The sequence below is a fragment of the Citroniella saccharovorans genome (genome assembly GCF_035481615.1).
GTDB lineage: Bacteria > Bacillota > Clostridia > Tissierellales > Peptoniphilaceae > Citroniella > Citroniella saccharovorans.
On the sequence record NZ_JAYKOT010000003.1, the window covers coordinates 173014 to 230684 of the forward strand.

General features: G+C 29.1%; 52 protein-coding genes and 5 pseudogenes (2 of these 57 only partly in view). 49 read left to right on the forward strand and 8 right to left on the reverse strand.

Features of this window, described 5'->3' with window-relative positions; all coding sequences use genetic code 11:
* From VLK81_RS03345 to VLK81_RS03440, 23 genes and pseudogenes are all read left to right on the forward strand, one after another.
* On the forward strand, nt 1-656 hold the 3' end of the coding sequence (locus tag VLK81_RS03345) for an ABC transporter permease (RefSeq protein ID WP_324619205.1). 1780 nt of this gene lie to the left of the window's left edge; 656 of the gene's 2436 nt are visible here — the last part of the coding sequence; its start codon lies beyond the left edge, outside the window; its stop codon occupies nt 654-656.
* A 182-nt stretch (nt 657-838) separates the two neighbouring features.
* Nucleotides 839-1129: pseudogene (locus VLK81_RS03350) on the forward strand (DUF3847 domain-containing protein).
* Nucleotides 1130-1417, forward strand: a pseudogene (locus tag VLK81_RS09755) (hypothetical protein); the annotation flags it as partial.
* Between the two features lie 81 nt (nt 1418-1498).
* A complete protein-coding gene (locus VLK81_RS03355) occupies nt 1499-2551 on the forward strand; it encodes a DMT family transporter (protein WP_324619207.1) in 1053 nt (350 codons plus the stop codon).
* A 102-nt stretch (nt 2552-2653) separates the two neighbouring features.
* Nucleotides 2654-2767, forward strand: a complete 114-nt coding sequence (locus VLK81_RS03360; RefSeq protein ID WP_081466042.1) for a transposon-encoded TnpW family protein — start codon at nt 2654-2656, stop codon at nt 2765-2767.
* 41 nt (nt 2768-2808) lie between these two features.
* Nucleotides 2809-3353, forward strand: a pseudogene (locus tag VLK81_RS03365) (type IV secretory system conjugative DNA transfer family protein); the annotation flags it as partial.
* A gap of 62 nt (nt 3354-3415) precedes the next feature.
* A complete protein-coding gene (locus VLK81_RS03370; RefSeq protein ID WP_324619210.1) occupies nt 3416-3946 on the forward strand; it encodes a ClbS/DfsB family four-helix bundle protein in 531 nt (176 codons plus the stop codon).
* A gap of 214 nt (nt 3947-4160) precedes the next feature.
* Nucleotides 4161-4919: a type II toxin-antitoxin system HicA family toxin gene (locus tag VLK81_RS03375; protein WP_324619212.1), complete on the forward strand. Its 759-nt coding sequence runs from the start codon at nt 4161-4163 to the stop codon at nt 4917-4919.
* A gap of 18 nt (nt 4920-4937) precedes the next feature.
* A complete protein-coding gene (locus VLK81_RS03380; RefSeq protein ID WP_324619214.1) occupies nt 4938-5219 on the forward strand; it encodes a type II toxin-antitoxin system HicB family antitoxin in 282 nt (93 codons plus the stop codon).
* Nucleotides 5220-5284: 65 nt separating this feature from the next.
* Nucleotides 5285-5764: pseudogene (locus tag VLK81_RS03385) on the forward strand (lysine--tRNA ligase); the annotation flags it as partial.
* 165 nt (nt 5765-5929) lie between these two features.
* A complete protein-coding gene (locus VLK81_RS03390) occupies nt 5930-6193 on the forward strand; it encodes a hypothetical protein (RefSeq protein WP_324619216.1) in 264 nt (87 codons plus the stop codon).
* Between the two features lie 672 nt (nt 6194-6865).
* A complete protein-coding gene (locus tag VLK81_RS03395; protein WP_324620442.1) occupies nt 6866-7282 on the forward strand; it encodes a thioredoxin family protein in 417 nt (138 codons plus the stop codon).
* 19 nt (nt 7283-7301) lie between these two features.
* On the forward strand, nt 7302-7784 hold the full coding sequence (locus VLK81_RS03400) for a Csac_0668 family 2Fe-2S cluster-binding (seleno)protein (protein ID WP_157884933.1): 483 nt from the start codon (nt 7302-7304) through the stop codon (nt 7782-7784).
* Nucleotides 7785-7950: 166 nt separating this feature from the next.
* On the forward strand, nt 7951-8094 hold the full coding sequence (locus VLK81_RS03405; RefSeq protein WP_324619217.1) for a hypothetical protein: 144 nt from the start codon (nt 7951-7953) through the stop codon (nt 8092-8094).
* 2 nt (nt 8095-8096) lie between these two features.
* Nucleotides 8097-8468, forward strand: a complete 372-nt coding sequence (locus VLK81_RS09760) for a hypothetical protein (protein ID WP_378143071.1) — start codon at nt 8097-8099, stop codon at nt 8466-8468.
* Nucleotides 8469-8479: 11 nt separating this feature from the next.
* A pseudogene (locus VLK81_RS03410) lies at nt 8480-8665 on the forward strand (conjugal transfer protein); the annotation flags it as partial.
* 71 nt (nt 8666-8736) lie between these two features.
* Complete coding sequence (locus tag VLK81_RS03415; protein ID WP_324619218.1) at nt 8737-9207, forward strand: GNAT family N-acetyltransferase; 471 nt, start codon at nt 8737-8739, stop codon at nt 9205-9207.
* A 427-nt stretch (nt 9208-9634) separates the two neighbouring features.
* Entirely contained in the window at nt 9635-11194 is a 1560-nt protein-coding gene (locus VLK81_RS03420) for an ABC transporter ATP-binding protein (RefSeq protein ID WP_324619219.1), read from the forward strand.
* A gap of 366 nt (nt 11195-11560) precedes the next feature.
* The gene (locus VLK81_RS03425) at nt 11561-12025 is read left to right on the forward strand and encodes a linear amide C-N hydrolase (RefSeq protein ID WP_324619220.1); all 465 of its coding nucleotides are present in this window, start codon (nt 11561-11563) and stop codon (nt 12023-12025) included.
* Nucleotides 11994-12152 carry a linear amide C-N hydrolase gene (locus VLK81_RS09765; protein WP_407651963.1) on the forward strand — a complete coding sequence of 53 codons (159 nt, stop codon included), beginning with the start codon at nt 11994-11996 and terminating at the stop codon, nt 12150-12152. The genes VLK81_RS03425 and VLK81_RS09765 overlap by 32 nt, the downstream gene beginning before the upstream one ends.
* Entirely contained in the window at nt 12079-12513 is a 435-nt protein-coding gene (locus VLK81_RS03430; protein WP_324619221.1) for a linear amide C-N hydrolase, read from the forward strand. Before VLK81_RS09765 ends, VLK81_RS03430 begins: the two co-directional genes overlap by 74 nt.
* Nucleotides 12514-12789: 276 nt before the next feature.
* Nucleotides 12790-14574 (forward strand): ABC transporter ATP-binding protein, encoded by a 1785-nt coding sequence (locus VLK81_RS03435; RefSeq protein WP_324619223.1) that lies wholly within the window; start codon nt 12790-12792, stop codon nt 14572-14574.
* Between the two features lie 7 nt (nt 14575-14581).
* On the forward strand, nt 14582-16435 hold the full coding sequence (locus VLK81_RS03440) for an ABC transporter ATP-binding protein (protein WP_324619225.1): 1854 nt from the start codon (nt 14582-14584) through the stop codon (nt 16433-16435).
* 366 nt (nt 16436-16801) lie between these two features.
* Here VLK81_RS03440 and VLK81_RS03445 read toward each other — a convergent pair whose 3' ends face one another.
* Together VLK81_RS03445 and VLK81_RS03450 are read right to left on the reverse strand one after the other, a co-directional pair.
* A complete protein-coding gene (locus VLK81_RS03445) occupies nt 16802-17893 on the reverse strand; it encodes a putative NPN-dependent ornithine cyclodeaminase (protein ID WP_324619227.1) in 1092 nt (363 codons plus the stop codon).
* On the reverse strand, nt 17893-18975 hold the full coding sequence (locus VLK81_RS03450; protein ID WP_324619229.1) for an ornithine cyclodeaminase family domain: 1083 nt from the start codon (nt 18973-18975) through the stop codon (nt 17893-17895). Before VLK81_RS03450 ends, VLK81_RS03445 begins: the two co-directional genes overlap by 1 nt.
* Before the next feature lie 182 nt (nt 18976-19157).
* Between VLK81_RS03450 and VLK81_RS03455 the strand changes: the two genes are divergently transcribed.
* Complete coding sequence (locus VLK81_RS03455; protein ID WP_324619230.1) at nt 19158-20405, forward strand: MFS transporter; 1248 nt, start codon at nt 19158-19160, stop codon at nt 20403-20405.
* Between the two features lie 36 nt (nt 20406-20441).
* On the opposite strand, the gene VLK81_RS03460 is transcribed toward VLK81_RS03455, so the two are convergent.
* A complete protein-coding gene (locus VLK81_RS03460) occupies nt 20442-21827 on the reverse strand; it encodes an MATE family efflux transporter (protein ID WP_324619231.1) in 1386 nt (461 codons plus the stop codon).
* A 146-nt stretch (nt 21828-21973) separates the two neighbouring features.
* Between VLK81_RS03460 and galE the strand changes: the two genes are divergently transcribed.
* Nucleotides 21974-22978: a UDP-glucose 4-epimerase GalE gene (galE, locus tag VLK81_RS03465; protein ID WP_324619232.1), complete on the forward strand. Its 1005-nt coding sequence runs from the start codon at nt 21974-21976 to the stop codon at nt 22976-22978.
* Between the two features lie 3 nt (nt 22979-22981).
* Nucleotides 22982-24490 (forward strand): murein biosynthesis integral membrane protein MurJ, encoded by a 1509-nt coding sequence (gene murJ / locus VLK81_RS03470; RefSeq protein ID WP_324619233.1) that lies wholly within the window; start codon nt 22982-22984, stop codon nt 24488-24490.
* Between the two features lie 90 nt (nt 24491-24580).
* Here murJ (VLK81_RS03470) and VLK81_RS03475 read toward each other — a convergent pair whose 3' ends face one another.
* A complete protein-coding gene (locus tag VLK81_RS03475) occupies nt 24581-25993 on the reverse strand; it encodes an aminoacyl-histidine dipeptidase (RefSeq protein WP_324620443.1) in 1413 nt (470 codons plus the stop codon).
* 125 nt (nt 25994-26118) lie between these two features.
* Between VLK81_RS03475 and mgtE the strand changes: the two genes are divergently transcribed.
* The 18 genes from mgtE to VLK81_RS03565 all read left to right on the forward strand — a co-directional run bounded on the left by mgtE (nt 26119) and on the right by VLK81_RS03565 (nt 46188).
* Nucleotides 26119-27468, forward strand: a complete 1350-nt coding sequence (gene mgtE / locus VLK81_RS03480; protein ID WP_324619235.1) for a magnesium transporter — start codon at nt 26119-26121, stop codon at nt 27466-27468.
* A 117-nt stretch (nt 27469-27585) separates the two neighbouring features.
* Nucleotides 27586-27825: a Veg family protein gene (locus VLK81_RS03485; protein WP_324619237.1), complete on the forward strand. Its 240-nt coding sequence runs from the start codon at nt 27586-27588 to the stop codon at nt 27823-27825.
* A 262-nt stretch (nt 27826-28087) separates the two neighbouring features.
* Nucleotides 28088-29413, forward strand: coding sequence for an acyltransferase family protein (locus VLK81_RS03490; RefSeq protein WP_324619239.1), 1326 nt, complete (start codon nt 28088-28090; stop codon nt 29411-29413).
* The gene (locus tag VLK81_RS03495) at nt 29373-29945 is read left to right on the forward strand and encodes an SGNH/GDSL hydrolase family protein (RefSeq protein WP_324619241.1); all 573 of its coding nucleotides are present in this window, start codon (nt 29373-29375) and stop codon (nt 29943-29945) included. The genes VLK81_RS03490 and VLK81_RS03495 overlap by 41 nt, the downstream gene beginning before the upstream one ends.
* A 141-nt stretch (nt 29946-30086) precedes the next feature.
* Nucleotides 30087-30974 carry a 4-(cytidine 5'-diphospho)-2-C-methyl-D-erythritol kinase gene (gene ispE, locus VLK81_RS03500; RefSeq protein WP_324619242.1) on the forward strand — a complete coding sequence of 296 codons (888 nt, stop codon included), beginning with the start codon at nt 30087-30089 and terminating at the stop codon, nt 30972-30974.
* Nucleotides 30975-30980: 6 nt separating this feature from the next.
* Nucleotides 30981-31778, forward strand: coding sequence for a glutamate racemase (gene murI / locus VLK81_RS03505; protein ID WP_324619243.1), 798 nt, complete (start codon nt 30981-30983; stop codon nt 31776-31778).
* Nucleotides 31779-31786: 8 nt separating this feature from the next.
* Nucleotides 31787-33319, forward strand: a complete 1533-nt coding sequence (murJ, locus tag VLK81_RS03510; protein WP_324619244.1) for a murein biosynthesis integral membrane protein MurJ — start codon at nt 31787-31789, stop codon at nt 33317-33319.
* A gap of 8 nt (nt 33320-33327) precedes the next feature.
* Complete coding sequence (locus tag VLK81_RS03515) at nt 33328-34518, forward strand: DegT/DnrJ/EryC1/StrS family aminotransferase (protein ID WP_324619246.1); 1191 nt, start codon at nt 33328-33330, stop codon at nt 34516-34518.
* Between the two features lie 43 nt (nt 34519-34561).
* The gene (locus VLK81_RS03520; protein WP_324620445.1) at nt 34562-35152 is read left to right on the forward strand and encodes a sugar transferase; all 591 of its coding nucleotides are present in this window, start codon (nt 34562-34564) and stop codon (nt 35150-35152) included.
* 9 nt (nt 35153-35161) lie between these two features.
* Nucleotides 35162-36343, forward strand: coding sequence for a DegT/DnrJ/EryC1/StrS family aminotransferase (locus VLK81_RS03525; RefSeq protein ID WP_324619248.1), 1182 nt, complete (start codon nt 35162-35164; stop codon nt 36341-36343).
* Nucleotides 36344-36916, forward strand: coding sequence for an acyltransferase (locus VLK81_RS03530; protein WP_324619249.1), 573 nt, complete (start codon nt 36344-36346; stop codon nt 36914-36916).
* Nucleotides 36917-38239 carry a nucleotide sugar dehydrogenase gene (locus VLK81_RS03535; protein WP_324619250.1) on the forward strand — a complete coding sequence of 441 codons (1323 nt, stop codon included), beginning with the start codon at nt 36917-36919 and terminating at the stop codon, nt 38237-38239.
* 243 nt (nt 38240-38482) lie between these two features.
* Entirely contained in the window at nt 38483-39514 is a 1032-nt protein-coding gene (locus VLK81_RS03540) for a Gfo/Idh/MocA family protein (RefSeq protein WP_324619251.1), read from the forward strand.
* Entirely contained in the window at nt 39504-40388 is an 885-nt protein-coding gene (gene galU / locus VLK81_RS03545; RefSeq protein WP_324619253.1) for a UTP--glucose-1-phosphate uridylyltransferase GalU, read from the forward strand. Before VLK81_RS03540 ends, galU begins: the two co-directional genes overlap by 11 nt.
* Nucleotides 40389-40612: 224 nt before the next feature.
* The gene (locus tag VLK81_RS03550; protein ID WP_324619255.1) at nt 40613-41083 is read left to right on the forward strand and encodes a nucleoside-diphosphate sugar epimerase/dehydratase; all 471 of its coding nucleotides are present in this window, start codon (nt 40613-40615) and stop codon (nt 41081-41083) included.
* Nucleotides 41013-42236, forward strand: coding sequence for a UDP-N-acetylglucosamine 4,6-dehydratase family protein (locus VLK81_RS03555; RefSeq protein WP_324619257.1), 1224 nt, complete (start codon nt 41013-41015; stop codon nt 42234-42236). Before VLK81_RS03550 ends, VLK81_RS03555 begins: the two co-directional genes overlap by 71 nt.
* Nucleotides 42237-42734: 498 nt before the next feature.
* A complete protein-coding gene (locus VLK81_RS03560; RefSeq protein WP_324619258.1) occupies nt 42735-43796 on the forward strand; it encodes a D-alanyl-D-alanine carboxypeptidase family protein in 1062 nt (353 codons plus the stop codon).
* A 46-nt stretch (nt 43797-43842) separates the two neighbouring features.
* Nucleotides 43843-46188 carry an ATP-dependent DNA helicase gene (locus VLK81_RS03565; protein ID WP_324619260.1) on the forward strand — a complete coding sequence of 782 codons (2346 nt, stop codon included), beginning with the start codon at nt 43843-43845 and terminating at the stop codon, nt 46186-46188.
* 139 nt (nt 46189-46327) lie between these two features.
* Here the strand turns inward: VLK81_RS03565 and VLK81_RS03570 are convergent, their stop codons facing one another.
* The 4 genes from VLK81_RS03570 to VLK81_RS03585 all read right to left on the reverse strand — a co-directional run bounded on the left by VLK81_RS03570 (nt 46328) and on the right by VLK81_RS03585 (nt 51385).
* Nucleotides 46328-48898, reverse strand: a complete 2571-nt coding sequence (locus VLK81_RS03570) for an ABC transporter permease subunit (protein ID WP_324619262.1) — start codon at nt 48896-48898, stop codon at nt 46328-46330.
* A 49-nt stretch (nt 48899-48947) separates the two neighbouring features.
* Entirely contained in the window at nt 48948-49247 is a 300-nt protein-coding gene (locus VLK81_RS03575) for a hypothetical protein (protein ID WP_324619264.1), read from the reverse strand.
* Between the two features lie 383 nt (nt 49248-49630).
* Entirely contained in the window at nt 49631-50815 is a 1185-nt protein-coding gene (locus VLK81_RS03580) for a coenzyme F420-0:L-glutamate ligase (RefSeq protein ID WP_324619266.1), read from the reverse strand.
* Between the two features lie 21 nt (nt 50816-50836).
* Nucleotides 50837-51385: a 5-formyltetrahydrofolate cyclo-ligase gene (locus VLK81_RS03585; RefSeq protein ID WP_324619268.1), complete on the reverse strand. Its 549-nt coding sequence runs from the start codon at nt 51383-51385 to the stop codon at nt 50837-50839.
* A gap of 288 nt (nt 51386-51673) precedes the next feature.
* Here VLK81_RS03585 and ftsE point away from each other — a divergent pair, with 288 nt between their 5' ends.
* The 5 genes from ftsE to murA all read left to right on the forward strand — a co-directional run.
* Nucleotides 51674-52351 carry a cell division ATP-binding protein FtsE gene (gene ftsE, locus VLK81_RS03590; RefSeq protein WP_324620446.1) on the forward strand — a complete coding sequence of 226 codons (678 nt, stop codon included), beginning with the start codon at nt 51674-51676 and terminating at the stop codon, nt 52349-52351.
* Nucleotides 52348-53250, forward strand: a complete 903-nt coding sequence (gene ftsX / locus VLK81_RS03595) for a permease-like cell division protein FtsX (RefSeq protein ID WP_324619270.1) — start codon at nt 52348-52350, stop codon at nt 53248-53250. The genes ftsE and ftsX overlap by 4 nt, the downstream gene beginning before the upstream one ends.
* 16 nt (nt 53251-53266) lie before the next feature.
* Nucleotides 53267-54814 carry a C39 family peptidase gene (locus VLK81_RS03600; protein WP_324619272.1) on the forward strand — a complete coding sequence of 516 codons (1548 nt, stop codon included), beginning with the start codon at nt 53267-53269 and terminating at the stop codon, nt 54812-54814.
* Nucleotides 54815-54879: 65 nt separating this feature from the next.
* The gene (locus VLK81_RS03605) at nt 54880-56469 is read left to right on the forward strand and encodes an ABC-F family ATP-binding cassette domain-containing protein (protein WP_324619274.1); all 1590 of its coding nucleotides are present in this window, start codon (nt 54880-54882) and stop codon (nt 56467-56469) included.
* Between the two features lie 356 nt (nt 56470-56825).
* On the forward strand, nt 56826-57671 hold the 5' portion of the coding sequence (murA, locus tag VLK81_RS03610; protein ID WP_378143064.1) for a UDP-N-acetylglucosamine 1-carboxyvinyltransferase. The gene runs 426 nt beyond the window's last position; only the first 846 of its 1272 coding nucleotides appear in the window; the start codon lies at nt 56826-56828; the stop codon falls past the right edge of the window.

Genomic DNA, 57671 nt, shown 5'->3' on the forward strand with positions numbered 1-57671 from the left:
AGTCTAGAACCATGCCCTTCGATGTGAAAATTTACACCGACTTCGATACATTTTTCAATCTAATGGAAGAAACTGGCGATGAAAAATATAAAAACTATCCTTATACTTTGAATATGAAAGTAAATGACTCCGATGCAAAAGATGCACAAGATTATGCGGAAACCTTAATTAGGGAACAAATTTCACCTGAAGATAGATTTGATATTACTGTAGGGGAAGAGCTAGAAAAGAAAGAATTTGAGAATCTACAAGACCTAATGAAAATTGTATTAGGTATAGGATTAATAATATTAGTTTTAAATATTACAAATGGATATTCATCTATAAATCTAAGTTTGTTGAGTAGAAAAAAAGAAATAGGAAGCTTTTATTCTTGTGGAATGGATTTAGATGAACTCAAAAGGGTTTATGGAAAAGAATATTTAAATGAACAGATAAAATCATTGCTTATAGTTATATTAACTAGTATAGGTGTAATGTTTATAATTTCTATATTCTCATCAAGATTGACTTTTTTAAATCTCCTAAGATACTATGACTATAAATTATTTATAGCATTTTCTTTAGTAGTCTACGGAATAAATGTGCTAATTTATCATTTATCTTTAAAAAGAATTTTAGACAGACCAACTATTGATTTAATTCGAACAATATAATTTCAAAAAAAGTGGAATATATGAATAAAAAGATTGAGTCAAATTTCTTAAAGTGCCTATGATTTTAGGCACTTTTTCTATATCTGATTTTAGGTGATGGTAATATAATATTTTTAATAGTGAAACTATGAAAGGGATAGCAGAAATGTTATCTCTTTTTTAATACAAGAAAGGAGATCAGTATGAAAAAATTAGATCAAATAAAACAAGAGTCAAAAGAAATAAAAGAAAAAATAAACGATACAGAAGAAAGACTAAGGCAACTAAAAAATCAAGAAAATAAGATATTAAAACAAGACATAGTGAAAAGAAGAAAAGAAAGAACTCATAGGCTAATAACAAGAGGATAAGTCTTAGAAAGCCTTATAGAAAATGCAGAAGAACTAACAGATGAAGAAATAAAAATCCTACTAGAAAAAGCAAAAAAGACAAAAGAATTTAAAGAAACACTAAAAATAATGAGCGAAAATTAAAAAAATAAACAGGAAGATTTTTACAATGAGCATACGGCAGAACTTATTTTATTTGAAATTGCAAAGAAATATCTGAAAGAGCATTTAGGTGAAAGCAAGACCTTAAATATATCAAAATGGAAATCAGAAGTTGCCACTTTGAAGAAAGAGAAAAAGAGCCTTTATAGTCAAATATTAGAGATACGAGAAGAAGTTGAACAGGCTGAAAAAGTTAAGACCTGTATAGAACAGTTAAAGGAACACGAAAAGCGACTATCACAGGTAAAGAGAAACGAGTTAGAACTATAAAACTTGGCTTAAATATGGTATAATATTATAAATATTGAGTAAAACAAATTAAAATTTACAGAGCAAAGGGGATGATAAATTTTGAATCATAAAATAAAGACTGGTGCGGTTATATTAGCGTTGTTAGCAGCTGTATTTTATGCAATTAATACGCCAGTTTCAAAATTTCTATTGAATAATGTCACACCAACTTTTATGGCGGCTTTTCTTTATCTTGGAGCTGGTGTTGGCGTTGGAATCATGTATTTATTTCACATAAAAAAAGAGGAAAAAGCAGAGAGACTTACAAAGCAGGATTTACCCTATACAATCGGAATGATTGTGTTGGATATAGCTGCCCCTATATTTTTAATGATAGGTATAAAAATGGGAACAGCATCTAATGCATCACTCCTCGGTAATTTTGAAATTGTGGTGACTACGTTAATGGCGTTGCTTATTTTTAAGGAGCAGGTATCAGGCAAGCTGTGGATTGCAATTGGATTTATTACGCTATCTAGCATTGTTTTGTCATTTGAGGGAAGTGGTAGTTTCCAGTTTTCTATAGGGTCTCTTTTTGTTATACTGGCAACATGTTGTTGGGGACTTGAGAATAACTGTACAAGAAAGATATCAGATAAAAGTACGTATGAGATTGTTTTGTTAAAAGGCATTTTTTCAGGCGGAGGTTCATTTACTATTGCAATGGTACTTGGTGAAAAGATTCCGGAAATGATATACATTGCCATAGTTATGCTATTGGGATTTGTAGCGTACGGATTAAGTATTTTTCTTTACATAAGAGCACAAAGAAACTTAGGTGCAGCTAAGACAAGTGCTTATTACGCTGTAGCACCATTCATTGGTTCGTTTTTAGCTTTTGTAGTAAATGGGGAGAAACTGGCTGTAGAATATTTTATAGGTTTGGCTTTGATGTTGGTAGGAACAGTATTTGTAGTATATGACACTATGATAAATCATCATCTTCATGGTCATACGCATACGATTGTTCATACACATAACGGTGTGACACATACTCATATGATTACACATGAACATGAGCATAATCATTTTGGAAATGAAGAGAGGCATGGTCACAAACATGAAGACTATATAAATAGTCAGGAACATAAATTGGCTCATATACATGGATGATAACTCCCAGTTTATCGAAATGAAATAATTAAATAGAAACAATAATATAGCAACTTACGAAACAGTAAATCAAAAAATGGTTTACTGTATAAACAGTTAATTATGGATATTGGAAAGACAAAATATACTGTAAACCTACATTTTAAGCAAGGTACAGGCGAAACATATAAGGATAAAATACTAAAGTTAATCAAGAGAGAAACAGAGAAGATATAAATTTATCAAAGAAATTTTGTTTATGTCCTTGACAAATCTTCCCAAAAGGCACACTTGTGCTAGAGTGTGGAAAAATGCTTTATGAAAATGGGTATGACATAAAGATATTAAATACAATAAACTTTAAAAAGTCCATGAAATACAATCCCTTTGCATATTTGAGAAGTGAAAAAGATATTTTAAAACTTGTTCAAACCATAATTGCTAACACCAAGGGAGATGGAGAAAAGGCAGGAGAAGATTTTTGGGTAAAGGATGAGAAGTTATATTACACTGCTCTCATCGGTTATATTTATTATGAAGCACCAGAAGAAGAAAAGAACTTTAAGACACTTTTGGATATGATTGACGCAAGTGAGGTCAGAGAAGATGACGAAACCTATATAACACATCAGAAACAAGATCAAATCAAAAATCTTTTGGTCTAAATTACCAAAAAACTGGCAAGGAACTTATGAGCCAAGATGAAATAACTGTAATGGATGGAGGCACGTGTATATACCAGATAAGAGGAGTAAGACTTTTACTATCTGATAAATTTGATATCACAAAACATAAGAATTACAAGTTACTGGAAGATTATGATTGAATATTAAGATATAAATATTTTTGGTATAATATCTATATACAAACCATGGAGGTAGGCATATGAGGTCTTATGAAAGTAAGGAAGAATTAAAAGACGAGATAAAGAAAACTTTTGATAAATACATTTCAGAATTTGATAATATCCCAGAAGAATTGAAAGACAAAAGAGTAGAAGAAGTTGATAGGACACCAGCAGAAAATCTTGCCTATCAAGTAGGTTGGACAACTTTAGTATTGAAATGGGAAGAAGATGAGAAAAAAGGACTAGAAGTTAAAACACCATCAGATAATTTCAAATGGAATCAACTTGGAGAATTATATCAATGGTTTACAGAAGCTTACGCTCATAAATCTTTAAAGGAACTAAAAGAACAATTAACAAAAAATATTGAAGATATTTATCTTATGATAGATGAGCTAACAGATGAAGAATTATTTAAACCACATATGAGAAAATGGGCAGATGAAGCAACAAAAACGGCTATTTGGGAAGTGTATAAATTCATTCATGTGAATACGGTAGCACCTTTCGGGACATTTAGAACAAAGATTAGGAAATGGAAAAAATTAATATTGCAAAACGGATTTTAAATGTATTATGATTGATAGAAAACTATTATTAAAATTTTAATTTTTTGTTTCTTACTAGATTTTAAAAAATGGGAGTATAATAATCTTAATAAAATCATTTTGGAGGTAGCGGAAAACCATAGATATAGCAAAGTAAGATTATATAAAAAGTTAGTTGGAATGAACTCATATGTTTTGAATCTAAACATATAAACCAGAAAGAAATATGGTTAAAATGAAAAAGATTAATAAATTAATTGCGGTTATATTAGCGTTTGCTATGTTAGTAGGAGCTATACCTGTCAGGTCATTTGCAAGTGATAATTCAGATAATTATTACTTATACAGTGATAAAAACAATGAGAACCTAACGCTTGAAGAGTATAGTAAAACAGATGAAGCAAAGATTATATATGCTTCATTATCAGATAAAGCCAAAAAAATCTTTGATAATGATTTGAATGAACTTATTAGAGAAGAAAAATCATGTATCTCAGTAAGAGCATATGCAGCAACTTTATCTTCATTAAATCTTCCAGGACCTGTACTATACTCATTACAAGCAATGATGTCAGGATTTGTTGCTGCTACAGCTGATGGTCCATTACCATTTGGAGATGCTATGTTAGTTGTTGCATCTGTTGCTGCAGTAGGAACACTAGCTATATATTGGGATGAAGTTGCACCAAAATGGAACAGTATAGTAAATGTATTCAAAAATAAGTTTCAAGATTCTGTAAGTACTGTTAATAGAGTTTTTTCAAAAGTTAATGGAGAGGCTAAAAAAAAGGCAAAATCTAAACCAACGGGCAGAAAGGTAAAAGATGTTCACAAAAGACTCAGAAAAGAAGGGTTTGAAAAGACAGGACAAAAGGGAAGCCATGAACAGCGGGAGAAAGGAGATAAGAAAGTAACAGTTCCAAATCATGGAGAAAAATCAGATCTTCCACTAGGTACTTTAAGAAGTATATGGAAACAAGCTGGTTGGATATAATATAAGAGGTGATACTTTATGATTATAGGTTATTATGCAGTATTCAATTATAACTATTATAAAAAAATAAAATATGGGATATCAATAAATTTTCCAGATGTTGAGGGTGCATATACTTGTGCTGACAATATTGAGAATGGTAAAAAATTTGCAAAGGAAGTTTTAGAATTGGTAACTTGTGATCTAAAAGTTAAAGATTTGCCAAAGGTTTCAACTATTAAGGAAATACAGTTAAATTCTAATGAAGAAATTTATTGGATTGAATACGAAACAACAGAATCAGAAGTAGAAAGATTTTAAATATTTTATAAATTAAGGATAATATAATTACTCAAAAAGGCGATAGAAATTAAAAAATCTATCGTCTTTTTTTATACTCAAAATTAGGAGGTAAAAATGCTGCAGATAATTCTAATTTAGATGTAGAAAATGAAAATAAAACTGAAACTAATAAACTAAGTGAAAAATTAGATTTATCAAAAGTAAAAGTTGAACCACTATTTGAAGATTTTGTAGATTTTGAAAAATTTTCAGAGTGTGATTTTAGAGTAGTTAAAGTTAAATCTTGCGAAGAAGTTCCAAAATCAAAGAAACTATTAAAGTTTACTCTTGATGACGGGAGCGGAAAAGACAGAACAATCTTGTCAGGTATCAAAAATTTCTATAGTGCAGAAGAACTTGTAGGAAAAACACTTCTAGCAATAGTAAATTTACCACCAAGAAAAATGATGGGCGTAGAATCATGCGGCATGCTTTTATCGGGCATTTGTGAGTACGACGGAGAAGAAAAACTTCAGCTTATAATGCTTGATGATAATATTCCAGCAGAATCAAAATTATATTAAAGAACACACTAATTATGAAACTGGGGTTTGTACTGAATCCCAGTTTAATTTTTATAATCAACCTATTTATGTTATAATTATTAAAGAAGGAAAACATTTTATACTTTAAACCAAATTTAATAATTCTGATTTTGATTTCAACATTTTGTATTGATTGAGGGGTCTTTGATAAAGAGAATAAAAATAATAATTTCATTAATTTTAATATTCATAGGAATAATACTTGTTGGAGAATATGGTATTACCTACCTTGATAATTTTGCCAATAATTTACCAAATACTACAATTATTTATCAGCCTGGAATGGATTATGAAAAGATGAAAGAGGAAGTAGAGGAAGCAGCTCATAAATATAATGTAGAATTCTTTGTTATTAAACAAGATGTCATAAGTACAAACAAGAAAAATATAATTATTTATAGCTACTAAACTTTAAAATAATAAAGTAAAAATGGGACAAGAGCAAAAATATTGTTGCCCTAATTTTTGAAAATCATCGAGTAGGAAACATGAAAAAAATCACACATTTACTTTTTTTATGCTTAATTTCAATATTTGTTTTTTTCTGTATTGAATATGTTGTATATAAATTCTTTATTCTCCACAATCCATTATATATAGTTACATTTATATTGTTTTTGGTTGTGTTTAATTTGGATATTCAGTTGTTGAATAAAATGAATTTTCCAAATAAGATAATTTCCCCAGCGATTGCGTTAATAACTGTATTTTTAGGTTTGGCACTTTTGAAGTTTTCGCTACCTATTTTGAAATAAATATCGGTTAAAATTAGGCTGAGGAAATGGGGAATTTCTATGCCTTTTACAGATGATTCAAATGGATGATACTTTTTCGGCACTTCTAATATAGTGAGTTCTGTGATATACTTACTCTAAATTAGGAATAATACACCGCTTGTTCGGATGTAGTGTGACGATTGCACTTATACGTCAGAAGCCCAAAAGATTGACGTATCTCATCGTCCATTTCGCAAAGAATTGACGGTCAACGACGACATTCCGCAAGGAATCTCAGTCCCTAAAGGTGAACCTACCATGATCAGTTTGCCTGAGCTATAAAAAATGCCAGAATTATTGAGGTATACAAAATGGAACTGAAAGGGTTAGTAGTATAACAAGCAAATTTAATATACTTGCGATTGGAGAAAACTGGTGTATTGATTCTATAATTAATATTCCTGTAGTTCATTGGTTAGAAAAAAACAATGAAAATATAAAACTTAAAGTAATAGATACAGATAGTTACAGTAAGTTTATGCCTAATGAAAAAGTTATTACACCAACATTTATTATTATGAATCAAGAATATCAGGAGATAGGGAAATGGGTTCAATATCCTAAAAGAATAATAGATGTGGTTGAATCTAAGGACCAAGTTCGAATTATAGTAGAGAAAAGGAGATACCGACAGGGAGAATATATTGTAGATACATTGGAAGAGGTATTAGATATCCTGATTAACTATAGTAATAATATTTATTCAGACAGGAGGAAATAAAGTGAGTCAAGAAAATAAGATAAATCAATCTTGCTGAGGTTCAATACAAAAAACCACTGGTACAGTGGAAGAAAAAGCAAATTGCCCCAAATGTCACAAAATAGGAGAAAAGGTTAAGAATATAACTGTAAAGCATATGGTATCAGAAAACCTTATGGGAAAGGTTGTAGATGAAGAAACTTACTATTTATGTATGAATGAAGATTGTGATGTCGTGTATTATAACTTAAACAATGAAAGAGTTTTTTATAAGGAAGATGTAAAAGTTCCTATATGGTTTAAAAAGGATGCAAATCCCAAATATATATGCTATTGCAACCAAGTTACAGAGCAACAAATTATAAACGCTGTTTTAGATGATGGTGCAAAGAATATTAAAGATATAATTAGACTTACAGGGGCAATGAAAAATGGAAAGTGCGAAATTAACAATCCTTTGGGAAAATGCTGTAGTCCTTTTATTCAAGAAACCATCAATAAGGCATTAAAAAGCAAACAATAGTTTGCGACACATAATTTATAAAGTACGTCACAACAGTAATAAAATTAAAAATAATAAAAAACTATAGAATTAAAATTTTAACTGTTCAGATGTAAAAGTCTGGGTCGCTTTTTTATTTTTCTCGGAAAGGAGGTCATCTATATGGTAAATGATGGAGTTAGGTTAAATGAAAAATAAAAACAGGAAAAATTTAATAATAGTGACTTTAATGATAGGGTTGATATTTATAACTTCTTGTTCTAAAGAAAAAAATGTTAAAAGTGAAGAGTTTCATTTGTTTAAAGAAGAGATGTCATCAAATAAAAAATAGGTGTGATTCAAATAAAATTTTTAAGACCATCCTTATATATTAATTTTGTTACATCTGAAAATTTTAAAATTAATGATGTAAAAAAAGTAATAGATAAATTGAAACCATTCATAAATACCAATCACATGGATGAAATTGCAAGTAAATATTGGGAAAAAGATTCAAAAGTATCTACTGTATATATATCTTTTTATAATGGGAAAATAGATAAGAATGACACAAGAAAGAATCTCGTGTATAGTATATATACAAAGTATTATAAAACTCATGTTGTTGATGACAATCCTTTAAATATAGATGCTTATAGCACATGGTTTATAGAAGTTGATGGGAATGAATATCAACTTGAGGATTACTTAGACGGAGATTATTAAAATTGGTATATTTTTATCTAAGAGTAGTAAGACATTTCTTGTCTGATAAATTTAATATTACAAAGCATAAGAATTACAAGTTATTTGAATATTATGATGAGAGAAATGTTTTTGATATTGAAAAGTATATTACACGAAAGGGTAAAGCTAAGATAAATGGTAATACAGTGATAACAAGATTGAAATATTTACTGTAAGAGTCTACACATGCGAGGGACTATCTAATATAATAGAACTAGATAAATTAGAATTTGAGGGGGATGTTGAAATGATATTCATTCAGGAGATACCTGTTTCAAAAATCAACGAGTATTGGGACATTCAGTTTCAGTATTTGGTAAATGACGGGTTTATAACGACGGAGGAAGAAAAGAAATACTTCCAGAGCGCGGAATATCGAGATGTATTGCAAAGTCATATGTTGCGCACTCCGGACACTCAACACATGGTATATTTTGTGCGTGACGGAGTTAAAATAGGCGCTTCTCAGTACTGCACTTACAAAAGCGAGGACGGAAAATGTTTCATTCTTGATTTTTGGGTGTTCCCAGAGTATAGAGGGAACGGGACAGGACACAAATGTTTCCAAACGCTTATGGAATACACAAAAAACGACGGCGCAATGTATTACGCCATGAACTACGCAAAAGAGGATTCGCATAGATTTTGGGCATCGCTTGGTTTCTCTGACAATGGAATAGATGAATACGGCTTACCATTAATGATAAAAAGAGCTTAACAAATCTCAGTTTGTCGAGCCAAATAATTAAATAAAAACGCAAGAGATGATAGTTACTTTCGATATTGAAATTGCTTAGATCTTCAGCTAAAATTAGGTTTAAATTTTTAGTCATATTAGTGGTTATAGACATTGTTTGTACAATCCTACCTATTCTATTAGGAATGCAAATTATTAATATAGGTATTGTGTGTATGCTTGCATTGTTGATTTGCAATTTGATTTTAAGTTTGTCGGAATTAAATGATGAGATCTTAGCTACTAAAGGATAAACTATTTCGAGTTTTAAAATTGCTAACGGTATAGCAAACGTTTTAAGAGTTTGTATGTATCAGATTTTTGATTTAGATAGAACTATATTAAACAATATCTTAATATTAAAATTATTAAATTTATAAAATAAAAACTTTAATCTCAGGAGAAAATTATGATAAGAGATAAATATAAAAAGAATTTTTCTAAGATTTTACTCCTATTTTTAACAGGAATTATTGTAGGAAGTTTAAGTATTTTTCCTATGGTTTTCATTCAAAAGGTAGTTGATTATCTAACTATAGGAAATAAGAGTGAGTTTATAAAATACATAATACTATATTCAATTGTTTATATTTTGGTTAATCTTTTTAAGATTAGTCTTGTTAACTTTGGTTCAAAATTTGAACTAAATTTGAATAGAAGTATAAGGGATGAGATTGTTGAAAGCATTTTAAAGACAAAAATTGATTTATTAGAACAAGCTGGTCAAAGTAATGTTTTTAATGTATTAGTTGACGATCTAAAATCGCTTGATGACAAGTTAATTCCACTTATTTTTGACTTGGGATTTTCAATATCAAGTTTTGTAATTGGATCAATCATAATAATAAAATATGACTATATAATGTTATTTGCTATGATTATTATCTCTATTATTTCAAGTATAGTAATTCAAAAGATATTAAAGGGTTCAGAAATAGCATCTAAAAATAGTCAAATTCAAAGGCTCAATGTAATAAATAAATTTTTTGACATTATTGTAGGTGCAAGGGATATTAAATTATTTAATAAAGAGAAGGTATTTACTAGAGAATTCCAAAAGGAAAACATTGAATTAAATATCCTGGATAAAAAAATTGTAAATATAAAAAATATTTCTCAAGCACTTGTAAGCTTACTCTTTAATTTAATTATGGCTACTTTAATTCTAATTGGGGGTATGCGCGTTAGTAGGGGGAGCTTATCTGTAGGTGCATTAGTAGCAATTATTTTGTATGCGTCAATGATTACCGATCCAATCTTTAATATAATAGAAAATCAAAAAGAAATTTCCACTTTCAAAAATTCTATTAAGAGAATAGATGATACTTTAAGAAATATAGAGAAGGAAAATATAAATTTAGTTGAGGATTTTAGTACAATTGAATTTAAAGATGTTTCATTAAATTATGGGGATAATCATATTTTAAATAATTTCAATTTAGTCATAAATAAGAAAGATAAATTAAAAATAAATGGCAGAACTGGCTCAGGAAAATCGACAATTGCAAAGCTAATAACCAACATGTACAAACCTACTTCTGGTAATGTTTATGTTGATGGCAAAGAAAATCAGGCAATATCCCTATCAGCAGTTTTTCAGGAAAATAAATTATTTAATATGTCAATTATTGATAACATCACATTCAAAGCTAAGTTTGACGAGGACAAATTGAATAAAATTATTAAAATTTGTAGGTTAGGAGAAGTTTTAGAGAAATATTCAGCAAACAAGATTGGCTTTGATGCCACAACATTATCAGGAGGAGAAAAGACTAGAGTTTTATTGGCAAGAGCTTTGTACAAGGACTCCTGCCTATACATTTTTGACGAAATAAGTACAGGACTTGATGAAATTTTATTCTACGAAATATTTGATGATCTGATGAAATATTTAGAATCAAAAACAATTATAACCATTGACCATAAACATATTGACGAAAATTATTTTACAAAGAGTATTTCTATTTAAATTGTGATAAAAGATAGAAATTTTAGGAATTAATAGTATCTAAAAATTCTTTAGTTGTATTTGACTTAGGATTAGTTACATCATAATTTTAATAAGAGCAATCACTATTTAAAAGGAAACAAGAACTTACTTTAAATATCTACTGATAAATCTTAATATATAATTTGAACTACTAAAGATGGATAGGAAAATATTTCTTATCCATCTTTTATATTTTAAATCATTATCATAAGCAAAAAAACTTAGTATTTCAAAATAAAAGGCATTAGAAACGACAATAAGCTTATTAATAATAGCTTTAGTTTTTTTTACTCAAACTTATGATATAATTTTAATGATGATAAAAAAGAATTTTAAGGGGTAGATATGTGTACAGGAATTAAATTAGACTACTTAGATGGATCAGTTCTAGCAAGAACTATGGATTTTGAACATCCAATTGATTTTAATGTTGTGTTTTTTCCAAGAGGATACAAGGCATTTACTGATCTAGATGGGAATGACTATTATAGCAAATATGAAACAATGGGACTTGTATTTAACAATTATGACCCACTAAAAGATGGAATAAATGAACACGGCCTTATGGGGATAACTAACGACTACACAGTATTTAATATTCATTCAGCAAAACCAGCTTATGGAAAGTTTAATATTTCATCTTTACACTTTATGTCTTATGTACTTGCAAACTATAAAAATGTTGATGAAGTCATAGGGGATATAAAAAATATAAATTTTTCTTTGAAAAATAATCTAGGGGAGAGGATAATCTGCCCATACTTCCACTTTTACCTAGCTGACAAGGAGAAAAAAATCAATTGTAATTGAATCTAAGGGTGGAGAACTTTTTTATTATGAAAATCCTTATGGTGTTATGACAAATGCACCCCATTTTAAATCACACATTAAAAAACTTGAAAAAAACTTACAAGGATATAGATTTAAGAGATTTTAATGGGGCTAAAAATTTGCCTGGAGGATATGATTCTACTTCTAGATTTTTAAAAGCTTATTATTTTCTTAAAACTGAAGATTTTTCCGAAAACTTTGACCAGGCCATTGCTTCTAGTTATAGTATAATGAATGCTATGTCGATGCCAAAGGGCTTTATAAAGAATAAGAGTTATAAGGATTATACCTACACTAGATATATTAGCCTCTATGAATCTTCTAGAAAGATACTTCAGGTTAAATCTTATAAGACAAACCAAATATTCCAGCTAACATTTTCTGATATTGAGAATAGGACTTGTAGGCAAGAATTTTTTATACCAGAGAATAATATGCCAATAAGATTGAAAGCTAATCAAAATTAAAAAATTAATTTATTAACTTTAGTTAATAAATTAATTTTTTATAAGGTGAACTAGAAAAATAATATGATATATAACAAAACCAGGTTATTATATAATTAAATCAAATTTACATTGTTATTTATGTTAATAATTGTAAATATAGTGATTATTGCACAAGATGTCCTGGGTTCAGTTGGAGTTCTACTAGTATCAACAATGATTATAATAAAATTCAGTGTAAATATATTGATATTCTAAATTTACAAGAGTTATTATAATATGAATTGTAGGTGTTTAATGAATAATAAATCAACTTTTAAAAATATTATCTTTACATATAAATATTTGCTTAAAGATCAAAGTATTCCTTATTATTTTATAAGAAGCGTTCTTTTGTCTATATTAAATATTTTTATTTCCTTTGCTCAAATTTTTTTGCCAGCATTTGTTATAAGAATGTTTCAGAATGGTTTGCAAATTTATCAAATTATTCTTGGCACTCTTAGCTACTTATTTTTACTTTTATTAATTGACATAACTACTAAAAGACTAGAAAGAAATTTAAATAATAGTATAAATAATATCAGGATGCTTAGGGCTAAAGATTATTATTCTTTAAGTTTAAATTTAGATTTTGAATATATTGATACTGAAAATTATAGAATAAAATTTGAGAAAGGGATTAATTCTTATTATGATGGTTACCATATGGGTTTTCATCATATTATATTTGATTGTCAAACGCTATTTACTAGCATAATTGGACTTATTGTTTTTCTAATCTATTCTTCAGATATTAGTATTTATTTGGCACTTGTTACTTTTTTTACCTCATTAATGACTATGCTATTATATCATAAAAATAGTTTGTGGATTAAAGAAAATGAGGATGAACGTCAAAAGATTGATTCAAAAATGAATTATATTTTTAGACATTCAATATCACTTAAACATGCAAAAGATATTCGATTCTTCTCTCTACCTTTAATGTTAAAAAAAGAATATGAAAACTTAAATATACAAAGAAAAAACTGGTTAGCTAAAGAGTCAAAAAAAACATTTAAAATAAAATTTGTTGATAGAACACTTTCTTTTATCAAGGTAATTAGTTTATATTATATTATTTTTAAAAAAAGTTATATTGGTGTAGATCGCGCAATTGTATTAATTGGATTAATGTCAGGAATGAGTGAATGGCTAAAAAACATTTTCGATAGTATCATTTTTTTAGATAATAATTCTATTAACGTTTCAAATACTAGAGAGATGTTAAATTTGAAACCTAAGATATTTAGCAATAAGTCATTAGATTATAAGGAATTCACTACACCTACAATTGAGTTTAAGAATGTTTCATATTCTTTTATGGAAACTGGAGTTCAAATTTTTAAGGATTTTAATCTAAAAATCTTGCCAGGTGAAAAAATAGCAATTGTAGGCGATAATGGAGCAGGGAAAACAACTTTAATTAAATTATTACTGGGACTTTATAAGCCGACAAAAGGTAAGATTCTATTTGACGGACAAGATATACAAAAAATTTCTAAAGAGCAGCTTTTTAAGAAATTATGTGCGGTTTTTCAGGATTTTAATTTTTTTGCAAGTTCAATTGCAGAAAATATTTCTTGTAGTAGTAAATATAACTATGAAAAATTATCTATTATTTTAGATCAGGTAGACTTAAGTAACAGGATTAGCTCTCTTCCAAATGGAATATTCACAGAAATGACTAAAGAGATTTCAAAGGATGGTATATTATTATCTGGAGGAGAATCTCAAAAATTACTTATGGCTAGATGCCTTTATAAAGATTCTCCTATTGTTATATTAGATGAACCTACTGCAGCATTAGATGCAATAGCTGAAAATAAGCTATATGAGATATATTCTAAATTATTTGAAGGAAAGACTATCATTTTTATCTCTCATAGATTGAGTTCTACTAAATTTTGTGATCGAATCATATTACTAGAAGATGGAGTTATTTTAGAAGAAGGAACTCATGATGATTTAGTAGCTAGAAATGGTAAATACAATAAGATGTATAAGATTCAATCATCATACTACAGGCAAAAGGAATGAGAATTTTATGAGATCTAATTTTCTTTTATCACATAAGAAGGCATTGAAGAGTTTAAAAAAAGTATTAAAAATAGACAAACAAATCATTTATACATCTATTTTTGAATCATTTTTGACTGGTATATATCCTTATTTATCTTTATTTCTTGTAAATATCGTAATTGACTCATTAATATATAAAAAATTTGACAACTTACCTAAAAATGTAATTTTCTTACTCTTGTTAATATATTTAACAGGTATCTTAATTGATTTTTTGAAATCAATTAATGATTATAAAACTAAAAATATCCATAAAAAATTTATCTATATGATAAGTGAGAAATCAATGACCATAGATTATGAAGAAATGGAAAAAGGTGATTTTTTACAAAAACTTTCAGATGCACGTTATGTAATTGAGCATTTAGGGGGGTATGATATTTTTATAAATTACTATATCTCTATACTTTCTAAAATAGTAGTAATTATTTCATCCTTTTTTATGATAATTAAAATGTGTTTTACAAAAAGTATAAATCATGATATAGGTAGATTTTCAATAATTTCTAATTCCTACATTTTGCTTTCTATTATTCTTAGTTTCATGCTATTAAATATATTTTTAAGTAGATTGATATCTAAAAAATCAAAAATGCGTACAGCAGAAGGATATCAAAATAAAATGAAAGTTGAACGTAGACTTAATTATTATGTTGATAAAGTTTTTTCTAATGTTAATTTTGGAAAAGATATACGTATATTTCAAATGCAAGACTATATACTTTCCTTATATGAGGATACGCTAAATGCTTCTATTTCTTTTTATAATAAATTTTACCATGAAACTATAAAAAATAAAGAAAGTTTAAATAAAATTATTATGTTCATAGCACAGCTATCAGCATATACATTAATAATTTTTAAAGTTTATTTTAAATCAATATCTATAGGAACTATGTCTAGGTACATCGGTGTTCTATATATGTTTAATAATAGTATTAACGAGCTAATAGATATAAATCAAAAAATTTCACTTCAATCTAGTTTTATAGAAGTTTTTGATGAACTCCTAAACCTCCCAAATAAAAAAGAAAGTGGAAATAGAAAAATAAGTTCTATAAAAAATAATAGATATATAATTGAGTTTCATAATGTTTCTTATAGATACGAAAATTCAAAAGATTTTGCTTTAAAAAATATTTCATATAGCTTTAGATTTAACTCTAAATTTGGAATAGTTGGGAAAAATGGATCTGGGAAAACAACTCTCATAAAACTTCTTACAAGGCTTTACGATCCGACAGATGGATATATTACATTAAATGGAATAGATATTAGACAGTTTAAATATGAAGATTATTTGTCTTTGTTTTCAATTGTTTTTCAAGATTACCAATTATTTGCTTTTCCAATTAGTGTTAATATTTCAGCTAACCTACATCCTAATATAGAAAAAGTAAGGTTTGCAATTAGTGAGGTAGGAATGAGTGATAAAGTTGATAAGCTAGCTAATAAAGAAAATACATCTCTATTCAAAATGGAAAAAGATGGAATTAATTTTAGTGCAGGTGAATTACAAAAACTAGCTATTGCAAGAGCTATATATAAGGATTCACCAATTGCAATTTTTGATGAGCCAACTGCTGCTCTAGATCCAGAAAGTGAATATGAAATCTTTAAAAATATGTCGCAACTTATTAACAGAAGAGCTGGAGTATTTATTTCTCATAGAATGGGTAGCTGCAGATTTTGTGATAATATTTTAGTTCTGGATAAAGGAAGAATTGTTCAAATAGGTAGTCATGAAGAATTATTAAAAGATAGATCTAAATTATATTATAAACTTTATTCTACGCAAGCTAATCATTATATAGAATAATGTAGCAAAAAATTATAATAAAATAAAAATAAGCTTTAAAATGTTTTCGTATATTTTACATTTTATTTTTATTAAATAAGTTGAAAATTGAATTAAGATTTTTTGATAATATATCTTATAGAATTCAGAACACGTATTTTTGAAAAGTAACTTATTAGAGAGATGATACTTATATTAATATTTGATTAAATTAAATTAAAAAAAATTACTAGAAGTTAAGTTAAAGATTGAATTTTTAAAAAATTATAAAATAAATAATTAATGTAATCTAATAATTTATATATCAAAATTTGGATAAAAAAGAGCTGAAAATATTTTAGATAATCTCAAAATTTTTGAGTTTACAATATTTTCAGCTCTTTATTTTTATTCTAATGATCTATTTACATTTCTTAAAAAGTCTTGAGTATTTGTTACTATTGATGTTGCTGTTAAGGTTCCTCTATCTGCTAGTTTATTTACTGCAAATTCTTGAATATCAACTGTGTATAGATATACTGGTCTTATTTCACCATTAAACTTATTATATGAAGGTGTCATATTTCCAGATGCAATTGTAAATAATATTGCTGATAGCATAATAATTGTTGATGATTTTCTAGTGTGGGCTCTCATTGCATCTTGAGCCTTATATACATCTGTGTAAGCTTCAGGTAGTGGTAGTCTATCTCTTATGGAGCATGATATTACTACTGGAATATCCCTGTCGTAAAGTGCTTTTATAAAACCATCTTCAACCTTTCCGCTTCCCATAAATGCTTTCATTGAACCATAACTTCTTGCAAGATTAATTGTTTCATAGATGTTGTTATTGGTGTTTTGTTCCTTTACAAAAATATCTTGCCCCCAAGTTGAACCGTAAACTCCATTTTCTAGGTCAATAGCGGCTGTATTATTTCCGCAGAAAACTGCATCTACAAATCCTTTTTTTACTAGACCTTCAAATGCGTCTCTGGCATTTTTATCAAGTGCAACAGCTGAACCTATAACCCAAGTAATATATCCACCGTTTGCTTTTTCATGTTTTAAAAGTTCATAAAGATTATCATAGTCTATGGAAAATGCTGTTTCTCTACTTCTACCAGATCTAAATGCAAAATTATCTTCATTTGAATCCACGCTTTCAAAACCCTTTGTCCACATATAGATTCCTTCTTCGGCATTTTCAGTTCTACCTATAACTACCTTATCGCCTTTTTTAAGGTTTCTAAATTCGACTATATTTACTTTTTCTTTTCCTTCTTCATCTATTGCTACTGCTACTGTATCCATTCTAGATTCTGTAGCTAATACCCATTTACCATTTATTTTAAAATATTCAGGATATACTGATAGGGCGTGGTAATTTTCTGGAGATATACCATCCTCAGGGCATTGTTCTAGGGTGCAATTCGGAGCATTTTTTAAAAAGTCTTGATTAAAATCAGGCTCTCTAAATTTAGGAATTTCAAACTTCATTATTTATCCTCCTTTTTAATAAGTGATTTTTGCACATTTACTACAAAATCTTGTACATTTGTTATTATACTTCTAACAGCCATTAATTCTCTTGCTGCGGCAATTTTTCTTGTTACATTTTCAGTTACATCTATTGTGTACATGTAAACTGGCGTAATATCTCCATTTTCTCTAATTGTATATCCAGAAGCAAGATTTGCAGATGCAACTGAGTGTAGCATAGTTGCTAAACAAATTACTAGAGTTGCCTTGTCAAGTTGTTCTTGCATAGCAGAAAGAGCTTTTTCTGTATTTCTATAGACTTCTGGAAGCGGTCCATCATCACGAATAGAACCAGCAAGTACAATAGGAATATTATGTTCTGTAAGAGATTTTATAAATCCATTGGCAACATGACCATCATCATTAAATTTCTTGATAGATCCAGCTCTTCTTACAGCATTAAGTAGGTCTAGGTGGTTGTAGTGACCCATTGGGACATTTTCTTGTGTGTAAATATTTTGACCTAAAGCAGTGCCTAGATAACCACCCTCTAAGTCGTGAGTTGCAATTGCATTTCCACCAAGTAAGGCTTGAACATAACCATTTTCACAAAGCTCTACTAGTGCAACCCTTGTGTCGTGGTCAAAAACAACAGAAGGACCAAGTACCCAAACAATATGGCCACCATTTTCTTTTTCCCTTTTCATAAGATCTGTTAGTAATTCATATTCTTCGGAGAATGATGTCTCTACAGAAAAACCATTATCTTCATATAATTCCTTACTAAATCCTTCTTTGTACATCAAAACTCCATTTTGACCATCTCTTGATTTACCCATGACAACTTTATCACCTTTTACAAGGTTTCTAATTTCTTTTATAACAATTGTATCATTTTCTAAAACTGCTACACAGTTTAAAGAATTACTTTTTGGAATTATCCAATTGTCATTGTACTTGTAGTAGGTTGGCATGTGTGTTGTTAAATAAAATCCTTCAGGAGAAACTCCATCGGTAGTAACTTCTTTTAAAGTTACATTAGGCATTTTTTTATATTTATCCTCATTGAAATCAGGCGGACAAAAAACTTTATATTCCATCTTTACCTCCATTATGAAAACATTTTTCTATTTTTATGATAACTTAAAGATACAATATTTTCAAGGGGGGTATATATTCTATAAAGATTTATATTTTTTGAAAAGTATTTATAAAGTGACTAGGATAAATTTTACTAGAATTTAACAATGCTTATCTTTTGTTTTGATATAATTAAGAGGAAATGGAGGAGATTAAAATTAAAAAGTATAGTAAAAAGGAAATTTCATGGATTTTATATGACTGCGGAAATTCTGCCTACTCAATGGCTATAACAACGGCTTTATTACCTGTATATTTTTCTATGTTTAGTAAAGGTGGCGGTATGGATTTAGGATATTTTAATTCAATTGCTTCTTTAATTATAGCCATTTTAGCACCAATTTTAGGAACAATTGCAGATTATCATGGCTATAAAAAGAAATTTTTTACATTTTTCTTCCTTGTTGGTTTTTTATCTACTGGATTTTTGGCCTTAGTTCCTTTTGGAAATATTTTCCTTTTAGTCCTACTATTTATCTTGTCAGCTGTAGGATTTTCAGGATCAAATATTTTCTATGATGCTTTACTTGTAGATGTTACTGATGATGAGAGAATGAATAAGGTTTCCACTTCAGGATTTGCTTATGGATATATAGCTTCTGTTATTCCATTTGCAATTTCGCTTGCTGTAGTTTACGCCTTAGGTATGTCTAACCCTTTAGGATATAGGATAGGTTTTATTATAACTGCACTTTGGTGGATGGTATTATCACTTCCAATTATAAAAAACGTAGATCAAATTTATGGGGTTGAAAGAGAGAAAAATCCAATTAAAAAAAGTTTTTCAAGACTTTTTAAAACATTAAAAGAAATTAGAAAGCATAAAATTGTATTTACTTTTCTTATAGCTTATTTTTTATATATTGATGGGGTAGATACGATTATTAAAATGGTTGTTCCATATTCAGAAGCTATACTTGGAGGAGACTCATTAAATACTTTTACACTTTTAGCCATACTTTTAATTATTCAAATTATTGCCTTTCCTTGTGCTATTTTATACGGTAATTTTGCCGACAAATATGGGACTAGAAAAATGATAACAGTAGCGATTATTACTTATTTAATTAGTGTAATTTTTGCATATAATATAAGTAATATTTACCATATTTTCATATTGGGAGCCTTGGTGGGATCTTGTCAAGGAGGAATTCAAGCCCTTTCAAGATCGTATTTTGCAAAAATTATTCCAAAGGAAAATTCCAACGAGTTTTTTGGCTTCTATAATATTTTTGGAAAATTTGCTGCTATACTTGGACCTATGATAATGGCAATTATTACAGATCTTACTGGTAATGCAAGATACTCAATTCTTGGGATTGTTCCTCTTTTTCTACTCGGCTTAATAATTTTCTTATCACTTCCAAAAATTGAAAATAAAAGCTTTTAAAAGAAGCACTGAAAAATTTTTTTCAGTGCTTCTTTCCTATATGATTGATTTTTTCCAATTTCCTTTTCTATAAATAATATATGCCCATAGATTTATAAAGATATTACTTAGTAACATTGCTATCCAAATTGTAGTAGATCTTTGCCCTAATTCTACTAAAAAAGTTCTAATTAGGATAATAATAGGGATTCTTATTAACCAAAGTCTTCCAATTCCCATTATCATTGAGTATTTTGTGTGGCCAGTTCCAAGGAAAAAGCCGTTAAATATAGAAAAGCATCCCATAAGAGGCATGATTGGGATTGAGTAAAGCATATACTCATAAGCCTCTGGAAAAATTATTTTTGCTTCCTCTTTTTTTACAAATATTTCTATAATTTCTTTTGAAAATATTAGCATAATCACAGCGCCAATAAAAGAAATTACAAAACTTATTAAATGGGCTGACTTAAAGCTTTCCTTTACTCTTTTAAGTTTTCCTGCACCTAGGTTTTGACCGATTATGGTTGGAAGGGACATTCCTATACCCATTGGTGGCTGCATTAAAATTGATGTAGTCCTATTTACAAGTGAGTAGGCCGCTAGAGTTATTGTTCCATAGTAGGAAATATATTTATTTAAAATTACAAATCCAAATGCTTCTGAAGATTGACCTACCATAGAAGGTATGGCTATTTTAAATATTTTTTTTATTTTTTCAAGTGAAAGTTTTTCGCCCTTAAATCTTACTTTTATCTTTCTCTTATTTTTTTTAAGTAGGAATATTCCAGTTAGAAGCATTATATACTGTGATATAACAGTTGCAAGAGATGCGCCAATTACTCCAAGATTTAATCCGTTTATATTTAGAATTGAGATTTTTTCAAAAATAAATATTGGATCTAAAACTAAATTTACTAGTGAAGATATAACGCTTGCAAAAGTTATTGATTTAGTATCTCCTTCTGACTGCATAATAGAAGCTACTATTAGGGAAAAAACTATCGCTGGATATCCAAAGAAACTAACTTTTAAATAGTTGGAAGCATGAGTAAAAACATCATCCTTTGCTCCCATAAATTTAGTTAATCCATCTGTAAAAAATTGGGAAGTAAGAGTTACAACAAAGCTAATAAATATTCCAAAACAAATTACCTGAAAAAGATATCCGCTGCATTCTTTTTCTTTTTTCATCCCCAATAGTTGACTCATTATGGAAGTTGAAGCTGATGATACGCCTTGTGCAAAAGTTAAAAAAAGCCAAATAACAGGAAAAACTAAACTTGTAGCTGCAAATTCTACTGTACCTAGTCTTGAGAGGTAAAGGCCATCAACTAGACTATATAATGTCTGTATAAAACTATTTATCATAAGCGGAATTGATAGATTTATAATGGCTTTATTTATATTTCCATTTAAAATTAATTCTTCCTTTGTTTCCATAGTACCTCTTTCTAATGTTATCATTTGTTAATAATTTATTTTTATCAATATAAAAAATATTATAGCATAAGTTAAGTTTATATGTAATAAAATAATTTAGACTTTATGATATAATTAAGGAGAAAATTATGTAAAGGAGAAAATTTTTGAAAAATATTCTTGTAACAGGTGGACTTGGATATATTGGGTCCCATACAATTGTTGAACTTATAGAAAGAGGATATAATCCTATTTGTTTAGATAATTTATCTAACTCAAAAGAGGAAGTTAAGGATAAAATTAAAATTATTACTGGAAAGGATATTATCTTTTATAAGGATGATGTTAAGGATAGTGAAAAATTAAAACATATATTAAAAAATGAAAAAATAGATGGAGTGATCCATTTTGCAGGCAAAAAGGCTGTAGGAGAGTCAGTTGAAAAGCCTCTACTTTATTATGAAGAAAATGTATATGGAATGATTAGCCTTTTAAAAGCTATGGAGGCTGAGGAAGTAAGAAGTTTAATTTTCTCATCGTCTGCTACTGTTTACCATAAGGATAATAGTATTCCATATATTGAAGGAATGAGAACAGGTGCTGTTAACCCTTACGGCTATACAAAACTTTTCTCTGAAATTATTATGGAAGGATTTCAAAAATCTAATCCATCATTCCAAATGCTTGCTTTAAGATATTTTAATCCTATTGGAGCCCATAAGTCTGGACTTATTGGAGAAGATCCAAATGGTATTCCAAACAATCTTATGCCATATATTACTAGAGTTGCCAAGGGAACTTATGATAAATTAAAAGTTTTTGGAGACGATTATGAAACAAAGGATGGAACTGGAGTAAGGGATTATATTCACGTTGTAGATCTTGCTGTAGGCCATGTAAAAGCTCTAGAATACCTTGAAAAGAAGGAAGGCTTATTTGATTACATTAATCTTGGAACAGGAAGAGGTTATTCTGTTTTAGATATAGTAAAAGCTTTTGAAAAGGTGAACAAAGTAAAAGTAAATTATGAAATTGTAGGAAGAAGACCGGGAGATTTAGCTATTTATTATGCAAATGCCGACAAGGCAAAAAAACTTTTGAATTTTACTGCTGAAAAAGGAATTGAAGAAATGGTAAGAGATTCTTGGAATTTTGAAAGGGAAAATAGTTAAAACATGAAAAAAACAGCAATTCTTTTACTGCTACTTACACTTTTTACTAAGGTTTTTGGATTTTTAAGAGAGCTGGTACTTTCATATTTTTATGGAACTAGCTATATAGCGGATATTTTTATTATTGCTATGACTGTACCTTTGGTTATTTTTAAATTTGTAACAGCAGGAACTGGTAATGCAATCATTCCACTTTATTCTTCAATTGAGAAAGAGAAGGGGACAAGAGTAGCAGATGAATTTACTTCTAATTTAACTAACATAGTAATCTTATTGTCATTTGTATTTACTGGACTTGGAATTTTGCTTGCAGGACCTATTGTTAAAATATTTGCAGCTGGTTTTGAGGGAGAAGTATTTGAAAAGGCAGTATTTTTTGTAAGAGTTATATTTCTTTCCTTATTTGCGGTTGGATATGGATCTATATTTACTGGCTACTTGCAGGTTAAGGGAAACTTTAAAGTTCCTGGTTCTATATCTATTTTTTTAAATATAGTTATAATTTCTGCTATTATTATTTCGAGCAAGCTTGGTTTTATAGCTCTTGTTGTCGGAGTAGCCCTAGCAAATGTTTTTCAGTATATTTTGTATCCATTTGCAGTTAGGAAATATGGTTATAGGCATAAATTTTTTATAGATTTAAAAGATCCTCATATTGAAGAAACTCTTAAAATAATTGTACCTATGATTATTGGTATGGCGATTAGCGATGTAAATACAATTATCGACAAAACCCTTGCTAGTCTTGTTGTTTCTGAGGGTGGAGTTTCATCTCTAAACTATGCAGTTAAGCTTTATTCATTTGTTGCAGGTCTTGTTGTAATGTCAATAGGAACAGTTGCTTATCCTGAGATGAGTAAGGCTGCATCTGAAAATGATATGGAAAAAGTTAAAAAGACTATAAGAACTACAATTACACTATCTGCAATTCTTGTAATTCCATCAATTGTTGCCTTTTTATTTTTCTCAAACGACGTTGTAAGAATTTTATTTAAAAGGGGAATGTTTACAGAAAACGATGTTACTGTAGTTGGTGGAGCTTTATTTTTCTATGCTTTAGGACTTATTGGTTATAGCTTAATAGATACTCTTTCAAAGGCATTTTATTCATTAAAAGATACAAAAACGCCAGTTAAAAATACAGGACTTATTGTTCTTTTAAATGTTATATTTTCAGTTAGCCTATCTAAATTTATGGGCCTTAATGGTCTTGCCCTAGGAACTGCTATAGCTTCTATATCTGGAGGAATAAGCCTTTCAATTCTTTTTAGTAAAAAACATGGTAAAATTAATTTTAAATTAGAATTAGTAGAATTAGTAAAGATTACATTAGCTTCTATAGTTATGGGGATTTTAACTAAAATCTTTTTTAATTTCATACAAGGTTTTCTAAGCTATAAATTATCCTTTATTATAATGATTTTATTTGCAGGTCTAGTTTATTTTACACTTTTATTAATATTAAAAGTTACAGAAGTTGTAGATTTATTTAATAAAGTAAAAAAAGCATAAAAATACCATCCTTATAAATTTTATAAGGATGGTATTTATGATTTTTTAAAAATTACTATTATTATAATATTACTATTATACTAAGTCGCTTTATTTTATATTTTCTAAAAGTTCTACTAGGAAATTAAACATCTTATTTACAGATTCTACTTCCATTCTTTCTTTTTCACTGTGAACATCGTGTAAGTTTGGTCCAAAAGAAATCATTTCAGTATTTGGAAGATGTTTTTTAAGTAGTCCGCATTCAAGGCCAGCATGTATTGCTAAGATTTCAGGCTCTTTATTAAATACATCTTTATAAACTTTCTTTGAAATACTTAAAAGTTTTGAATCTTCTTCAAATTCCCAAGCAGGATATCCGTCTCTTGACTCGATATCTGCTTTTAAAATTTTAGCTAAAGTTTCAATTTCTTTTTCTAACTCTCTTCTAGCACTTTCTATAGAAGAACGAATAGAGAAAGTAATTTTAATATTTCCATTATCTTTTTCTACGACTGATAGATTATCTGATGTTTCAACGAGGCCCTTAATATCGGCACTCATAGCCTTTATTCCATGAGGAGCAAGGGCTAAAAAACTAACTAGTCTATCTGAAAGATCTTTTGTATAAGTTTTTTTAATCTCAGTTCTATTTAAACTAATCCTTAAACCTTTATCTTTTGTCTTATACTCATTTGTAATTTCTTTTCTGAATTTTTCAAATTCACTACTTATATCTTCGCTTGCAGTAAATGTGGCAAAGGCTTTATTTGGAATAGCATTGTGTTTAGTTCCGCCGCTTATTTCAGCTAAAACAATCTTATCTTTTATACTATTTAAAAATCTAGCTACAACTTTTATAGCATTGGCTCTCTCTTTAATAATTTCCATTCCAGAATGGCCACCAAGTAAACCATCTACAGTAATTGTATAGGCTTCATTAGAATTATTTTCATCAAATTCTTCTTTAAATCTAACAATTTGGTTAACTCCACCTGCACAAGAAACAGTAAAGCCATAGTCCTCTTCGGAGTCAATATTTAGAAGGTACTTTCCTTCAAGAAGCTTTCCATCAACTGCTATAGCTCCATCCATCCCAGTTTCTTCAGATGAAGTAATTAGCATTTCAAGATTTGGATGCTTATATTCATCTGAATCAAAGTATGCAAGTGCCATAGCTACAGCTATTCCATTATCAGCACCTAAAGTTGTCTTATCTGCATGAATTATTCCATCTTCATAAATTAGTTTTATTGGATCTTTACAGAAGTTGTGATTAGAGTCTTCACTTTTAACGCAAACCATATCCATGTGACCTTGAAGAATGACTGTAGGTGCATTTTCATAACCTGGGCTTGCTTTTTTCTTCATATATACATTTAAAGCTTCGTCTTGATATACATCAAAGCCTCTTTCTTTTCCAAAATTAACTAAATAATCTGAAATTTCTTTTTCGTTTCCTGAACATCTAGGAATTTTGGAAATTTCACTAAAATATTTAAAAACTTTTTTTTGGTTGTAAATCTAATATTTCCATTTAATCACTCCTTTGAATTTATTATAGCATTTATCTTAATATTATAAAAGAATGTATTAAATTTTCTTTAATATATAAAAGATGATATAATAAAAAAAGGAGGTAGAATGGGATGATTATATTAGCAGATATAGCAAAAAAATATTTAGATGAAAAAGATTATATCGGACTTAAAAATCTTCTATTAAAGATGCAAAGAGCAGATATAATAGAAGTTATGGAAGACGATGAAGTAACTGTTAAAGAAGCACTTATCATCTTCAGACTACTTAAAAAAGATGATGCAGCTTTTGTTTTCTCAGAGATTGACTCTGAACTAAGGGGAAGTCTTGCTAGAGAACTTACTGATGCAGACATGAAAGATTTTTTAAAGGAAATGTTTGTTGATGATTTAGTTGATGCCTTAGAGGAGATGCCGTCAAATGCAGTTAAGAAAATTCTTAGAAATACTAGCCCTGAAGATAGGGAAGCGGTCAACCAAATTCTTTCATATCCTGAAGATTCTGCAGGATCTCTAATGACAACTGAGTATGTTTCCTTAAAGAAAGATATGATAGTTAGGGATGCTCTTGATTATATAAATAAAACAGCTCCTGATAAGGTTACTATTTATACTTGTTATGTAACTGATCCATATAGGAAACTTTTAGGCTATGTTTCTTTAAGAGAACTTATATCACAAGATTATGAAAAAACAATTGAAGAAATAATGGAAGAGGATGTTATCTATGTAAGAACCTTAGATGACCAAGAAAAAGTTTCTGATGATTTTAAAAAATATGACTTTGATGCACTTCCTGTTGTAGATGAGGAGAAAAGAATAGTTGGTATAATTACAGCAGATGAGATTATCTCAGTTATTGATGAAGAAAATGAAGAAGACTTTAAAGCTATGGCTGGGGTTTCATCGAAAGATGAAGGATATCTAGATGTAAGTTTTTTAACTCTTTCTAAACATAGGATTTTTTGGCTACTTGCTCTAATGGTTTCAGCAACTATTTCTGGATCTATAATTAATTCATTTGAAATTATACTTGGATCTCAAGCTATACTAAATGTATTTATTCCAATGCTTATGGGTACTGGTGGAAACTCAGGATCTCAAGCTTCAACTGTTGTTATTAGATCTATGGCCCTTGGAGAAATTACTAACAATGATACAAAAAGAGTTTTTTTAAAGGAACTAGAAGTATCTATCATAGCTGGTCTTATTTTAGCTTTGGTAAATTTTATGAAAATTGTTTTCTTTGATAAAGCTGGGGTTTATGTTGCCCTTGTAGTTTCTATTACCTTAATATTTACTGTAGTTACAGCTATGATTATTGGAGCAATTCTTCCACTTATTGCAAAAAAATTAAATCAAGACCCTGCCATAATGGCAGCTCCTCTTATAACTACAATTGTCGATGCCACAACACTTATAATTTATTTTAACATTGCAAAAATTGTTTTATTAAAATAATATTTATATATTGACATCTAAAAAAACATAGTGTATAATAAACAATTTACTTGACAAAAAATCTGCTTTCTGCTATAATCTAAATGTACATGTTAATATAGAGGAAGGTGTGAGGATTTGAAACAGGTAGATAATTTAGCAAATATCAAAACACAGGTTCAAGAAAATATTGGCAAGAAAGTTATTCTTAGGGCTGACAAAGGTCGTAAAAGAATAGTAACTAACGAAGGTGAAATTATTAGTGCATATCCTAATATTTTTATTGTTAGGGTAAAAAATGAATTTGATTATGAAAGAAATGTATCATATTCCTATTCGGACGTATTAACATCAACAGTACAATTAAAGATTTGTTAAGAATCAAAGGCTTTGATTATTTTAAAAAGAAATTAATTTATAAAATTAATCGGCTAAGTTAAATCGGCAAATAGCAAATAGCTATTGTGCCGATTTTAATTTGCCTAAAATAATAATATTTTATGATGAATAATTATTCTTTTTATACACAAAATATTTAAAAAATTTTTTGAAAGTGCTATTTTTAGCTATTTTAAACTTGTTTTAAAAAATATTTGTGTTAGAATAGATTTGTATTATTTTCAGGAAAGGACTTTTATTTATGAAAAATGATATAAATAATAATGAAAATTCAAATTCAAATTCAAATTATCTCTATGGACTTAATTTTTTAAGAGTTCTAGCTATAATTATGATAGTCATATATCATATAGATCCTAGTTTTTTACCGGGCGGTTTTATTGGAGTTAATCTTTTTTTTATAATATCTTCTTATCTTGTTACATCAAGTTTACTAGAAAATAAAGATTTGTATACTAGAGAGGGACTTTTAAATTCAATAAAACATAGGCTAAAAAGAATTCTTCCTCCGATTATTACTCTTATTAGTCTTATTTATATCTATATGCTCCTTTTTAATAAAGATCTTTTTAAAATTTGCTATTCTGATGGCTTGTTTGGGGCAGGATTATTGGGAAATTGGTGGTTTATATTTAAAAAGGTCGATTATTTTGATTCTTTTGCTAAATCTCCCTTCAACCACCTTTGGTATCTTGGAGTTCAGGAGCAGGCTCTTTTAATTATTGGAATTATAATTTTTATCTTAAATAAAAAGTTATCTAATACTTGGAAAAGGAAACAATATTTTCAGTGGATTTTACTTGGAGCAAGTATTATTTTTATTGCTCTAAGCTATTTTGTTTTCGACGTCCACAATATTAATAGATCCTACTATGGGACAGATACAAGGATATATGAATTGTTCTTAGGAGCTTTTTTAGCTACAATTGTAAACTCTAAAACTCTATCAAAAAAAGAAGATGGGAAAAATTATATATTTATTAATTTATTTAGTATTTTATTAATTGGAATTTTTATATTCTTATCATTTAACTTATCCAAATTTTCTTTTTGGCTTTATAAAGGTGGATTTTTTTTGATAGATTTACTTTGTTCTCTTTTACTTATTAATTCATGTAAAGCTGGAGGAGTTGTAGAAAAAATTGGTAAAACAAAAGTGATTAGCTTAGGAGCTAAAATTTCCTTTGGAGTATATTTATGGCACTATCCAATTCTTATTCTTACTAGACTTCCATTTGAAGTCAAACAAATGGAGCCTAATTATTTACTAATAAGACTTGCTTTAATAATAATCATGGCTATTTCTTCATATATATTTGTAGAAAAATTTAATAAAATTAACTACAGGTTTCATCCAAGTAAATTAAAATCTTTCGCCTTTAGGATTATTGGACTTGTAGCAGTATTCATATTTTTATTTGCTGGATATGAATTTTCTGTAAAGGCAGATATTTATAACAAACAGATGGAAGAAAAACAAAGAATTTTAGAAGAAAAAAATAGAATTGAAAGAGAAAAAAAGGCTATTGAAGAGGCTAAGAGGAAAGCTGAAAGAAAAAAAAGTTGAACTTGAAAAAGATCCACAATATCCAAGTATAAAGGCTACTGGATTTAAACAAGTTATAATAATTGGAGATTCTATTATAAAACAGCTTAAAGGTAGTTTGGAAGAAAAAGTTCCAGGAATCATTGTAGATGGAGAGGTCTCTAGACAGCTATATAATTCTATAGATATTGCAAATTGGTATGCTAGAGAATATGATTCAAAGGATACAGCCGTTGTTTTTGAGCTTGGAACAAATGATATGTTTGAAGAGGAAGATCTTAAAAAATTAACTTCTGGATTCAAAGAATCCCCATTATTTTTCATTAACACAAAATCTCCTCAAGATTGGGAGCCTTATGCTAACGACCTTATAGGTAAATTTGTCAAAAAAAATAAGAGTATGAATTTGATTGACTGGTATAATACTTCCAAAGATCATCCAGAGTATTTTGTAGAGGATGGGACTCATTTAACTGAATCAGGAGCTGAAACTTACAATAGTATGATTACAAATAGTTTAAAAGAATTTTCAAGTAATTTAAATAAAGACTAGAAAATTTATAAATTTTACTAAGGGAACTTATTTCTAATACTTATTTTAGAAATGTTCCTTTTTATTTAGTTTATATATTTTTACATTACAATTTTGTAACTTTTTAATAATTGTTTTTTTTGACTAGACCTATATGATATAATGTTAGGGATAAGAAATTATGAAAGGCTTGATTTTATGTCAGAGTTAATTTTAGATTCATTTGCAAAAGTAAATCTCTCTTTAGATGTTATAAATAAAAGACAAGACAATTACCACAATATTGCTACTATCTTTCAAGAGATAGATCTTAGGGATGGGATTTATATCTCTAATGATAAGAAATATTTAGATGGGGGTCTTAACTTAACTTGTGATGATAAAAGAATTCCAACTGGTGAAAATAATCTTGTTTTTAAAGCTTGGAATTTAATGAAGGATATGACTGATAGACAAGGAGTAAGAATTCATATTGAAAAAAATATTCCACTTTCTGCTGGCCTAGCAGGAGGTTCATCAAATGCAGCTGCTACGGTTAAAGGATTAAACGAGATTTGGAATTTAAATCTTTCTAGTGATCAAATGATTAATGTTTGCAGGAAACTTGGAGCTGATGTTAGCTTTTTTATACTTGGCGGAACCTGCTTGGGCGAGGGGATTGGAGATGTTCTTACGCCGCTTAAAAGCTTAAGTGGTTTAAAAATGCTTTTAGTAAATGCTGGTTTTGGTGTGAGTTCTAAATATGTATATGAAAATTTAGTAATTAGAGATAGTGAAAAATTAACTTATAAATTAGCGGATGCTATAAATAATGGTAAGAGCGATTTTTACAAATATTTAAATAATGACTTAGAAGATGTAACTCTTAAAAATAATCCTGACATTATAAAAATAAAAGAAAATATGAGAAGATTGGGTTCGAAGGCTGAGCTTATGTGCGGATCTGGTCCAACTGTTTTTGGGATTTTCGAAGATGATTATTCTTTGGATAATGCTTTTTTCTTCTTCAAAGATAAATATGATCTAAGTTTTAAGGTAAATGCGAGGTAGTAATTAATGGATGATAGACCGATAGGTATTTTTGATTCTGGAATTGGGGGACTTACTGTCCTTAAGGAGATAAAAAAAATACTTAAATCTGAAAATTTAATATATTATGGAGATACAGCTAGAGTTCCATACGGACCTAGACCTGCTTCTGAAATTCTACAATTTTCAATTGAAGGAGCTAAGTTTTTAGTTAAGAAAAATATTAAAGCCTTGGTTTTAGCCTGCAACACTATGACTGCAATTAGTTATGAATATTTAAAAGATATGCTTGATATTCCAATTATTGGAGTTATAGATTCCGGAGTAAGAGCTGTTCTTAAGGAAGATGGTATTTCATCTTTAGGAATAATTGCAACTTCAGCTACAGTTGATTCAAAAGTTTACCAAAAAAAGATTTTAAGAGCCAACCCTTCTATTCAAATCAAATCAAAAGCCTGTCCAATGTTTGTTTCTATAGTGGAAGAGGGCTGGGTAGACACAGATATAGCCAGATTAATTATAGAAAAATATCTGGTAGAGGAAGAAGATTTTAGAAAGATGGATGGATTAGTACTTGCATGCACTCACTTTCCAGTATTAAAAAATACTATAATTAATGTTTTGGGAGAAAAAATTAAAATTATTGATCCAGCTGAGGAAACTGCAAAAGAATTAAAGGTGCTTTTAAAAGATAGGGACTTAATAAATCCAAACAAAGATGAAGCTACATACTCTTTTTATGTAAGTGATAAGGCTGAAAAATTTAGACTAGTTGCATCTAAGATTACTCAGGTGGATAAGGTTTCTGAAGTACAATTTATTTAGGTGAAAATATGGATAGAAAAAAAATTATTTCGGCAAGTATATTAATAGGAGTTTTAGGCATAGTATCCAAGCTTATGGGAGCTTTTAGAGTGATGGCTATTGGCTGGAAGTTTGGCCAAGGGATTGAAACGGATGCCTATAACGCAGCGATAAAAGTTACTATGGTAAGTATGTCAATAATTGGTGCTGCTATTTTTACTGCTCTTGTTCCTGTGCTTGCAAATGTTAAAGAAAAATATGGTACAAGGGGTAAGTTTAAATTTTTTAACAATATATCCAATATTGTACTTGTCTTAGCTTTATTTATAGGGCTTGTAACCTACATTTTTGCGCCGGTAATTATTAAAATTATGTTTACAAGTTTTCAAAAGGAGAAATTTGACCTGGCTGTTAGCTTAACTAGGCTTGCGGTTCCAATTATACCAGCTCTAGCTCTTATGAATCTTGTTACTGGATACCTTCATTCTTTTAATATTTATGGGCCATATGCTTTTATGGGAATTCCATATAATTTAGTATTTTTCATTTATTTATTTGCTTTTCCAATTAGTATTGAAGGGCTTATTATGGCAACTTTTCTAGCTAATTTAACCCAAATTATAATTCAGCTTCCGCAAACATTCAAAACTGGATTTAGACCAAGACCTTTGATTGATCTTAAGGATCCATTTGTTCCAAAAATGATAGGACTAATAATTCCAGTTGCTATTGGTCAAGCTGCTCAGCAAATAAATATTATTATTGATCAAAATTTAGCATCTGGATTAGCTGATGGTGTAATTACAGCACTAGACAATGCAAGCAAGATAAATGATTCTATAATTGCAATTTTTATTACAGGATTTACGACTGTTATGTTTCCACTTTTATCGGAAGCGTTTGAAAAGAAAGATAATGAGAAAATACTAAGTCTAGTTGACTCAGCCTTAGGTGCAGTTTTTTTAATCACAATTCCTGCAACCATTGGTATTATGGTTTTAAGTAAGGATTTGATAAGGGTAATGTTTGAAAGATATATGTTTACTAAAAACGACACACTTGTAACTGCTGGAGCTTTTTTCTATTACTCACTTGGTCTTACTGGTCAGGGGCTTAGGATGTTATTTTCTAAAGTGTATTATTCTTTGCAAGATACAAAAACACCTATGATCAATGGACTTTTTGCAGTAGGAATAAATATAGCTTTAGATTTAATACTTATTAAGTTTATGGGCCATAAGGGCTTAGCACTTGCAACATCGCTTGCTATTACTATTTCAACCCTGTATTTAATATATGGCCTTAGGAAAAAAATACCAGAAATAAATTTTACTGGATTTATTATAGAATTTGTTAAGATACTTATTTCATCTGCTATTATGGGTATTGCAGTTTATTTTGTAAATAGCACTTTAAATGGATTGGGAATAGTTGGTTTTACATCAATTCTTATTGATATAGTTATCGCATTTGTGGTTTATTTAATTATGATTGTAATAACTAGAGTAAAATCAATAGACCTTTATGTAGGAGCTATAAAGAAAAAGTTAAAGAAAGCATAGGAGGAAGTATGACAATTAAATTTTCACCGCCTGATATTACTGAACAAGAAATTGCTGAAGTGGTTGATACACTTAGATCAGGCTGGATAACTACAGGTCCAAAAACAAAAAAATTTGAAGAAAAACTAAGAGAATATGTAAATGCAGAAAGAATAGTTTGCTTAAATTCTGCCACTGCTTCAATGGAGCTTGGATTAAGACTTTTTGGAATAGGAGAGGGAGACGAAGTTATCACATCTTCTTATACTTACACTGCTTCTGCATCTGTTATAGATCATGTTGGGGCTAAAATTGTATTATGTGATATACAAAAAGATTCTCTTGAAATGGACTATGAACAATTAAAAAAATTAATAAATAAAAATACTAAGGCTATTATTCCTATTGATGTTGCAGGGATCCCTTGTGATTATGATAAAATAATGGAAATAGTAAATGAAAAAAAAGATATTTTTGAGCCGAAAAACTCATATCAAGAAGACCTTGGTAGAATTTTGGTCTTATCTGATTCAGCTCACTCATTTGCAGGAAAATATAAAGGGAAAAATGTTTGTGAAATAGCTGATATTACTTGCTATTCTTTTCATGCAGTGAAAAATCTTACTACATCTGAAGGAGGAGCAATCGCTATAAGAAGAGGTCTTATGGATCCAGATGAATTTTATGAAAAAATACAGCACTTTTCTTTACATGGTCAGTCAAAAGATGCCCTTTCAAAAACGAGAATAGGTTCTTGGGAGTATGATATCTTAGGAACTTATTATAAGTGTAATATGACTGATATTGTATCTTCAATAGGACTAGTTCAGCTTGATAGATTTAAGGGCTTAGAAAAAAGAAGAGAGGAAATAGTTAAAAGATACAATAAAAACTTTGAAGGATCAAAGGTAGCAGCTCTTAATCACTTTTTAGAAGATAGAACCAGCACCTATCACCTTTATATAGCAAATATAGAAGGGGCAGATGAAAAAGAAAGAAATAGGGTTATAGAAGAACTGGCAAAAAAAGATATAGCAGCTAATGTACACTATAAACCACTTCCGCTTTTAACAGCCTATAAAAATCTTGGATTTGATATTAAAGATTTTCCAAACGCTATGTCTAGATACAAATCAGAAATTACCTTACCCCTACACACTCTTCTTACAGATGAGGATGTAGACCTTGTTTCTAAAGAACTTATTAAAATAGTAGGTTAATTTAAATGCTGGAAGAAAAATTAAAAAAAAAAAAAGATATCTAATAGTAAAAAGATTTTTCGATATAGTGCTTTCAGCAATAGGACTATTAATTCTTTTAATACCACTTATTATAATTGCTATTATAATTAAGCTAGATTCAGAAGGTCCTGTAATATTTAAGCAGGTAAGAATAGGGAAGGGAGAAGTCCCATTTAACATATATAAGTTTAGGACCATGGTTGTATGTCAGGATAAGAATTCTAGCCTTGTAACTAGGACTAAGGATAAGAGAATAACTAAGGTTGGAGCTTTTTTAAGAAAGGCAAAATTAGATGAATTTCCGCAGTTATTTAATGTCCTTTTGGGAGATATGTCTATCGTTGGTCCAAGACCAGAGGTTTCTAAGTATGTAGCTTACTATACAAAAGAAGAAAAAAAGGTATTTCTAGTTAGACCTGGAATAACTGATCTTGCATCTATTGAGTATAGGAATGAACAAGATATACTTGAAAATTCAAATGATCCAGAAAAAACTTATATAGAAGAAATTATGAAAGAAAAACTTAAACTTAATCAAAAATATATAGAAAACATGAGCTTTTTATTTGATTTAAAATTAATATTTAAAACATTTGCAGCTATTTTAAATTAGGAGGTTTAGATGGATATAAAACTATTGGATTTAAAAAGAAACTATGAATCCATCAAGGAAGATGTAGATAAAAAAATTAGAGAAGTTTTAGATTCTACTCAATATATATTGGGAGAAAATGTAAAACAATTTGAGAAAGAATTTGCTGAATATATTGGCGTAAAACACGCAGTTTCAGTTGGAAATGGTACAGATGCCCTAATAATTGCATTAAAAGCACTTGGGATAGGTCATGGGGACGAAGTTATAACAACGCCTTTTAGTTTTTTTGCAACATCTGAAGCGATATCTTATGTTGGAGCTAAACCAGTATTTGTGGATGTTGAAAGAGAAAGCTACAATCTTGATCCAGAGAAAATTGAGCAGGCTATTACAGAGAATACTAAAGCCATTTTACCAGTTCATATTTTTGGTAGATCTTGTAAGATTGATAGGATTCTTGAAATTGCAAAAAAACATAATTTATATGTAGTTGAAGATGCAGCACAAGCAGCTGGATGTGAATATAAGGGTAAAAAGATCGGTAGCTTTGGAGATTTAGCCTGCTTTTCATTTTTCCCAACTAAAAATCTAGGCTGCTATGGTGATGGGGGAATGATTACAACTAATAATCCAAAACTTGAAAAAGTTGTAAGAGCTCTTAGGGCTCATGGATCAGGTGAAAATGGTCAGCACGCCTACAATATATTAAACAATATAGAAGAAGAAGTTGAAAAAGATGAAGGCGATAATACAGTATATAATCCTAAAAAATACTACAACTATCTAATCGGACAAAATTCAAGACTAGATGAAATTCAAGCAGCTATTTTGAGGGTAAAATTAAAACACCTTGACTCTTGGAATGAAAAGAGAATAGAAATTTCTGAAAAGTACACAGATTCAATAAAAAACCATGGAATTAGGTGTCCATTAAAAGCAAATGGAAAAGAAATGATATACCATTTATATGTTTTAGAAGCTGATGACAGGGAAAAAGCTATAAATATTCTTAGAGAAAAAGGAATTTCAACTGGGGTTTATTATCCTGTTCCTCTTAATATGCAAAAAGTTTATATAGGCTCTGAAAACTTTGAAAATCCACTTAAAGTAGCCGACTTTTTATCCAAAAGAACATTTGCAATTCCACTTTTTCCAGAATTGACAGTTGAAGAAATTAGTTATATAATAGAGACTATGCAGGAGGTATAGATGAAGTACTTTGTTCATGAATCTTCATATGTTGATGAAGGTTCTGAGATTGGAGAAGGAACTAAAATCTGGCATTTTTCACACATTATGACTGGTGCTAAGATTGGTAAAAACTGCAATCTAGGTCAAAATGTAGTTATTTCTCCAAATGTTATTATTGGAGATAATTGCAAAATTCAAAATAACGTATCAGTCTATACTGGGGTTGAAGTTGAAAAAAACTGCTTTTTAGGGCCTTCCTGCGTATTTACAAATGTGATAAATCCTAGAAGTTTTATAGAAAGAAAGGATGAGTACAAAAAGACTCTACTTAAAGAAGGATCATCTCTTGGAGCTAATTCAACAATAGTTTGCGGAACTACTATTGGGAAATATGCTCTAGTTGCAGCTGGAGCTGTAGTTACAAAAGATGTTTTTGACTATGAAATAGTTGGAGGAGTTCCTGCTAAAAGAATAGGTTTTGCTTGCGTTTGTGGCAATACTTTAAAAATTTTAGACGGTAAAAGCACATGTACTTGTGGAAGAGAATACCTCTTATGTGAGGATAAATTAACTTTAAAAGGAGAAAAATAAATGAGTCTTAAAGAAGTATTATTAAAAAAAATTGAAGACAAAAGCCTTAAAGTTGGAGTTGTTGGTCTTGGTTATGTAGGACTACCTCTAGCTGTAGAAAAAGCTATAGCTGGATATGAAACAGTAGGCTTTGATGTACAAGAAGAAAAAGTAAATATGGTTAATGAAGGAAGAAACTACATAGGTGATGTAGTAGATGAAAAGCTAAAAGATATAGTTAAAAGAGGAAAGCTTAGAGCAACTTCAAACTTTGAAGATGTAGCTTCACTTGACTTTATTGCAATTGCTGTACCTACTCCACTAGATCTTTATCAACAACCAGATATCTCATATGTAAAAAAATCTACTGAAGATGTTTCAAAACATTTAAAGAAGGGTTCAATTGTAGTTTTAGAATCAACAACTTACCCTGGAACAACTGAAGAACTTATGAAACCAATTTTAGAAGAAGGATCAGGCTTAAAATGTGGAGAAGATTTCTTCTTAGCATTCTCTCCTGAAAGAGTTGATCCAGGTAATAAAAAATATAAAACTAAAAATACTCCTAAGGTAGTTGGTGGGGTTGGAGAAGATGCAACTGACGTAGCAGCTGCACTTTATGAAGCTGTTCTTGATGCAGATGTTATGAAGGTTTCATCTCCAAAAGTTGCAGAAATGGAAAAAATACTTGAAAACACTTATAGAAATGTTAATATAGGTTTAGTTAATGAATTTGCAATCCTAGCAGATGCTATGGGAATAAATATTTGGGAAGTAGTAGATGCAGCAAAGACAAAACCTTATGGATTCCAAGCATTTTATCCAGGACCTGGAGTTGGCGGACACTGTATTCCACTTGATCCATTCTACCTAACTTGGAAGGCAAGAGAATATGATATTCACATGCCACTAATTGAAGCTTCTGGAACTATAAATGATAAAATGCCTTCTTATGTAGTAGATAGGTCCCTTAGAATTCTGTCTAAACATTTCAAGAAAGCATTAAATGGTTCAAAAGTATTAATTCTAGGTATTGCATACAAGGCAGATATTGATGATTTAAGAGATTCTCCAGCACTTGTAGTTATTGATGAATTTGAAAAAGAAGGAGCTGTTTTAGAATATTATGATGGATTTAATCCTTCATATATAGACAAAAATGGAGAAAAAGTTTATTCAATAAAAGAAATAAATCCTGAAGTTTTAAAACAATATGACCTTGTAGTTATTACAACTGCTCATACAAATGTAGACTACAAAATGGTAGTTGAAAATTCTAAATTTGTATTTGATACTAGATATGCTACAAAGGGAATAAAAGCAGATAATTTAGAACTTTTATAATATTTTATATAAAGAATTTTAACTATGAAGCGGTCAAATTTTTTGACCGCTTTTTTAATATAAATTTTTAATTTCTTAACTAGTGAGTTTTATTGTTATAAGAAATATTTAATTATTTTTTTATTTGAGATTTGATACTTTTTATGTCCTTGATAAGACTTAGATATTTGTTATATAATAGATAGGGAAAAATTTATTTAAAATAAAGTAAAATAATATTAAAATTTTATATAAGGAGAAATTATGAAAAAATTAAGACATGCTATTATTGGCTGTGGTAGAATTTCAAAAAACCATATAGAAGCCATTTACAACAATAGGGATGAATTTGATCTAGTAGCTCTATGCGATATAGTCGAAGAAAGAATGGAAGATAGAAAAAATATTTGCCTAGAAGCTGATCCAAAAAGAGATATTAAATTATATAAATCTTATGAGGAAATGATTGAAAAGGAAGATTTAGATACTGTATCTATTTCAACTGAAAGTGGTTATCATGGAAAGATTGCCATTAAATGTCTTGAAAAAGGCCTAAATGTACTTATTGAAAAGCCTATGGCTTTAGATTTAGATGAAATTGATGAAATAAATAAACTTGCAGCTGAAAAAAATTTAGTTGTTGAAATTTGTCACCAAAATAGATTTAACGCTCCTATTAAAAAATTAAAAAGAGCAGTTGATGATAAAAGATTTGGTAAGATGACAAATGTTACTGCAAGAATCCTATGGAATAGAAATCAAAACTATTATAATCTTGCACCTTGGAGAGGAACAAGAGCCTTAGATGGTGGAACCCTAATGAATCAATGTATCCACAACATAGATCTTTTACAATGGATGGTAGGTTCTCCTGTAAAATCAGTAAAAGCTGAACTTGATACTTTTTTAAGAGATATTGAGATGGAAGATTTTGGAGCAATAATTATTCGCTTTGAAAATGGAGTTATAGGAATCGTTGAAGGATCTGCTTGTGTTTATCCAAAAAATCTTGAAGAAACTCTAAGCGTTTTTGGAGAAACTGGAACTGTAGTTATAGGTGGACTAGCTGTTAACAAGATAGAAACTTGGGATTTTGCAGATAGTAAGTACTATGACAATATAGAAACTAAAGAAAATATAGAAAATGTTTATGGAAATGGACATACACCACTTTATAAAGATTTTTACTCAGCTATAGTAGAAGGAAAAGAGCCTCTTATTTCTGGAGTTGAGGGCAAAAAAGCTGTTGAAATTATTCTAAAGGCTTATGAAGAGAGCGGAATTTATGACAAATAAAATTACTAAGGCGGTTATTCCTGCGGCTGGATTAGGCACAAGATTTTTACCAGCAACAAAAGCTCAGCCCAAGGAAATGCTACCAATACTTGATAAACCCACCCTGCAATATATTGTAGAAGAAGCTTACAAGTCAGGGATCACAGATATTCTAGTTATTATAGGAAGAGGTAAGGAGCCAATTGTAAATCATTTTGATCACTCAATAGAACTTGAGGCCCAGCTTGAAAAAGCAAAGAAGTTCAAGGAACTTGCTGAAATCAGGTCCATTTCCGATAAGGTAAATATATTTTATGTAAGACAAAAAGAAGCTAAGGGTCTAGGTCATGCTATTTTATGTGCCAAGGCTTTTTGTGAAGGCGAGCCTTTTGCAGTTTTACTTGGGGATGATGTTATATATACAGAAAAAGATCAGCCTTTAACTAAAAGAATGATGGATATTTATGAAAATAAAAATTCAACAGTAATTGCTGGCTTTGAAGTTGAAAAGGAAAACATTAGCAAATATGGAATAATAAGTGGAAAAAGAGAACAGGACTTTCTCATCAAAGTTGATGGACTTGTTGAGAAACCAGACTGTGATGATGCTCCTTCAAATCTTGCTATTGCAGGAAGATATATTATTTCACCTAAGATTTTTGAAATACTTGAAAGAACTAAGCCTGGTAAAAATAATGAGATTCAAATTACAGATGCTCTTTTAGAACTTTTAGAATATGAAGATATTTACTGCTACAAATTTGATGACAAGAGATATGACATAGGTTCAAAACTTGGATTTGTTATTGCCAATTTAGAATATGGACTAAGGGATGAAAATATTAGAGAAAGGCTTAAGACTTATTTAAATAGTCTTAATTTAGATGAATTTTAGCTATGAAAAAAAATAATGCACTATATTTGGTTATAGCGGATATTTTTCTACTCACTTTATCATATTTATTAGCGTTCAATATAAGATTTGACTTTAAAGTGCCTAAATTTTATTATGATAAGTTTTTTAAATATATAATAATTATTATTTTAATTAAAATTACTACTTTCTATTTATTTAAACTTTATAAATCAATTTGGGAATTTGCCTCTATTGGTGAAATATTGAATATTATATTATCAGTAATATTTGCAAATATAATTACTATAGGATTTTTGATTTTTTCAGCTTCTAAATTACCTAGATCAACCTATCCAATTGTACTTTTAACAGACCTTGTATTTATTGGTGGAGTTAGACTTTTTCCAAAGATTCTTAGAGCTAAGAGACTTGAGGGAAAGGTGGATGTAAGTTTTAAAAATACACTTATTATTGGAGCGGGTGAAGCCGGTATTTTAGTTTTAAAAGAGCTAAAAAAGCATCCTGAACTTGGAAATGTAGCAATAGGTTTTATTGATGATGATGAAAGAAAAAGAGGAAAGTTAGTTTCGGGAGTGGAAGTTTTAGGCTCAAGAGACAATATTCCAGATATTGTGAAAAGATTTAAAGTTGATGAGATAATTCTTGCAATGCCTGCGGTTAGCCAAAAAAGATCAAAAATCTATATTAGAAATATGTTCAAAAACAGGTGCTAAGGTTAGGCTGGTTCCTGGAATATATGAGATGATTGATGGAAAAATAAACTTAAAAGATATAAGAGAAATACAAATAGACGATTTGCTTGGAAGAGAAGAGATTAAGCTTAACTTATCAGAACTTCAAAATCTTATTGAAAATAAAGTTATTCTTGTAACAGGAGGCGGTGGCTCAATAGGATCAGAACTTGCAAGACAAATTGCAAAACATAATCCTAAAACTCTTATATTATTAGATATATATGAAAATACTACTTATGACATTCAAAATGAACTAAAGAGGCAGTATAAGGATTTAGATTTAGTTGTCTTAATTGAATCAATTAGAGACAGGAAAAGACTAGATCAGGTTTTTGCTAAGTACAAACCAAATGTTATTTTTCATGCCGCAGCCCATAAACATGTTCCTTTAATGGAAGATTCGCCCCACTCAGCAGTTAAAAATAATGTATTTGGTACTTTAAACACAGTACTTGAAGCAGACCACCATGGTGTAGAAAAATTTGTCCTAATATCTACTGATAAGGCCGTAAATCCAACTAATGTTATGGGATGCACAAAAAGAATATGTGAGATGATAGTTCAATCTTTCAACAAAATTTCAAAAACTGATTATGTTGCTGTTAGATTTGGAAATGTTCTAGGATCTAATGGATCAGTTATACCATTATTTTTAAAACAAATAAATGAAGGCGGCCCAGTTACTCTTACAGATAAAAATATAATTAGATATTTTATGTCCATACCAGAAGCTGCTCAACTTGTTCTTCAAGCTGGAGCAATTGGAAAGGGAGGAGAAGTCTTTGTACTTGATATGGGTGAACCAGTTAAAATTTTGGACTTAGCTGAGAAATTAATTAGACTTCATGGTTTAAAACCTTACGAAGATATTGATATTAAAGTTATTGGTCTAAGACCAGGAGAAAAACTTTACGAAGAGCTTTTATTAGATTTAAGCAAAGTTGATAAAACTAGCCACGATAGAATTTATGTTGAAAAGCCATCAGCAATTGACTTTTTTGAGCTTGAAAAAAAGCTACTGCCACTTAAAAAAGTTTTAGAAGATGATTCAAGAGAAGAAATCGTTGAAGAACTAGAAAAGATTGTACCTACTTTCAAAAATTATATTCCAGATAAAAAAAATAAGAAATAAAATATATTTTAAATATCTTACCTCCAAACAAAAGAGTCTAATTATGTTTAGATTTTTAGTTTGGAGGTGTTTTTATAAAATAATAATTGCTTAAAATATAAAATTTAGCTTTAGTTTTTCTTGAAAGACCTGCTTAATTTTCAAAAAAATTTAATGAAAAAAACTTACTTAGGGAAATAATATATAATTACTATGTTAAAGTAGGCGGCTTTTATAAAAATTATATGTAAAAATATTAATATTTTAAGATACTTTTATTGAGATTAAAGAATAAGACTTTCTGCACACTTAGAAATCCAAGTAATTAAATAATTTCAGCTCTTTTATTTTATTCTTGTATAGAAAAAACAATAGTGTTTTTTTATATTTATTTTTAAAAAACAATGGACTTTCTTTTTTTGTAACATTTTTGTAAAGATTTATATAAAAAGCTATTTAAAAAAACTTCTCTATGTGTTAGAATATATTTAAGTTAATAAGAAAGAAGTGGGTGTAGGGATGAGAGATTCTAGGAGTAGGATTAGAAGAAGAAATAGAGCAATAAAAAAAAGAAATAGACAAAGATTAGCCCTATTTTCAATATCTTTAGTTTTGTTTTTAGGCTTGTCTTTTAAATTTATAAAATCAGTTTCTCTATTCAAAAAAAACAACAACAGTGTAGCTAAGGTAAATACAGACTTAGGAGGAGATTCTGAAAAAGTTAATGCTTTAAGTACAAAAGAAAAATTAGACCAATCGGACGTTGAAGCAATAACTAAAAGACTTAATAATGATAAAGAAGATATAAACGATGTTTTAGAAATGACTAAAGACTTATCAGTTGATGAAGAGTCTTTTTCAAATAAACTTCAGGAAATTGTTAAAGCAAAAGAGCTTGCTACAATATATAAAACTCCAAGCATTAAATCTGATGTTATAACAGAGGTTCCACTTGGTGCATACCTTGAATCCTATGGTTCAAGTGAAGGTTTTACAAAGGTTACTTATAATAATCAATCTGGATATATCTCATCAGAACTTCTAGAAAAAGCTACAAATGAAAATACATTCAAAGTAGTTGATGGTATATTAATTGTGAATAGAAAGTATGGTCTTCCAGAAGATTACAATCCTGGTGTGAATTTAGAAGCTATGCAATCTTATGAGATGATGAAGTCAGAGATGAATAGAGAAGGATTAGATATTAAAATAATTTCTGATTTTAGATCATTTGAAGATCAAAAGAAAGTTTATGATTCCCAGCTTGAAAGCGTAGGCGAGGAGGAAACTAGAAAGGTAACAGCTGATCCAGGACACTCTGAACACCAAACAGGATATGCTTTTGACTTTTGGTTAAACAATGATGATATTACTATTACAGATGCTTTTGATGATACAAAAGAAGCTGAGTGGTTAAAAAATAATGCTTACAAATATGGATTCATTTTAAGATATCCTAGAGGAAAAGAAGATGTAACCGGATATAATTTTGAAAGCTGGCATTTTAGATATGTAGGTGCAGAAACTGCTAAAAAAATATTCGATTCAGGATTAACTGTAGAAGAATTTTATGGATTATAATCGGGGTTTTTACCCCGATTTTTTTAAATATTAAAAATGGGTAGATATGGATAAAAAAGTTAAAACTTCTGTCAGAAATTTGGTTGAGTTCGTTATGCGTTCAGGCGATATTGACACTACATACATTTCAAATAAAAGAGCACTTATGGGAATAAAAGCTCACCAAAAATTACAAAGTGATGGCGGAGAAAATTATAAAAAAGAATATTTTCTAAGCTGTGAAACAGAATATCAATCTATTATCTTTGAAGTTCAAGGAAGAGCGGATGGACTTATTGAAGATGAATCTGTAGTAACTATTGATGAGATAAAGTCAACTACTAGAAGACTTGATTCTATAGATGAAAATTTTTCTAAGCTTCATTGGGCTCAAGTTATGTGCTACGGCTATTTTTATCTAAAAAAAGAAGAAAAAGAGTCTATAAGGCTTCAGCTTTCCTACTACAACTTGGAAACAGAACAAACTAGAAGATTTCAAAAGGAAATTTCTTTTAATGAGCTTGAAGACTTCTACTTCTCATTACTTAAGGGATATCTTGATTTTTCTAAATTACTTAGTGAAAATAAAAATTCTCTTACTCAAAGTATAATTAGTTTAGATTTTCCATTTCCTTCATATAGAAAAGGACAGAGGAAAATGATGGAGTCTGTTTATAGGTCTATAAGGGATAAAAAAAATATTTTAATTGAGGCTCCTACTGGAATTGGCAAGACTATTTCTTCAATATATCCAAGTCTAAAAGCTATGCCAAATAATTTAATAGATAAAATATTTTATCTTACAGCTAGATCAACTACAAAAGAAGAAGCTCAATCTGCAATATCAATTCTTATTAAAAGTGGATTAAAAATTAGGGCTGTAAATATAACCTCAAAGGAAAAATCCTGCATCAATACCTGCTTTAAGTGCAATCCTAAAGATTGTAAATTTGCAAAGGGACATTTCGACAGGGTTAACGATGCTATCTTTGATATTCTTGAAAATGAGTATTTGATTGATTATGAAATTTTAAAAAAGTATTCTTTAAAACATAGTGTTTGTCCATTTGAATTTAGTTTAGATATAGCTTCTTTTGTTCCCTTTGTTATATGTGATTATAACTACGCTTTTGATCCAAGTGCATATTTAAAAAGATTTTTTGATTTTCCAGTTGAGTCTTACGTTTTTTTAATCGATGAGGCCCACAATCTATCTTCAAGATTAAGAGATATGTATTCAGCCTCCATAAACACCTACATGCTACTTGACATGATGGAATATTTTACTGGAAAATATTTGAATATAAGAAAGAGTATAGGAAGTTTAGTTACAAGTATTGAAAAATTTAGGTTTTTGATAGATAAAAATAGCTACTATTCTACTTATGATGAGCTTGAAGAAATTGAGAAAAAAGTAAAAAAAATTACCTCTTCTATGGATACTTTTTTGGAGGAAGAAAAAAATAAAGAAAATTATGATGAAATTTTATCTAATTATTTTGAACTCAATAATTTTCTAAAAATATCAGAATTTTTTGATGAGTCTTTTGTAAATCTCTTCACAAGTTACAAAAATGACTATATAGAACATAGCTTAAAATGTCTAGATACAGTAGAAATTTTTAAGAATCTAAGTATAAGGGCAGTTTCTTGCGTCTTTTTTTCAGCAACTTTAAGTCCAATTAAATTTTATGCTGAACTTTTTGGAGGAGATAATAATTATAAAATTCATCTAAATTCGCCTTTTGAAGCTAAAAACCTTTTTTTAGCTAATATGGCATCTATATCTACGAAATATAGCCAAAGAGAGTATTCTTATGAGCCAATTGCAGAGACTATTCATGAGGTTATAAAATCTAAATCTGGAAATTATATAGCTTATTTTCCATCCTATAGATATATGGAAGAAGTAGTTAGAATATATAGTGAAAAATACAAAAATGATAATATTCTTGTACAAGATAAGTTAATGAATGAAAATGAAAGATTAAAATTTTTAGAAAAATTCACAGGCTCTTCCAGTATTCTTGGATTTGCTGTCTTAGGTGGAGTTTTTTCTGAAGGAGTAGACCTTAAAGGTTCTAGGCTTATTGGTAGTTTAATAATATCAGTTGGCCTACCTGGAATCTCGCCATATAATAATCTTTTAAGAGACTATTATAATGAAAAATCTAACTCTGGATTTGACTACGCTTATAAGTATCCAGGTATGAATAAAATCTTGCAAGCGGCTGGAAGAGTTATTAGAACAGAAGTAGATAGGGGGGCAGTAGTTCTTATAGACGAAAGATTTTCATCTACTAGCTATAGAAAACTAATGCCTAAACATTTCTCCCATATAGTTAATTACTATGATCTTGAATCACTTAAGAAAGATTTAAAAAAGTTTTGGGAGAGTGAGGATTTGTCTTAACATAAAATCACAATTTAAAATTTAATCAAAAAAAAGCCCATGGAAACTTTATTTAGATTAAGATATTTTTGAACATATTTTATATATCAAAATTACACTTAATTCTAAAAACAAAATTCTATGGGCTATTATATTATAATTATTTAACTTCTTTTCTATTTACTACAAATGATCCCAGAATAGTAAAAATAATTGTCCAAATAAATAATACTAATAGACTAATCATAATATTATTTGTCTTAAGTCCGCTTTTAACAATCAAACTACCATTTGCAAGCTCACTAGCTCTTAGATGAGTAAATGGACTAAATATTTTAAGCGGATTTTTGATAAGTCCTTGGATAAAAATTATAAGTCCACTTAAGGCTAGTGTATAAAAAACTACCTTTCCCTTTTCTTTTACAAAAGCTGAAATTAAAGCTGCAAAACTTGCTAAAAATCCGATTTGGAAGATATATGAAACTAAAAGTCTTAGGTCATAGATCCAAATAGGAATTAGTTTAAAGTAAGGCTCAGACTGAAATTGTAATTTTTCAGGATCGATATTTTTCAAATATTGCACCACTGGAAAATTTATATCCCCAAGCCCTTCACTTGTGAGTCCTAATAAGAATAAAAACATAAATATTATTATTAAAGTTAATAGCCCAACAAAAGTAGATGCCAAAACTTTATATAAATGGTATTTTTTTCTTTGGATGGGCTGAGTGTATAGTAATTCTACCTGATTTCCATACTCCTTGTCATATGAATAAGCCCCAAGAGAAATTATAGATATTAAGCTTACGATAATAAAATCTATAGGGTATGTTCTTTCAAGCCTTCTAGGAAGATATGAGCTTGAATGAGAATATATATTATCTTTATTATATTTAAAAGAAAGTGGAGATAGTTTTTCAAATGAAGACATAAAAAGTAAATCCTTTATAAGGACTGGTAGATTATTATTTTCTGTGAGATGCTTATAAAGCTCTTTTGATTCCTCATAAGAACATTCATTATAGGATCTATCTTGTAGTGAAAGAGAATAATTTTGCCTATTTTCAGCTATCTCATCCAATTTTATTTGATAATATTCTTTTCCTTTTTTATTTAAATAATAATCATTTCCCTTTAGAGCATTATTGTAGAGCTTTTCATATCTTTCTAATTCTCCTGTGTCCCAAGAATTATAGAAATCATCGTCCTGTGTAGTTTCATCGTCTTTTTCCTTACTATCTTTATTTTTATCTGAAGACCTATCATATTTATATTTATAAACCTTTCCAGTATTCAATTCATAGTTTCCAACCTCCTGAGCCAATCTAACCTTATAATAGTCAGCGAAATAACCTCTTTTATATTTATCTAACAAATCCTTATCTTCACTATAAAATGCCAAAAATAGAATAAATACAAAGAGTAGGCTTCCAATTAGATTTACCTTAAAGGTAAAATTTCCAATAATTTTTGATATCTCTAAGGAAAATAGATTATTTCTCTTTAAGCTAGACTTTTTAGCTTTATCCACAATAGTTTTATTTACGGATGAAAGTTTAAGTAAGCTTATTGATGCTAATAGATAAATATAATATCCAAAATTTCCCTTAGAATTAACATAGGTTATTTTACCTCCCAAGCTAGGACTTAAAGTAAATATATCTTCATCTATTTTGCCAAGTAAATTATCCTTAATATTTAATGCATATATAGGATTTATTTTATTTTTAAGAAAAGTAAAGTTATCTGTAAAAATATTTAGGCTAATAAGCACTAAACATAAAATTAAAATAGCTGAGTTATAATTTTTTAGCCTGCCACTTAATAAAAGAATAATACTTGAAAAAAAGCTTAGCATTATCATAAAATATATAAATATTCTAGCTAAAAGTTCGTATGCATAGTAAAAATTAGTATTGCCATTTTCTGTAAATATCCTGTAAATTTCAAGATGACCATTGTGCCAACTAAACCCACTTATTAGAGGTATTAATATAGAAAAGAAAGATGCAAAGAAAAAGTAAAACACTCCTAAAGTGAGCATGACAAGAAATTTTGAGATTAGTATTTTCCTTCTTGATACAGGGCTAGTTAAGTAGAAATAGGAGTTCCCATTTTTTCTTTCTTTTCCAAGTATTGGAATAAATAATATAATAAAAATTAAAAAAGGAACTATTCCAAAAAGTTTGCTTGAACTTTGAATCAAAAATCTCATAGGATTATTAGAATACATCCAGTAATTTGGATCAGATAGAGAAGTATTATTACTAATCATATTTTGATTCTCAAATTCTAGCCATTCTATAGCATTTTCTTGCTCTTTAGAAAATTTAATATTATATTTTTTCATTAATTCTTTTTGATTATTGTAATATTCAATTACATCATCTCTTATTTTGAGTGAATCTTCGTTAGATGTGGTTTCGCTAGTATTTGTATATGAAATTCTTCTTCCTAAATTTATTTTTTCTCTAAATTGCATAAATAAATTCATTTCTTCATGATTAAATTTTCTCATATCTTCAGGAGATAAATTTGATTTATCTAAATCAGTAAGATTTATACTATCAAAAATCATATTCCTTGAATATCTTATCGCTTCATTTTTTATATCAAAAAACTCTGCATAGTTTATTAAATTAAAAAGTAGCAATGGAAACGCGAATGATAAAATAAGTAGATAAGTAAAAATATTCTTTTTTATGGCTTTTTTTAATTCAAATTTATACATAGTATTCTCCTTATATATCGAAAAAGGCTAGCTTAGGCTAGCCTTTTTTTTAATTTGTTAAGAATAAAGCACCAGAAAATCTATATCTGCCAGAATCTATCTGGCCTCTATTGTATATATAACCTTCATACCAATGATTATATCTATACACTCTCCTATAAAGTTTTTCTTCATGAATAAGATTTGAAAATATAGGGAAATCTTCTTTATAGTCAATATACTCTAAAACAGGAGCACGATTAATCTCATCAAAGTATAAGGACCTATTTATTTCTTTAGCAAAAGCGTGTCCACTTGGTAAAATAAATGCTAAAGCTAAGAAAAGATATAATATTTTATTCTTTTTCATATTTTTCACCTCCTTCTTTATATGTAATATGTAAAAAATTAGTGAGTTTACAAAATAAGCGAATATCACTCTAATATATTTATTTACAACAATATTATTAATTTAATTATATGATAGCATTTTTTTTTGAACTTGTCAAGAAAAGCTATTAATATATTTTCTTTAATAAACAAGTATCATATCTTTAAATTAAATACTTAAGCTTATTTTCAGATAAATTTGCTTATAATAAAAAGAATACTTGAATACAATTACTTAATAATTTTTTTAGTATAATTTTTTTCTTGATCTCTTCTTATAAAATAATGAAATTTAAAAATATTAGATCTTGATTTTAGAAATAAAAAAATCCCATAGCGAGCTCGCTATGAGATTTGATATTATTATTCAGTTGCTAAATTATCGAAGTAGCCTTTTATTAAAACTATTGGAGTTCCCTTGTCACCTGAACCAGAAATTAAATCAGCAAGGGATCCAAGTAGGTCAGTAAGATTTCTAGGAGTTGTCCCTAAATTCATTTGTCCCTTATTTGAATTTTCTTTTGCAGCTATTTTATCTTTCATAGCCTTAAGTGCTTCATCTTTACTTAAATCTTTAAGATCAGTATCTGCAATATATTTTAATTTTAATTCATTTGGAGTTCCAACAAGTCCGGATGTATATCCTGGAGATACAACTGGATCAGCTAATTCCCAAATCTTACCAACTGGATCTTTAAAAGCTCCATCTCCATAAACCATAACTTCAATTTTTACTCCAAATTTATCTTTAATCATCTTTTGTAAATCTTCTACAAATTCTTGGCAATTTCTAGGAAAAAGCTTAATTGAATTTTCTGTTGCCATATTTGAGCCATATAGGCCAAAGTCTTTATTATATCCAGAGCCATTTACTGGACTTGTTAGAATATCATCTAGTCCATATATTTTTTCTGCTCCATGCTCTTTATATAATTCTTTTAGATAGTTTCTATCGTGAATATTAGCTATCAAAACAGATTTTGAATATTTTAAAACTTCTAGAGGATCGTTAGTAAGGTAGATTTTTATGTTGTCATTTATAGCAAAATTTTTATAGAATTTAATATAATCTACACCTGTAAATGGGTGTTTGTATTCACCACCTACGAGTTTAATGTAGTCTTCTTCTGTAAGAGTGGTTTTGTAAGTGTTTATTTTATTCTTTAAAAGAGTTTCTGTGTCAATAATTCTATTTCCAACCTCATCTTGAGGATAGGTTAAAAATATTGATATCTTCTTTTTAGTATTTGCTATAGCCTTTAGTACTACTGAAAATCTATTTCTAGAAGTGATAGGGAAGACTACCGCTATTTCATCATCGAACTTTTCATTTAGGTCCTTGGTAATATCGTCTACTGAAGCATAATTTCCTTGACTTCTTGCTAGAAGAGATTCTGTTATTGCGAGTACATCTTTTTCTCTTAGTTTAAAGGAGTTTTCCTTTACAGCCTCATCTAGTGATTCTACGACAATATCTTTTAGGCAATCTCCACTTTTAATTATTGGTGCCCTTAGCCCATAAGCTGATGTTCCTATTGTTCTTTGCATAAATATCCTTTCCTTACTATATTAATTTGTAATGATAAAATCGACTGGAAGATCAAATTCGTCATGATCTATTTTTTCAACAAGTTGGTTTTTATAACAAAAGCCAACCTTTATTGGTGAATTTTTTAAGCTAGAAAAAAATCTGTCATAATATCCTCCACCATAACCAACCCTATATCCTTCCTTGTCAAAGCAAAGACCAGGAACTAATACAAAGTCAATTAAATCTGGATCTACAAAATCATAATCTTCTTCTTTTGGACTTAGTATTCCATAATGACCAGGCTCAAGTCCATCAAGTGATTTAATCCTTGTTAGCTTCATCATATTATTATTTTTTTCAGTAATTGGAATAAATACGTTTTTTCCGTCACTGAAAAATCTTTCTAATAAAGCTTTAGTATCTATTTCACTGCCAAAATTAATAAATGCAAAAATATTTTTAGAATTTTTATATTCATCAAGGCTAATTAGATTATCAAAAGCTTTTTTATCCCAGATTTTTCTTTCCTCATCAGATATATTATTTCTTATTTCTTTAAAGGATTTTCTAAGACTCTTTTTATCCATTTTATCACCCGTTCTAAATTATATAGGATATTCATTATTTTGTAAATATTTTTTTGCTTAAATTGATTTCTTCAAATATTTTTTTATAGATTAATATAAAGTAGGCTTCAATGAGAAAATAAAACTTTGAATTTTATATTAATTTAAATATAATTTTTTTCATATTTATAAATGTTACAATTTTATAACAATTGTAAATGATTTGTAACTTTTTTTTTATTATATTTCTTAAAAGCTAAATATGTGTGCTATAATAAGTATGAAGTTTTATGTAAAGAGGTGATTTTTCTGATTGAATTTAAAAATGTTTCTAAAAATTATAAGGGGAAAATTCACGCTTTAAAAGATGTATCATTTAAAGTAAATGATGGAGAATTTGTATATATTATTGGTCCATCTGGTGCTGGTAAGACTACATTAATAAAACTTATATTAAAAGAAGAGAATCCAACCTCAGGAGTAGTTCTTTTAAATAATAAGGATATTTCTTATATAAGGGCTAGGAAAATACCTGAAATTAGAAGACATATTGGCGTTGTTTTTCAGAATTTTAGACTTCTTGAAGATAGAAATGTCTATCAAAATGTTGCTTTTGCACTTAATATTCTTGGCTGGCAAAAGAAAAAGGCCGATAAAAGAATAAAAGAAGTTTTAGATTTGGTAGACCTTAGCGATAAAGAAAAATCTTACCCTCTTGAACTTTCAGGAGGAGAACAGCAAAGGGTTTCAATGGCAAGAGCTATGGTAAATAGACCAAAAATTCTTATTGCTGATGAACCAACGGGCAATTTGGACCCTGATACATCATGGGATGTTATGAACGCCCTGATAAAAATTAACCAAAGTGGAACTACAGTTATTATGGTTACACACTCTAAAGAAATAGTAAACTCCATTAGAAAAAGGGTCTTACACTTTGAAAAAGGTGTTCTTATAAGAGATGATGAGGATGGTGGTTATTTATGATCTTCCTTAGAAAGCTTCTTTTTTCATTAAAATCTGGAATTGTTGGAGTTTGGAAAAACAAATCAATGGGCTTTGCTTCAATTATTTCTATAGCTGCAGTTTCAGTAATTTTGGGAATTGTACTTATATCTGCTTTAAGTATGAATGTAATCCTTAAGGATGTTCAGTCAAAGGTTGATGAAATTGAGGTTTATATTAAAGATGATCTATCTGATGAGGATTGCAAGAATATTGGCGAGGAACTTAAAGCATTAGATGGTGTTGTTGATATTAGATTTAAAAGCAAAGAAGACGCACTTCATGAAATGAAAAAAGTTTGGGGAGAAGATGCCTATATTCTAGAGGGCTTAGAACAAGATAACCCACTAGAGAGAAGTTATGTGATTTCTGTTGATACTATAGAGTCATCCCACTCAATTTTCGAAAAAGCAAAAGAATTTAATGGTGTGTCAAATGTTATTTATTACCAAGATGCTGTTGATAAATTAGTTAAAATTGCTGATTATGTTAGAGTTGGCGGTCTAGTGATTACAGTTGTTCTGATTATTATATCTATTTTGGTAATATCAAATACAGTTAAGCTTACTGTACTTGCAAGAAAAAGAGAGATAGAAGTTATGAAATATGTGGGGGCCTCAAATTCTATGATTTCCTTACCTTTTATGATTGAGGGAATTATTTTTGGACTTATGGGTGCACTTTTAGCTTATTTACTAACTTTCTACACATATAAAATTGTTTATAATAATTTTAATGAAAAAATATATTCTATTATTTCTAGTAATATGATAAGTCCAAGTTTTTTAAAGTTTGACATTTTAGTGATATACGCTATGCTAGGAATAGTAATAGGTACTGTGGGATCTGTATTCTCACTTAAAAAATACTTAAGAGTATAATTTGGGAGGTTAAAAATTGAGTATTAAAAAGAGGGCTCTAGCCCTAGGTCTTGCCTTAACTATATTATCTTCATCTGTATTAGCTTCAGATTATGTTCCTGAAGAAGACTGGAATGTAGATGTTAATTCAACTTATGAAGGTTATGACGAAAATTCCGATGGGAATGTAAATATTAATATTCCTGAAGGATCTGAAGGCGGATCTGAAATGTCTGACATTCAAGATAAACAATCAAAAATTAGGTCAGCAAATGAAGAAATTCAAAACCAAAGAAGAGTTATTGAAAATAAAAATTTAAACTTGGAAGAAGCATATAAAAAACTTGATGGATTTCAAGTTGAAATGGACAAATTACGTAAGGAAATTGACAAACTAAAAAAAGATATCAAAGCTTTGGAAAAATCAATTAGTGAAAATGAAAAGAAAAAAGATGATTTATTAAATAAATTAAATCATAAAATTGAAATTTTCAAAAAGAGAATTGATGTTATGTATAAAAATAGAAATACTGGTTATGTTCCAATGCTTCTATCTTCAAATGATGTAGATGATTTTCTTTCAAGACTTACTACTATGAAGTCTGTTGCTCAATATGATACAGACCTTATTAAAGAAATGAAAGAAACTAAAAAAGAATATGAACTTACTCTAGTGCAGTTAAAAGGTCAAAAGACTTCCTTAGATGAAGCTATGAAAAACTACAACTACAAGGAAGCTGAGCTTATGGATACTATAGCTGATCAAAAAGATTTAATTTCAGTTATACAACATGAGCTAAAGCTTAGCTTGGAGGAAAAAAACAAGCTAGAAAAAAGAGTAGTTGAGCTTGATTCTGAAATATCTTCTCTTAGCCAAAAGCTAAAAGAAAGACTTGAAAGGGAAGAAGCTGAGAGACAAAGACTTGCTGAAGAAGAAAGAAAAAGAATTGAAGCTGAAAAAAGAGCACGCGAACAGGCAGCACAAACTCAGTCAAGCTTACTAAATGAAACCAATGAACTTTCTAATGTTTCAGTAAATCTTAGAAATCTTCTACCTGATGGAGAGTTTAAACCTTTTGATGGTAATGTAGTTTATTATAGCCAAAGGGAAGAACCATGGGCATCTACAAGATATGGAAATGGAATTTATGGAACAATTGCAGCGAATGGCTGCGGGCCAACTTCTATGGCTATGGTTTTATCTTCTATGACAAATGCTGTAGTAACTCCTGCTGACATGGCAAATTATTCAACCTTAGGTGGTCATGTTATGCCTGGAGATGGTGGATCTTTCTGGTCACTTTTCCCAGCAGCTGCTAGTGAATATGGTTTATCTTGCAGGCAAACTACAAACCAAAATGAAATAGTTCAAGCTTTAGCAAGTGGTTCAATGGTTATTGCTTCACAAACAAATGCTCTAGGAAATTATTGGACAATAGGCGGTCACTTTATTGTTTTATCTGGCATTACTCCTGATGGACAAATTAAAGTAGCTGATCCTTGGTCAAGAGCAAAGTCTGCAATTACTCATAGTCAAACTCAAGTTTTTGTACCAATGAGAGCAGCTTGGATAATTTCTAAATAAAAAAATATAAGGAGCTCTAAGGAGCTCTTTTTTTATGGATACTATTCTTATTTTTGGAGGTAATTATGTTAACAGTAAATAATTTATCGGTTATTTTCCCTGATAAAAAGTTATTTGAAGATGTAAATTTAATTTTTAGTGATGGAAATGTATATGGAGTTATTGGAGCTAATGGAGCAGGTAAATCTACATTTTTAAAAATTCTAAATGGAGAGAAGGAAGCAACAACAGGATCAGTTACAATGGGTAAAGATGATAGGCTAAGTAAACTTAACCAAGATCACTTTGCCTTTGAGGACAAAAAAGTCTTAGAAACTGTAATTATGGGCAATAAGGAATTATATGATATTTCAATAGAAAAAGATGCTATTTATTCTAAGTCTGACTTTACTGAAGAGGATGGTATAAGGGCAGCAGAACTTGAAGCGAGATTTGGTGAACTTAATGGATATGAGGCTGAAGGAGAAGCTTCTACAATTCTTCAAGGGCTTGGCATAGATACAAGTAAACACGATCTATTTATGAGAGATTTACTTGAATCAGACAAGGTTAAAGTACTACTTGCTCAAGCACTTTTTGGAAAACCTGAAATTCTTTTACTTGATGAACCAACAAATGGTATTGATTTTAAGGCTATTAGATGGCTTGAAGAATTTTTATTTAACTTTGAAGGAATTGTAATAGTTGTATCTCACGATAGATATTTTTTAAATGAAGTTTGTACTCACATGGTTGATATTGACTTTGGAAAGATAAAAATGACAATAGGTAACTACGATTTTTGGTATGAATCTAGTAAACTTGCCCAAAAGATGATTAAGGATGCAAATAAGAAAAAAGAGGATAAGATTAAGGAATTGGAAGAATTTATTAGAAGGTTCTCCGCGAATAAATCTAAGTCAAAGCAAGCTACTTCTAGGAAAAAACTTTTGGATAAAATCAGTCTTGATGATATCGCTCCTTCTTCAAGAAGGTATCCTTTTGTTGGATTTGAGCTTTCAAGAGAACCAGGAAATGATATTTTAAACATAGAAAAGCTTACTCTTAAAAGAGGAGATAAAACTCTTTTAAAGGATTTTGATCTTACAGTTTTAAAAAATGAAAAAATAGGATTTATAGGAAATGAAATTGCCATTAGCGAATTTTTTGAAACAATTACAGGAAATAATAAAGATTTTATAGGGAATTTTAAGTGGGGACAAACCATATCCTATGACTATTTTCCAAAAGACAATACAAGATTTTTTGATACTAAGGGCAAGAATTTAATTGACTGGTTAAGGGATTACTCAAAAGAGCAATCAGAAATATTTATTAGGGGATTTTTAGGAAAAATGCTTTTCTCTGGAGACGAGGCACTGAAAGATTCAAGTGTACTATCTGGTGGAGAAAAAGTTAGAATGATGTTTTCAAAGATGATGATAGAGCCTAGAAATATGTTAATATTTGATCAGCCAACAAATCATTTAGATCTTGAATCTATAGAAGCTGTAAATAATGGACTAATAGCATTTAAGGGAAATATCTTATTTACATCTCTCGACCATCAATTTGTATCTTCAGTTGCAAATAAAATAGTTGAAATTTTTGATGATGGAACTTACAGAGTTGAAGAAGGCGGATACGAGGATTATATAAACAAATATTTGGTTTAAATATAGCTAAAAATGAAATTTTTTAGTTGAGTCTCCTTAATTTTTATTTAAGGAGACTTTTCAATTTTTTTTACTTACTTATAAAAGCATTATTTTAAAAGTAAACTCTATATTAACTGTAGAAACTATATAAATTATAGTTTTTACATATTAATTTTTAATTATCTAATATAATGGATGATTTTATTTTAATAATTTAAAAAATTTATAGTCCAATATAAATTTATATATTATTTTTTACTTAATTGTATATTTAAATTTACTTAAGCATTAATTAAATATACTTTTAAATTATACTAATTATTATTTTTTAAAATATGATATAATATAATTGATTTTAGTATGGAGGTTTGTATTTGGAAAAGATTATTGTTAGAAAATCAAATCCTTTAAAGGGAGAGGTTAAAATTGACGGAGCAAAAAATAGTGCTCTACCAGTTATAGCCGCTTCTTTATTAGGAACTGAAGATATTATTTTAGAAGATGTCCCAAAGTTAAAAGATGTAACTATTATACTTAAGGTTTTAGAATCATTGGGAGCAAAAATTGAATATATTGATGAAACAACTGTAAAGATAAACTCAAGTAATATAACTGAGTATAAAACTCCTTTTGATCTTATGAATAAGATGAGGGCCTCTTTTTTAGTTATGGGTCCACTTTTAGCTAGAGTTGGTAAAACTGAAACTCACACACCTGGAGGATGTGCTATCGGCTCAAGACCAGTAGACCTTCACTTAAAAGGGTTTAAGGCTCTTGGAGCTGTTATTGATGAAAGGCTAGAAATTATTGGGGCAAATGCACCTAATGGACTAATAGGGGATACCGTATATATGGATTTTCCATCTGTTGGTGCAACTCAAAATATAATTATGGCAGCATCTCTTGCAAAGGGAGAAACAGTTATTGAGAATCCTGCAAAAGAGCCAGAAATAATTGATTTAGCTAACTTTATAAATAAGATGGGTGGAGATGTAAAGGGAGCAGGCACTTCAGCTATTAGAATCAGGGGAGTTGAGAAACTTCATGGATGCGTTCATCAAATTATACCAGATAGGATTGAGGCTTCAACATTCATGGTTGCTGCTGCAATGACTGAAGGGGATGTTGTTGTCCAAAATGTAATTCCATCACATATATCACCTGTTATAGCAAAACTTAGAGAAGTTGGATGTGAAATTGATATAAATGAAGACGAAGAT

Bases quoted from the DNA above. Each gene is read 5' to 3' on its own strand.
- VLK81_RS03415 (WP_324619218.1), top strand. From the start codon at position 8,737: ATGATATTCATTCAGGAGATACCTGTTTCAAAAATCAACGAGTATTGG.
- murJ (WP_324619244.1), top strand. From the start codon at position 31,787: ATGGATAGAAAAAAAATTATTTCGGCAAGTATATTAATAGGAGTTTTA.
- VLK81_RS03435 (WP_324619223.1), top strand. From the start codon at position 12,790: ATGAATAATAAATCAACTTTTAAAAATATTATCTTTACATATAAATAT.
- ispE (WP_324619242.1), top strand. From the start codon at position 30,087: ATGTTAGGGATAAGAAATTATGAAAGGCTTGATTTTATGTCAGAGTTA.
- ftsX (WP_324619270.1), top strand. From the start codon at position 52,348: ATGATCTTCCTTAGAAAGCTTCTTTTTTCATTAAAATCTGGAATTGTT.
- VLK81_RS03430 (WP_324619221.1), top strand. From the start codon at position 12,079: ATGCACCCCATTTTAAATCACACATTAAAAAACTTGAAAAAAACTTAC.
- VLK81_RS03575 (WP_324619264.1), bottom strand. From the start codon at position 49,247: ATGAAAAAGAATAAAATATTATATCTTTTCTTAGCTTTAGCATTTATT.
- VLK81_RS03420 (WP_324619219.1), top strand. From the start codon at position 9,635: ATGATAAGAGATAAATATAAAAAGAATTTTTCTAAGATTTTACTCCTA.
- mgtE (WP_324619235.1), top strand. From the start codon at position 26,119: ATGATTATATTAGCAGATATAGCAAAAAAATATTTAGATGAAAAAGAT.
- murI (WP_324619243.1), top strand. From the start codon at position 30,981: ATGGATGATAGACCGATAGGTATTTTTGATTCTGGAATTGGGGGACTT.
- VLK81_RS03605 (WP_324619274.1), top strand. From the start codon at position 54,880: ATGTTAACAGTAAATAATTTATCGGTTATTTTCCCTGATAAAAAGTTA.
- VLK81_RS03580 (WP_324619266.1), bottom strand. From the start codon at position 50,815: ATGCAAAGAACAATAGGAACATCAGCTTATGGGCTAAGGGCACCAATA.
- VLK81_RS03460 (WP_324619231.1), bottom strand. From the start codon at position 21,827: ATGGAAACAAAGGAAGAATTAATTTTAAATGGAAATATAAATAAAGCC.
- VLK81_RS03425 (WP_324619220.1), top strand. From the start codon at position 11,561: ATGTGTACAGGAATTAAATTAGACTACTTAGATGGATCAGTTCTAGCA.
- VLK81_RS03360 (WP_081466042.1), top strand. From the start codon at position 2,654: ATGGATATTGGAAAGACAAAATATACTGTAAACCTACATTTTAAGCAA.
- VLK81_RS03375 (WP_324619212.1), top strand. From the start codon at position 4,161: ATGAAAAAGATTAATAAATTAATTGCGGTTATATTAGCGTTTGCTATG.
- VLK81_RS03405 (WP_324619217.1), top strand. From the start codon at position 7,951: ATGAAAAATAAAAACAGGAAAAATTTAATAATAGTGACTTTAATGATA.
- VLK81_RS03445 (WP_324619227.1), bottom strand. From the start codon at position 17,893: ATGAAGTTTGAAATTCCTAAATTTAGAGAGCCTGATTTTAATCAAGAC.
- murJ (WP_324619233.1), top strand. From the start codon at position 22,982: ATGAAAAAAACAGCAATTCTTTTACTGCTACTTACACTTTTTACTAAG.
- VLK81_RS03535 (WP_324619250.1), top strand. From the start codon at position 36,917: ATGAGTCTTAAAGAAGTATTATTAAAAAAAATTGAAGACAAAAGCCTT.
- VLK81_RS03565 (WP_324619260.1), top strand. From the start codon at position 43,843: ATGGATAAAAAAGTTAAAACTTCTGTCAGAAATTTGGTTGAGTTCGTT.
- galU (WP_324619253.1), top strand. From the start codon at position 39,504: ATGACAAATAAAATTACTAAGGCGGTTATTCCTGCGGCTGGATTAGGC.
- VLK81_RS03585 (WP_324619268.1), bottom strand. From the start codon at position 51,385: ATGGATAAAAAGAGTCTTAGAAAATCCTTTAAAGAAATAAGAAATAAT.
- VLK81_RS03455 (WP_324619230.1), top strand. From the start codon at position 19,158: ATGGAGGAGATTAAAATTAAAAAGTATAGTAAAAAGGAAATTTCATGG.
- VLK81_RS03380 (WP_324619214.1), top strand. From the start codon at position 4,938: ATGATTATAGGTTATTATGCAGTATTCAATTATAACTATTATAAAAAA.
- VLK81_RS03540 (WP_324619251.1), top strand. From the start codon at position 38,483: ATGAAAAAATTAAGACATGCTATTATTGGCTGTGGTAGAATTTCAAAA.
- VLK81_RS03530 (WP_324619249.1), top strand. From the start codon at position 36,344: ATGAAGTACTTTGTTCATGAATCTTCATATGTTGATGAAGGTTCTGAG.
- VLK81_RS03370 (WP_324619210.1), top strand. From the start codon at position 3,416: ATGAGGTCTTATGAAAGTAAGGAAGAATTAAAAGACGAGATAAAGAAA.
- VLK81_RS03515 (WP_324619246.1), top strand. From the start codon at position 33,328: ATGACAATTAAATTTTCACCGCCTGATATTACTGAACAAGAAATTGCT.
- VLK81_RS03560 (WP_324619258.1), top strand. From the start codon at position 42,735: ATGAGAGATTCTAGGAGTAGGATTAGAAGAAGAAATAGAGCAATAAAA.
- VLK81_RS03440 (WP_324619225.1), top strand. From the start codon at position 14,582: ATGAGATCTAATTTTCTTTTATCACATAAGAAGGCATTGAAGAGTTTA.
- VLK81_RS03570 (WP_324619262.1), bottom strand. From the start codon at position 48,898: ATGTATAAATTTGAATTAAAAAAAGCCATAAAAAAGAATATTTTTACT.
- VLK81_RS03450 (WP_324619229.1), bottom strand. From the start codon at position 18,975: ATGGAATATAAAGTTTTTTGTCCGCCTGATTTCAATGAGGATAAATAT.
- VLK81_RS03525 (WP_324619248.1), top strand. From the start codon at position 35,162: ATGGATATAAAACTATTGGATTTAAAAAGAAACTATGAATCCATCAAG.
- VLK81_RS03490 (WP_324619239.1), top strand. From the start codon at position 28,088: ATGAAAAATGATATAAATAATAATGAAAATTCAAATTCAAATTCAAAT.